Raw genomic sequence first — 56,703 nt, 5'->3', positions numbered from 1 at the left:
CCGATGCGCGACCGAGAGACCGTTCCTGGCGCCGTATCGGGATGGGCGCCATGTCGCCTGCCATTATCCGCTGACAGGCTAGATCATGCGGGCCCCGCACTCCACGCCAGGTTCTCGAGGCGGGGGGACTTTGTGACCCTTCCGATATCGGTCTCCTTACCTTCGACGGGACATCGGCAGGATTTTCCGAGAGGATTGGATCCGGGTGATATTGACCGGCTTCGCCAGAGCGCCTTCAATGAAGCGTTGCCTCGTCTCGCCTTGACCAGTGAGTTAGATGAGCGAGCCGCCATCGGCTTGATGCGCAAAGGCGTCGAATGCCCCAATTCTCACACCTAACACCCGGGACGCAGACCAGAAGCCATGCCTGATCCTTCCTCCGCTGCGGCAAAGCCAGGTTTTCCGAAAGAGGAATGGGTCCCGGGGCGAGCGTCCCTCGATACTCTGAATTCAGAAGTGCCCGTCAACAGCATACTGGAGGACCCCTCCCGGCTTCACGCGCGGTTGCAGCGCGACCTCTTCAACGTCAGACGTGATCACACGGTGCTCGAAGCACGCTTCGAGGCAGAGGTACAAAGCTCATCCTCGCGGATCCAGTCACTCGATTCTGCCCTTGCGCGTGCGCTGTCAGATCTGGACAGGGTGCACGGATCAGCAGGCTGGCGGGTCCTCGTGCAGGCCCGACGCCTTACTGCTTTCATACCACCGACCTTGCGTAAGCTGATCAGACGCTCGGCCCGGCTGCTATGGTGGATCGTGACGCTCAAATTGAGACGTCGCCTGAGCGAACTGCGTCAGGCACGCTTCAGGCCACCGGAAAGCCCTTGCGTCCCCGCCCCGTTGGCGGGTCAGATTGCGGATTATGACCCGCATATTCTGAGCGAGGCCGTGCTGCGATTGGAGCGCTTTGCAGCGTTTGACCCAGCCGCTTATGGCGCCATGCATCGAGACAGCACCAGCACCGGTCTTTCTCCGTCGGCCCATGCATTTTGCTACGGAGCTCAAGAGGGACGGGCCCTGTTTACCCATGAAGCGATTGCCCGCGCGCTCGGCCTGTATTCTACGGCTCGGGAAGGCGAAGCAGCGCAGCCCGGTTTTCGTTCTCCCCTCACGGCAGGAAGCAGGGGGCACACGCTCGGCCTCTATCGTCACAGTGCCGGAGAGGAAGCAGTCACGATATTCGCCGAGAATCTGGCGGTCAAACTGAGGACGGCGGGCGCCGATATCCGGTTGCTGGATGAAACTTCAGATCTGAACGCGCGTCCCGGAGTAACTCTGGTCATCGCACCTCACGAATTCTTCTATGGGGAGGGAGGGCGGATCTGGCGACGCCAGGATGTTGTGACCGGGTCGTTCATGCTCAATACGGAGCCTCTCCAATCGCCCGGCTTCGCTCGCGCCGTTCCATTCCTGATGGCTGCGCGCGGAGTAATCGATGTCACACCACAACTCACGGAGATGCTTGCCGATGCCGGTGTGCCCGCTTTGTCGCTCTCGTCGGGGCTTTCATACGATGCATCGCCTCTCACCCAGGAGGACCGGGATCACCCTCTGTTCAGGGTGCTTCCCAAGGCAGTAAAGAAGCAGCCGGATCCCGCCGCCATGTGGACGGATAGGGATGTTGCGGTGATGTTCAGCGGCGATCACACGCCCTATCGTGAGCGGGTACTGGCCGGTTATGCCCCACGCCTCGCCGAGTATGCGTGTTTTCTCCATTGTCGGCGTCTACCTGGATCGCCTTCTGGATCGCCTTTTGGGGCGCGTAGGCAGAAAACCGATCTTTCCCGGCTTTATACTCACGTGACGGGCCACTCGAAGATCCTGCTTGATATCCATGCGGACGAGTTCGGCAGCGCTGAATGGCATGGACTTGCTGAGCGCGCGGCCTGGACTGGCAGCGTCCTTGTTACAGAGGGGCGGCTTCCCCATGGCTTGCTCAGGGCAGGGGAGCACTATTTTAAGGAGACGCCACGCTATACCCCCGATCTCATCGACTGGTTGCTCAAGAGTGCTGATGGCCAGGAGACAGCACGGCGCGTATGCATGAATAACCAAGCGCTTCTCACAGCGCGCCCTGATCCGTTCTTTGCCGTAGACCCTCTTATGGGCATGCTATGGGGAAACAGGGTCTGATGCTGCCCCGATCACGTTCCGTCCGGAGAGCCCCGTGAATAAATTGGCCGAAGTCGAGCGCGTCATCGAACGCCGAAGCGACCAGAACAGGGAAGGCATGCTGATTTGCGTGGCGGTCAGTCTTTTCAACTACGCGGAATTCCTGCCCGCCTGCCTCGATTCTGTCGCTGCGCAGAACTGGGATAGAATCGAGTTGATCATCGTTGACGATCGTTCGGAGCGGGATGACTCCGTCACCGTCGCGCAGGAATGGATCGAGGCGCATGTCACGCGTTTCGAGCGGGTTTTGCTCCTGCGTCACAGGACAAATCAGGGATTGGCCCAGGCGCGAAACACTGCGTTCTCCCAGACGACGGCGGACCGGGTCTTCGTCATCGATGCGGATAACGAAATCTATCCACGATGCCTCTCACGCCTGTCAGAGGCGATGGACGAATCCGGATACGAAGCGTGCTACAGCCAGCTCGAATTTTTCGGGGATCAGCGTCAGATCGGCTATGCTGATCTGTGGTCTCCGGATTTCTTCGAGCGGGGCAATTATGTCGATGCCATGGCCTTGGTGTCTAAGGCTGCATGGGAACGCGTGCAGGGCTACAGCCATATCGAGGGTGGCTGGGAAGACTATGACTTCTGGTGCAAATTCGTCGAGCATGGGTTCGAGGGTGGCTTCGTCCCGGAGATACTGGGGCGCTATCGTGTTCATGGGCAATCCATGCTCAGGAGCGAAACGTCCTCACGCTATGGTGCGATTTACATTGAGATGAGTCAGCGACACCCATGGTTGCGTCTTGGGGCGCTGAGCTGACCGCGTCAGCCGTGATCCGATTTGTGGTCCCGGACTTGCAGATCCCCTCATAGGTAGATTTCTATGAGGCCCTGCTTTGCGTCCCCTCTAGGCAGGAGACGCGTTTCCTATCGATAGCGCCGTCCTAGAATCGCTGCGAAATCCCTGTCAAAATCGTGCGGCGCAGGCCGTATTGTGGTGCTCCCACGCCTACGCCCGACCCGTCGCGGATCTGATAGCTCTTGTCGAACAGGTTGAGCACATCCAGACGCAATTCCGTGCGCTTGAGGAACGGCACCTGGAACAGATCCTTGAAGGATTGCACGAGCGAGAGATTGAACGTGGCGTAGATGGGTACGGAACGTCCATTGGGGGTGAGCCCGTCAGCGCGCAGGCCGCTGCCATAGACCATCGAGGCTGAAACCCGTGTGGGATGGCCGGTATGGTAGAAGAAGGAATAGCTCCCCCCTGCGGACGCCGTCCAGCGCTGGTCATGATCGAGATGAATCCAGCGATGCGCGGTGTAGGCGAGGTCGTCCGGGTCCATCGTCCATTGTGCGGTGGTGATGTCCTTTCCGATGGCGCGTGACCAGGCGGCATTGCCATAGAGCGAAATCGGGCCGTGCTCGTAATTGGTCGAGAGCTCATAGCCATTGACCTGACCACGGCGATAATTGAACGCCGAGAGAATGATCGGTGCGCCGAACTGCCCCTCATCGATCATGTTCTTGGCAAGTTTCACATAGGCGTCGAAAGACGCATGCCAGCCCGGCAGCAGGGACTGGGTCACACCTGCGTCGAAATAATGGTCGCGCTCGGCCTTGACCGTGTTGTTCTGCAGCGTCTGAGGCTCGTTCGAGGTGCCGACGAATTTGCTGAGCGAGGTGTTGGACACGAGTTCGAAGGGCGGTGGGGTGAAATAGCGGGAATAGCCAGCATGAAGCACGCCCCCCCGCCAGGCACGCCATACGATGTTCAGACGCGGGCTGACCTGCTTGGAGTGGGTGTATTCATCCACACCGTCGAAGCGCAATCCGTAATTGATGGTCAGGTTGCGCACGGGACGCCATTCGTCCTGCGCATAGAGCCCATACATCCAGCCCGTGCGCCCGCTGCCGTCATGCACATTGGTGGTGGTACCGTCATAGATGGGCGTGCCGTCATCCTCGGCGCCGGTCTGCTGATAGACAACCGAGTCCGTTTTCGAGCTGTTGCGTTCGATATAGACCTGATAGCCGAAACGCACCGTATGCTGCCGGCTGGCATGCCATGTCACGTCCGTCTGTGAGCCGGTGGAAAAGACGGATCGCGCGGCCTGCTGACTGATGCCGTTATAGACGAGGTCGCCCAGCGGATCCGGAGAATAGCCGAGCGACGAATAGCGGGTCATGATCGAGCTTTGCAGGCTGACCTTGCCCATATCCTTCTGCAGCGAAAGAATACCGAAATCGGTGATTTCTTTCTGGCGCTCATTCAGGCTGGCGCTGTCCACGCTGCCATAGACCTGTTGTGACAAAGAGGAGTCCAGGAAGCTGGGATTGGCGAATTGCCGTTGCTGGCCTGGGTTGTTGGGAAGCTGATACTGCGCGTTCGAGACGCCGCCTGTCAGGCTAATGCGGGTGTTCTCATCGGCCGTGTACCGCAGATGCCCGAGCGCGTGATACTGGTTGCTCAGATCATGGATGGGGTTGAAGCTCGAGGTCGGGTTTTCGACGCCAACGCGGTTATGCACGAAATCGCCTGTGGCGAAGAAATCCCACTTCCCGGCGTGACCGCCATATTGCAGCGATGGGAAGAAATAGTCGCGCGCGCCGCCATAGATCGAGGCATCGCCGCCCGGATCGGCACTGCCGTTCTTGGTGGTGATGTCAATCACACCGGCTTGCAGAAAACCGTATTCGCTGGGTAGCGCACCTGTGGTGAGCGAGGCGGAATGGGCAAAGCGCGTCATGAGCGCCTGCCCGAACACGCTCAGACCCTCCGGTAACTGAACGCCGTCCAGGCGGAACTGCACCTCGTTATGATCGCCGCGCACATGGATCTGGCCGAAGCTGTCCTGCGCTACGCCAGGGGCCTGAAGCAGCAGGGTGTTCAGCGGGGCGTTATCGCCACCTGGATTGGTCTCGATATCGCGCCGCGTGAAGCGATAGGTCGTGGCACCGGTCGAGGATTGCAGGGATGAGCGGATTTCATCGAGGCGCGCATTGACGATGATATGCTCCTCATGGCTCGCCTCGCTATCCGCTGGTGAGACCGCGCCGTGATTGTCGAATGACGTGCGTGAGCCGCTATCAGCTGCCTCCTTTGAGGGCGAAACCGCCGGGCTCTTGGGGGCGGTGGGGTGTGCTTTGGGGGCGAGGCGCGTGCCGGGCTGTGCATCACGGGCGTTCGCAGCGGCAGATTGCGCGCGGGCGGGCAGGGTCAGGGCGATGACGGAGCAGGACAGGAGCAGGCCGGCCGACCACAGGGAGCGGGGTGACATCATGACAATCCAACAGGCTGGGAACGGAATATATCGGCTTCGTTCCTATTCTGTATGATATAACATAACAATAGTGATCAGGGTGTCGATGCGCCTCTATTGCAGAGTGTGACAAATTGGCGACAGGCCGCGAGCTCATGAAAAGCATTTTAGGGAGGAAGCTACCGCCTCAGCCCGGCGTTCGTTGAAAACCTATGCATTCCCGACTGAGGTCATCTCGCCATGAAGCGTCGATCCTTTCTTTCCGCTGCCTCTCTTGCGCCTGCGATGGGGTTGGTAACGCCCGCTCTCGCAGCAGGAAACGCCGATGACGGCACGAGTTCATCGGGAGATTTTGACATTGTGGCGCGTTTCGACGGTCCGGGCCCATCGGGTGTGGCGGTGCTGCCCAATGGGCGCATGTTCGTAAGCTTTCCGCGTCACGCGGATAATCACCCCGGGGCGACGCTGGGCGAAGTCAAGGACGGGGCTATCGTCCCTTACCCTTCAGATGCGCTGAGCCTTCCCTCGGAAAAGGCGCCTGAGGACAGGCTGATGTCGGTGCACGGGATCACCTCTGACACGGCGGGACGTCTCTGGGTGATTGATGACGGCAAGCTGGCGGGCCATGATATCCCCGAAGGGGCGGCAAAGATCCTGTGTATCGATCCGGCGCAAGACAAGGTGGTGCACAAGATTTTGCTCGAGGCGCCGGTGATGCGGCGCGACAGCCATATGAACGATTTGCGTGTGGCCCTTTCTGTCGGGGCCAAGGGAACTGTTTTCGTAACCGATTCCTCTTTTGGCACGGAGCCCGCACTGATCGTTGCTGACATCGCCACGGGGCGCACCAAGCGTGTACTGGCCCACCACCCCTCGACCCAGGCTGTGCCCGGCTTCATGGCGATCGTCGAAGGCGAGCCCAGACGTTACATTCCCCATCATCCCCAGATGGTATCAGGCGGGGCCGATGGCATTGCTCTTCTGCCCGATGAGTCCCGGCTTTATTACGCGCCCCTCACAAGCCGGCGACTGTACAGTATCTCGGCAGCGACCCTTGCCGACCAGACCCTGTCTGATGAGGAGTTGGGTGCCCAAATACGTGATGAGGGTGAAAAGGGGACTGCAGACGGGCTCTGCTTTGACCGTCATGGACGGCTTTACACCACGAATTACGAGCATGACTGCATTTTGCGCCGCGATCCGGACGGAGCGATTTCCATGGCCGTACGTGACGCCCGCATTCTCTCACCCGATGGGATCTGTGCGACTGCCGACTGGATCTATTGCACATTGGGGCAGTGGAATCGCCTGCCTTCGTTCAATGATGGGCAGAACCGCCGCAAGCCCCCTTATCTGCTGATCCGGTTCCCGGTCGAGCCACCCAGGCCGCTCGATGCCAGTCCCCAAACCGTCGCGCACATGCACGGTTGACGCCGTCCGCCTGTCTGTGGGCAAATCATCGGGTTCAATCTAGCGCGGAGTGGGGCTGCTCATCGTCTGGCGTCGTGATCCAGTTTAGGGCAGTTCCACGCGATCTGGGGGAGGGAACGGAAAAGACGCTATGAGCGTAGCTATTACTGTTCTGTTGTTATGGGCTTTCATGAGCGTGTCCCGGGATACGCCGACAGGCCAGCTCCTGCGTCGATGGATGGTAGACTTACCCGCAAAGGCACTAAACCGCCTCAGACGCTGGCATCTGATGCTCGCTGTGGGGCTGGTCGGGCTCGGGTGCCTGCTGATCTGGTATGGAGGGAATGACGGGCTGCGTGTTGCGAGCATGACCCTTCCCGATATGTTCTCATGGTTCACTACCATCGAGGTCAGTACTTATGTCGATGTTCTCACAGCGCTCGTTGCCGCATCCCTGCTAACCAAGGTGAGGTGCACATGGGTCGTTATCGAGACAAGTTTGCTGCGATTTTGGCGGAGGGCCCGGGGCAGCGCGTCTGGGAGTAAGGAGGGAGTAGATCAGGTAGCCGGGGCGCTGACGGGTCACGCGTCATGCGCGGAGCGGCCTCGCTCACCGGGGTGAAGCCCTATCCGGTGACCGAAACGCCGAAGCAATTGTCGAATTACGGCACTGAAATTACAGGATCAAACCGGTAGAAAAATCGGCAGGATAAGCCCGGATCATGGCCTGGCTTATCCTTATTCTTATCCTGATTTTTTGCGGGTCAGGCGGTCGGTGGCGCCTCACCCTGCTCGTTCGTGTGATGATCGATCACGGAAGGCAGGAATTGAGCCAGGGCAGGCAAGAGGGCGCCTGCAGGCAGGCCCGTCTTGGAGACCAGCATCTGCACCTGCTCGTCCGTCAGCAGGGCGCGCAGTTCATCTGCGGAGATGGGCAGGTTCTCACCGGAACCAATCCAGGAGCGTACCTTATCCTCCAGACCAGCGCGCCGCGCCTGATCCATCAGTGTCTGGATGCCCTGCTCACTGGTGAGATATTCACCAATGCTGCCTCCCAGCTTCTCCTTGAGCTTGTCCCCCACGGAACCGAGGGCGGAATTGATCATCGAACCGAAAAAACCGCTCAAATCCTGTCTCCGATTATGCGCTGGCCCTTGGGCTCAGGCCGAGCGTCGTGTTTCCTTGTCGATCTGCGGCATTTCGATATCGATCTCGAGCACCGAGCATCCATCGAGGCCACCATCGAGCTTGACCTGAACCTTGTCCTGATCGACCGCTACATGACGCTTGATCACTTCAAGGATCTCGCGATGTAACTGGCTGATCAGCTCCGAGTTGCCATTTCCGGAGCGTTCATGGGCGAGCAGAATCTGCAGGCGGTCGCGGGCGACAGCGCTGGTATTGCGCTTGGTGAAAAGTCCGAACAGGCTCATGCGACCCTCTTCTTGAACAGCCAGTCGAGCAGCCCCTTGCGCTCAAGCGGGACCTGGATCTCGAGCTTCTCGCCCTGGAGGCGACGCGCCGCGTCGAAATAGGCGCGCGCCGGGGCTGATTCGGGGTTCGAGAGCGTGACGGGAGCGCCGACATTCGAGGCGCGCAGCACTTCCTCGCTTTCGGGCACGATGCCCAGGAGCGGGATGGAGAGGATTTCGAGCACGTCTTCCGTGTTCAGCATCTCACCCTTGGCGGCACGCGACGGGTCGTAACGGGTCATGAGGAGGTGCTTCTCAACCTTCTCGCCGTTCTTGGCCTTTTCGGTCGTGCTGTCGAGCATTCCGATGATGCGGTCGCTGTCGCGCACCGAACTGACTTCCGGATTGGTCACGACCACCGCGATATCGGCGTGATACATCGCCATCTGCGCGCCACGCTCGATACCGGCCGGGCTGTCGCAAATGATCCAGTCGAACTTGTCACGCAGTTCCTCGATGACCTGAGCCACGCCTTCGGCGGTCAGGGCATCCTTGTCGCGTGTCTGCGAGGCAGGAAGGATCGAGAGCGTTTCGACACGCTTGTCACGAATCAGGGCCTGGGAGAGCTTGGCATCGCCCTGGACCACATTGATGAAGTCGAACACGACGCGGCGCTCGGCGCCCATCACCAGGTCAAGATTGCGCAGACCGACATCGAAATCGATCACCACGACATTCTGACCCGACTGGGCGAGAGCGGCACCCAGTGCTGCTGTCGTGGTCGTCTTGCCGACCCCGCCCTTACCGGATGTGACTACCAGCACCTTAGCCATGTGCGCTCCACCAAAACTCAAACGGAAACCACCGCAATCCCTATGGTGCGGCCAATTTAATACTAATGAGGAATGGGTTCGCGCCGCAATCGCCAGAATGCAAATAGTTCCGTTCAGGCGAGTTTTGTCACCGTTACACGGTCCTCAGTGAGCAGGGCCTGGGCGGGCTGGTCGTGCAATCCCGCCTCGATTTCTTCGGCGATCATGTAAAACCCGTCGATGGCGAGCAATTCGGCCTGCATCCTGCTGGCAAAGATACGCGCACCCGGCTGTCCGCCGACCCCGGCGATCGCCCGTCCGCGCAAGGCGCCATAGACATGAATGGACCCACCCGCGATGAGTTCCGCGCCCGAGGCGACCGACCCAAGGACCACGATATCGCCATCCAGATGCATGATGCTCTGGCCCGAGCGTATGGCCCGATCGACAATCAGGCTCTCGGCACGCTGGGTCGAGGGCAGGACCGGCTCCGGCGCCTCGCCCGTCTCGGTCGTGGCTTCGGGAAACTCGACACTGCCACTGGCTCGGCCGCCTTCAAGCGACGCAGGCCATTCCCAGTCCTGAAGCTGCGCCCAGCTTCTGTCAGCGCCTTCGAGGCCGATCATGTGGATGCCGCGCGCGACCAGTTCTTCCTGCAACTGATCGAGTCCTTCGGCATCCTGAGCGACGAGCCCCAGATCGAGAATCACGGGACGACCGGCGAAGAAACCGACCGAGCGGGCAATCTGGTTGTCGAGACCCGAGAGCCATTCGGTCAACGGTGCCTCGGGAGAGAGAACGAGCGCCAGAAAGGAGCGCCCGCGTGCCCGGATGCGCATGGGCGCTCTGGCGGGCGCGGGGTCGATATCGGCGCGGGTCGTCTGGTCTGTCATCGTCTGGAAATGCTCTGGGGGATCAGGGGCGGAAATAGGGGCTGGGCGAGGGGTCAGCTCTCTTGCTTCGCAACAGGGCAGACGCTTAAGAATACAGCATGCGCATTTTGTATCATCTGCCGCTCTCGCCGCAAAGTCGTCAGGTCAGGCTCGTTCTTGCCGAGAAACGGTTACCCTATGAGCCCAAGACGGAAAAAGTCTGGGAAAACCGCCCCGATTACCTCGCGCTCAACCCTGCGGGCGATGTGCCTTTGCTCGTTGAGGAGAATGGGCTATCGATTCCGAATGCGTGGGTGATCTGCGAGTATCTCGAGGAGGCCTATCCCGACACGCCCCTTATGGGACGGACTTTGGCCGAGCGGGTGGAAGTAAGGCGTCTCATGGCTTGGTTCGAGGGCAAGTTCGGCCATGAAGTCTCGCGCAATCTTCTGGGTGAAAAGGTGGACAAGCGCCTGGCAGGGCGCGGTAATCCCGATGGAACGGCGCTGCGCGCAGGCTATGCCAATATGCGTTTTCATCTGGATTATATCGGGTGGCTGGCCGAGACGCGTGCCTGGCTGGCGGGCAATATGCTCTCCATGGCGGATTTCGCAGCGGCCGCGCATCTTTCATGCCTCGATTATATTGGCGATATCGACTGGTCCAAGGCCCCTGCGGCAAAGGACTGGTATGCGCGCATGAAATCGCGTCCCAGCTTCCGCTCCCTGCTCAATGACCGGGTCAACGGGTTCAACCCGCCCGCGCATTATGCCGATCTTGATTTCTGATAAGGCCGGATATTTATGAGCGAGGTTTTTGACGCAGCCATTCTCGGCGCGGGAGCGGCTGGGCTTATGGCTGCTGCGACGGCGCGCAAGGGCGGAGCATCCGTCGTAGTGCTCGATCACGCTGCCGAACCGGGGCGCAAGATCCTGATTTCTGGGGGTGGCCGCTGCAATTTTACCAATCTGGATGCGAAGGCCGAGAATTTTCTCTCCGCCAATCGGCACTTCGTGCGCTCGGCCCTGGCGGGCTATACGCCGCGCGACTTCCTAGCACTGGTCGAGCGGCATGGGATTGGCTGGCAGGAAAAAGCGGCAGGCCAGCTTTTCTGCTCGGAGTCCGCGCGGGATATCGTGAGCCTGCTGCTGCATGAGGCCGAGGGCTGCACGTTGCGCTTCAACACCACCATACGCGGTGTGACGGCAGGCGACGTCTTTCGTGTCCAGACCGATGCGGGCGAGGTACAGGCGCGCGCGCTCGTGCTCGCCACGGGGGGACTCTCCATCCCCAAGCTTGGGGCTTCGGACTTGTCCTTGCGGATTGCGCGGCAATTTGGCCTGGAGATCGTCAGGACCGTGCCCGGGCTGGTGCCACTCACTCTCGAAACGCCGCTGCCTGAGCTGGCGGGCGTCTCGCTGCCGGTACGGGCCAGCATTGGCAAGACAGGTTTTACGGACGGTATGGTCTTTACCCATCGTGGGCTGTCCGGCCCCGCCATCCTGCAGATTTCCTCCTACCAGGACGGGCCGCTTGATGCCCCCGCCATCGACATGATGCCCGGGCGCGATGCACGCAGCGCGCTGGGCGAGATCAAGAAGGCCCGTCCGCGTGCCGAGCCCACTTCGCTCCTGCAGGATCTGCCACAACGTCTCGCCCGGCATATTGCGAGTAACACCCTGGCTGATCTCGAGTGCACGCTCGCCAATCTTCCCGACAAGCGGATCATCGCTCTGGCGGAGCAGATCGGACGGTGGCGGCCGCGTCTGTCGGGTACAGAGGGCTATGCGAAGGCCGAGGTGATGAAGGGCGGTATCGATACGCGTGCCCTTTCTTCCAAGACGCTCGAATCCCGCGACGTGCCAGGCCTTTTCGCGATAGGCGAGGCGGTTGACGTGACGGGTTGGCTGGGTGGCTATAATTTCCAGTGGGCCTGGTCCAGCGGCGTCGCTGCCGGAAGGGCGATTGCCACAAGGCGGTAAGCGCAGGCCCTGCCAGGCAGGTCAGTTCCCGCCGCGTAGACCCCTCAGCCGGATTGCGGGACGGCAGAGCGAACCGCCACGCGTATGCCGCGTCTTGGCATGACGATCATATCCGCCCGGTCCAGGGCATAAGGAGTGCGTTTCATGAGTCAGTGCATTGCCATCCTTGCCACGAACGGGGTCGAGGAATGTGAGCTTGTCGAGCCCCGCAAGGCGCTCGAGGGTGCTGGTTTCAGGACCATGGTGGTCTCTCCTGCGAACGGGGAGATTCAGGCCATGGAAGGCGACGTGACGCCCGCGTCGAAAATCGCGGTCGACGCCACGATCGGTGAGGCCGCCGATCTCGATTTTGCCGGTATCCTGCTGCCTGGTGGGACCACCAACCCGGACGCGCTCCGGATCGATGAAGCCGCGATTGCATTCCTGCGCGGCTTCGTCGCGCAGGATAAGCCGATCGCCAGTATTTGCCACGGCGCGTGGACGCTGATCGAGGCCGGTGGGGTAAAGGGGCGCACCCTGACTTCCTGGCCCTCACTGCAAACCGATCTTCTCAATGCCGGGGCAAAATGGGTGGATCGCGAAACCGTAGTGGATGGCAATCTGCTCACATCGCGCAATCCGGATGATCTGCCCGCCTTCTGTGCGGCGCTTGTTACGCAATATCGTGACAAATCTGCCTGAAAACCGCCCTTATTCTCGGCCGTTCTGCGCTTCAAGGAGGCCGTGTGTCATGACTGGCCGTGTTCTGCCGAGGCAGAGCGCGGTCGTTCGGGAGCCGGCCCGCAAACAAAGAGGTAATGATCCGATGAATGCTCCCGCACCGTTCCGCCGTTCCGCCCGTATCCTGGGAGGGCTCGCGGCTCTGTCGCTGCTGGCCGCCTGTTCCGGCACGGCGGCCCCGGGCCCGACCCCGCCGGGGATGCAGGTGGTCGGCTACGGCTATACCTGCAAGGCCGGGATCTACACCTGCAAGATGCCCACACAGGTGCCGCTCGGTAACCCCTGCTCTTGCCCGGGGATTGGTGCAGCCTCCTATGGCAACATCCACCAGCCCTGATCTGACGGCCACCCTCCCATGATGGGCTAGGACCCGTCCTGTGGGATATGGGGCCACGTGGAGGCGGTCCTCGGCAACTGCGTTGAATTGCACGTCGAGGCCTGGTTCCTGAGAGCCAGGCGATTGCAGCTGTCGCAGCGTTCGAGACAATCTCAACGTGAGGCTGGTCGCGCGCCCGCGCTGATGGGTTCAGAGGCGCGCCGCGCGGGAAACGACTTTCGTCATTCCTATTTTGTTCTTATACTCGGAGCAGAATACGGAGCCCGAATTGTCGCAGGATTTCTTCAGTTTTTTTCCCTGGCTCGTTGCCGCGCTTGCGCTGGCCGTGGCCGTTTTTCTCTGGTCCCGCCTCTCACGGCGTGGGACAGATCGTGACCTGCTCTCGCGCATCTATGTTCTGCTCGAGCGTGATGCCGCCGAGCGCGGGGCCGAGAGCGATTTCCATCGCACGGCCTTGATGGAAACCGAGCGCGTTCTTGTCTCACGTCTCGAACAGCAGCGCTCCGACGTAGCGGACAGGCTGGCCACGCTGAGTCAGCGTCTGGGGCAGGATCTGTCCGAATCCAGACTGGCTCAGGGCGAAATGCTCCGTGAAATGATGCGTGAGAATGCCGAGCAGCTGACCCAGATCCGGGCCTCGGTCAGTGAGCAGTTGCACGTGACGGTCGAAAAGCAGATGCAGACCTCTTTCCAGCGCGTCGTCGAGCAGATTGCGGCCATGCAAAAGGCCATCGGCGAGGTCTCTGCGGTCACCGCCCAGATCGGCGATCTGAAGCGTCTGTTTGGTAATGTGAAGACGCGCGGCGGCTGGGGGGAGGCACAGCTGCGGGCCATCCTCGACGATATCCTGCCTACCGGGTCCTATGACAGTAATTTCCGGATCGGTGAGGGGAGTGAGACGGTCGAATTTGCCCTGCGTATGCCCGTGCGTAGCGCCGTGCCGCCCCGACTTGCGATCGACAGCAAGTTCCCGACCGAAGCCTATGAGCGCCTGCTCGATGCTGTGGACCGTACCGACCCGTCAGCCGAGCGCATTGCGCGCCGTGCCCTCGATAATGCCGTGCGCCTTGAGGCGCGCAAGATTGCCGAGAAATATATTCACCCGCCGCTGACTGTGGAGTTCGCCGTCCTCTATCTGCCGACCGATGGGCTCTATATGGAAGTCGCCCGTATACCGGGGCTGATCGACGAGGTGGGGCGTATCCATAGGGTCATCGTCATGGGGCCGTCGCTTATCCCCGCCCTGCTGCGCACCGTTCATCTCGGTTATGTGACCCTGGCGCTGGAGGAGCGTACCGATGCAATTGCGCGGCTTCTGGGGCTCACCCGCCAGGAGATGCTGCGCATGGATGGCGTGCTCGAAAAACTCGCGCGTGGCGCAGGTGCCATGAGCAATACCATCGATGAGGCGAGACGGCGTACCCGCGTTCTGGGGCGCAAGCTTCGTGGTCTTGACGGGCAGGTTCCGGGTGACGACCTTGAAACACTGGACGAGCTTTAAGCGGAATTTACTATCGAAACGGGCCATGTTTCGGCACAGAGGACATCATGATACCGGATCACAGCCCCTCTACTGTCCCGCTCGAGGTGCCTTCCAAGGCGCGTATCCTGTTCGTCGAGGATGACGATACGCTGGCGAAAGAGGTGGTTGAGGAACTCGCGGCGCGCGGGTTTTCGGTTTCCCACGTTTCGACGGGTCAGGCCGGTCTCGAGGCCGCGACGAGCGAAGTCTATGACCTCCTGGTGCTCGACCGCATGCTGCCACTGCTCGATGGGCTCTCCGTGATCGAGAAGCTGCGCGGTCAGAATGTCCAGTCCCCTGTCCTCGTTCTCTCCGCGCTTTCCGCTGTGGATGATCGTGTAACCGGGCTCAAGGCCGGTGGAGATGACTATCTGACCAAGCCTTTCGCCATGGACGAGCTGGTCGCGCGTATCGAGGCGCTTTTGCGCCGCCCGAATGACACCCGCGCCACGACATTACGCGTCGGTCCGCTGGATATGGATCTGATTGATCGCACCGTGACGCGCGATGGGCGTGACATCGAGTTGTTGCCACGGGAATTCCGGCTGCTCGAATATCTAATGCGCCGCCCCAATCAGGTTCTGACACGCACCATGCTCCTGGAGGATGTGTGGAATTACCGCTTCATCCCCCAGACCAATCTGGTCGATGTTCATATCGGCAAGCTGCGGCGCAAGGTCGATGGCACGGGTGAGACGCCCCTGATCCACAGTATTCGCGGATCGGGGTTCATGCTGCGTGTCTCTCACTGATACGTCACGCTTCGGCGTTTTTCGCACAGCCACGTTCCGGCTGACCCTGGCCTTCGTGGCCGCCATCATTGGCGGCATGGTGCTGCAATTCGTTCTGCTTTTTGTGCAGATGACGCATTTCGAGTCCGAACGCTCCAGCGGTATCCTCCATCGCGAGGCTGATGTGCTGGTGCAGGAGACACCCGAACGTCTTGAATATCAGGTGCGTGAGCGGGCCAGCAACGAATTACGCGTGGTGATCAACTGGGTCGGGCTGTTCGACGGGCATTACCATCATATCGCAGGCGATCTGAAGGCATGGCCCGAGGGGTTGACGGTGGATGGCAAGGTCCATCGCCTGACGCTCTCTCCCACCGATGACGCGCCTTATGAAATGCGGTTTCTCGCTGTAAAGGTGCCGGGCGGCCGTATTCTGGTGCTGGCGCATTCGCTGCATCTGCTCTCCGAACTGCATTACATGATACGGCGTGGCGCGCTGCTTTCGGTCTTCCCTGTGGTGATGTTCGCATTATTGACGGGGGTCGTGCTCAGTCACCGCGCCTTGGCCCGCGTCAAGACGATGCACGAGGCGATAGACCGCATCATGCAGGGCGATGTGCATGAACGTCTGCCTGCCGGGCGTGAGCGCGACGAACTCGAGCGTCTTGCCGGGTCGGTCAACCGCATGCTGGACCGCCTCGAGCATCTGATGGATGAGATACGCGATGTGGGCAATGACATCGCCCATGACCTGCGGACACCGCTTTCACGAGTGAGGGCGCGGCTCGAGAGGGCGACATCGAGCCCGCATGACGCGGATTATCTGAATTCCGTCATCGAGCAGGCGACCCAGGATCTGGACCAGTGTTTCTCGGTCATCACGGCGCTCTTGCGTATCGGCGAAATCGAAAACGGTCGGCGTCGTGCGGGATTTGCCTATGTGAATCTCGGCGATCTGGTGGCCGATATCGTCGATCTGTATGAGCCGATAGCCGAGACGAATGGTCTCGTCCTGACCAGTCTGGTCGTAGCCGCACCCGCGAGTGATGCGCTCGTCACCTTCGGGGATCGCGATCTGCTCGTCGAGGTTCTCGCCAATCTTCTCGATAACGCCATGAAATTCACCCCGTCGGATGGGCACGTCACCGTGTCGGTGACGCCCGGTCCGGGCGTGATCAATCTGCGCGTCGCGGATACCGGTATCGGTATTCCGGAGGCGGAACGAGAGGCCGTGCTGGGGCGTTTCTATCGCTCGGATAAAAGTCGTCACGTGCCGGGGAGCGGGCTCGGACTCAGTCTGGTCATGGCGATCCTGCGCCTGCATGGTGTCGAGCTGGCCATTGCAGATGGCGATGGGACCGCGGCGACGAGGGGGTGCGCGTTCGAGATGATCTTTCAAGCCTCCAGCAGTCCAGAGCCCGCCTGATCCGCGCCCGGTCCCGTATACAGGCTGGGCAGGTTGTGACAGCACGATGAAAGGTCGTTCCAGAACGGAACTTAAAAGGAATTTTCCTTGTCGCCCCCGGCTGGATTTGTATGTCTGGCTGTAACAGAAAAAGGAACCTGCTTGATGATATCGGGAAACGGATGGAGTCACTCCATGCCGGGCTACGCGCACAGGCATAGGGTGGTGGCCGGACTGGGTGATGGGTCGATGGCATGAATCAGGTTGTCATCACCGCGCTCAAGCGCCCCTATACCTTCGTTGTCCTGTCCATCTTCATCGTGATTTTCGGCGTCAGATCGGTCATCAAGACGCCGACCGACGTGTTCCCGAACATCAATATTCCGGTCGTTGCGATCGTGTGGTCGTATCTGGGCCTCATGCCCGAGGATATGTCCGGGCGTGTGGTCTATTATTACGAGCGCACCCTGACCACGACGGTCAATAATATCGAGCATATCGAGAGTGGCTCGTATTACGGGCGTGGTATCGTCAAGGTCTATTTCCAGCCCGGTACCGATACCTCCGTGGCGCAGACACAGATTACCTCCGTGTCGCAGACCGTCATCAAGCAGTTGCCGACCGGCGCCACGCCGCCGCTTATTCTGGCCTATAATGCGTCTTCCGTGCCGGTGCTCACGCTTCAGATCAATTCGGACAAGCTGAACGGCTCCGAATTGTACAACATGGCCTCCAACCTGATCAGGCCTCAGCTCGTTTCCGTGCCCGGCGTATCGATCCCGAACCCTTATGGAGGGCTCGCGCCTTACATCACGGTGGATATCGATCCCTCCAAGCTGATGGCGCATAACCTCTCGGCAGTGGATGTCAGCACGGCGCTGAACAAGCAGAATATCGTACTGCCCGCTGGCGATCAGCGTATCGGACCGTTCGACTACATGGTGCGCACCAACGCACAGCCGCGCGAGGTCGAGACTTTCAATAACCTGCCGCTCAAGCAGGTGGGCAATGCGGTGGTCTATCTGCGCGACGTGGCCCATGTGCATCGCGGCGGCCCACCACAGGCCAATATGGTGCTGGTGAAGGGGCGTCAGGCCGTCATGATGGTCATCATGAAAAGCGGCGATGCCTCGACGCTCGACGTGGTGGCTGGCGTGAAGAAGCTGCTGCCTCAGGTGATCGAGACCCTGCCCAAGGGCACGAGCATCAAGATCCTGACCGATGCCTCGGGCTTCGTGAAGGATTCGGTCGAGGACGTGGTGCGCGAAATGATTATCGCTGCGCTGCTGACCTCTCTCGCCGTGTTGCTCTTCCTTGGGTCGTGGCGCTCGACCCTGATTGTGGCGACGTCCATTCCGCTCGCCATTCTCTGCTCGGTCATCGGATTGAGTCTCGCCGGGCAGTCCATCAATGTGATGACGTTGGGCGGCCTGGCCCTGGCGGTCGGTATCCTTGTCGATGACGCCACCGTCATGATCGAGAATATCGACGCCCATCTTGAGATGGGCAAGGATCTGGAAATGGCCATCATCGATGCGGCCAATCAGATTGTCGTGCCGACCTTCGTTTCCACCACCTGTATCTGTATCGTCTGGTTGCCGCTTTTCGAACTGACCGGCGTTGCGGGTTGGCTGTTCATGCCGATGGCCGAAGCCATCATCTTCGCCATGATCGCCTCGTTCATTCTGTCACGAACCCTTGTGCCGACCATGGCCAACTGGATGCTGGCCGCGCAGGTGGCCGCCCATGAACGTGGCGATGACGGCAGGGAGCCCGGCTTTTTCGGGCGGTTCCAGCGCGGCTTCGAGAGCGGCTTTTTCCGCTTCCGTGAGCGCTACAAGATTGTGCTGGGTGGCCTGATCGAGGAGAGGAAGAAATTCGTCCCGTTCTTCATGGCGGTGTCGATCCTGTCCTCGGGGCTTTATTTCTTTGTCGGCGAGGATTTCTTCCCCGAAATCAAATCCGGCACCCTGCAACTGCATATGCGCGCGCCCATCGGGACGCGTCTGGAGGAGTCCGGCAAGATATCCGTGCTGATCGAAAAGAAGATGCACGAGATTCTGCCCGGTCAGATCGACGCAGTGCTGAACAACTGTGGTCTACCTTTCTCACAGCTCAATCAGGCCTTCATCCCAACCCCGACCGTGGGCACCGAAGATTGTGATATCACGGTCTCGCTCAAGAACGATGAGAGCCCGACGGCCGAGTATCGCCGCAAGATCAGGGCCGGGCTGATCGAGGCTTTTCCCGGAACGCAGATCACTTTCCAGCCCGCCGATCTGACCGCGAAGATCCTGAATTTCGGTTTGCCCGCGCCGCTCGACGTGCAGGTGGTGGGACGCGATCTTTACGGCAATTTCGCCTTTGCCAAGAAGCTGCGTCGCAAGCTGGCGACCATTCCGGGCATCACGGATGTGTCCATCCAGCAGCCCATGACCCAGCCGACGCTCAGCATCAACGCCAAGCGCAGCTTCGCGCTCGGTACCGGCATCACCGAGCAGAATATCGCGCAGAACGCGCTGATTGTGCTTTCGGGCAGTGCGCAGGTGGGGCAGGTCTATTACCTGAACAGCTCGGGCGTGGCGCAGCTCATCGATGTGCAGACCCCGGCAAACTACCTCCAGACACTCAATGATCTGAAGACGGTGCCGATTGATCGTGGTGACGGCAACCCGACGAACGCCCAGCCTCAGCTTCTGGGCGCGCTCTCCGAGATCGAGCAGACGGGCACCCCGGCGGAAGTTGCGCATTACAACATCATGCCCGTGTTCGATATCTACGCCGCGAACGAGAATATCGATCTCGGCACAGTGGCACGCTCTGTGCAGGACGTGGCGGATTCGATGAAGTCCGAGTTGCCGCGCGGCTCGCATCTGGTGGTGCGCGGTCAGGCCGTGACGATGTCCGATGCCTATTCGCAGCTGATCATTGGTCTCGCGATGTCGATCACGCTCGTCTATCTGATCATCGTCGTGAACTTCCAGTCCTGGCTCGATCCGTTTGTCATCATCACGGCGTTGCCGGGTGCGTTGGGCGGCATCGCCTGGAGCCTGTTCCTGACCCATACCTCGCTTTCGGTACCCGCATTGACGGGGGCCATCATGTGCATGGGTACAGCCACGGCCAATGCCATTCTGGTGGTATCCTTCGCGCGTGAGCGTATGGAGATCCATGGGGATGCGCTGAAAGCCGCGCTAGAGGCCGGGTATGAACGTATTCGCCCGGTCCTAATGACGGCACTCGCCATGATCATCGGCATGGTGCCCATGTCCATGAGCAATTCCGACAACGCCCCGATCGGCAAGGCCGTGATTGGCGGATTGATTGTAGCCACAGCAGCGACGCTCCTGTTCGTCCCCTGCGTTTTTGCCATTGTCCATTACAGAAAGCCGCATGAGCGCGGCGATGAGGGAGCCCACGCATGACCCAGCACCCGAAAACAGGTGCCGAGCAGAACCGCAAGCGGGGCCGCCTCATCATTCTCATCGTGCTCGGTATCGCTGTTCTGATCGCGGCATGGGGTATCATCGGGCGCTCGATGCATTACAGCACCCTGCGTGAGGAAGCTGAAGATAATGCGCGCGCGCGGGTCAGCCTCATCAACCCGCAGCCGGGACCGGCAGAGCGTCATCTCGACCTGCCTGCCAATTTGGCCGCCTGGTATCAGGCGCCGATCTACGCGCAGGTCTCCGGCTATGTGAAGATGTGGTACAAGGATTACGGCGCCCATGTGAAATCTGGCGACCTGCTTGCCGAGATCAGCACGCCGAGCCTCGATGCACAGTTCGAAGCTGCCAAGGCCAACTACAATGTCGTTCTCGCGCGTTACAAACTGGCCGTCATCACGGCCAAGCGCTGGGCGGATCTGCGTGACACTCAGGCTGTGTCCCGTCAGGAGGTCGACGTGCAGGCCGCCAATGCCGCCGCCCAGAAGGCGCAGGTCGATCAGGCACAACATGAGGTCGAGCGTTTCGAGGCACTCGAGAACTTCAAGCGTATCGTGGCGCCCTTCGATGGCATCGTGACGTCGCGTCTCGTCAATGTGGGCGATTACGTCAATGCGGGTGGCGGGGACCTGAATTCGCGCGGCAATGCCTCCGAACTCTTCACGGTGGCGGATACGCATCGCATGCGTGTGTTTGTTTCCGTCCCGCAGGATTATGCGGCGGTGATTTCGGACAAGCTTGCAGCCAAGCTGACCCTGCCGCAGTTTCCAGGGCGCGTTTATGACGCAAGCTTCCTTGCTACCGCGCAGGCCTTCAACGCGGCAACGCGCACGGTCACAACCGAGCTGGGACTCAGCAATGAGGATGGCTCACTCTGGCCCGATTCCTACGCGACCGCGCATTTCACGGCACCGGGCGAGCCGGGTGTTCTGATTGTGCCGGTCAATGCGCTGATCTTCCGCGCCCAGGGCACGCAGCTCGCCACGGTGGTGGATAATCGCATTCACCTGATCGACGTGAAAACCGGCATCAATTATGGAATGACCATCCAGATTCTGGGGGGGATTGCCGCCAAGGATCAGATTGTGGCCAATCCCACAGCCGATATGCTCGAAGGGGATGAGGTGAAGGTGGTTCCCTCGACGCGCGGTTATAACGATGCAACGGCAGCCCCGCGCAAGAACGTTGCGCCTCAGCCGCATCAGCCTGCGCCCGAGGATGATGACGGTGGCAGCAATGAGAACGGGGCGCGCCGATGAGAGGGTCTTCCACAAGACGTGCCCTGCGCGGGAGCATTGCCGGGGCCGTGTTCAGCCTCTCGCTCCTGTCTGGCTGCGACCTCGCGCCAAATTATCAGGCTCCCAAATTCATCTACCCCGATGGGTGGAAAGGGAAGGGCGTCTTGGTAGATGCCCGACCAGCTGATGACGTGCCCAAGGGAAAATGGTGGGAGGTGTTCCACGATGCCCAGCTGAATGCCCTTGAGGAGAAGATGCTGGCGTCGAACCCTGACCTTCAGGCTCAGGCGGAGATCTTCACCCAGTCACGCGATATCGCGCGAGAGACCGAGGCGCAGCTTGCCCCGCAACTCAATGGCTCTGCGGGGATGTCGAACAACAAGACATCGCTCACGCGTCTGTGGCGCGGCAATACCGCGACTTCGCCCACGACCGAGTCGAGCGTCTTCTACAGTGGTGCGGCGACCTGGGAGCCGGATTTCTTCAGCCGTATCCGCAATTCCACACGCATGCAGAAGAATATGGCTCAGGCCAGTGCGGCGGATTACGCCAATCTGCGCCTGATGCTCGAAGCCGAACTGGCGTCCAATTATCTCGGTCTGCGTGGGCTTGATGCCCAGTATGCGGTCTATGCCGACTCGATCCGCTATTATCAGACTGCGGTGAAAATCACCCAGCTGCGTCAGGCTGGGGCGATTGCGGCCGGGCTGGATGTCTCACGCGCCGAGAACCAGCTTTTTGCGACCATGGCGTCGCAAAGCAATGTACGCGCCCAGCGTCAGGTGCTGGAACATGCCATAGCGGTAATGGTGAACACCGTGCCGGGCAGCTTCCATATTGCCCCCTCCACGACGCAGGTCCTGCCTTATTCCATCCTACGTATTCCGAGTGGTCTGCCCTCGCAGCTTCTCGAACGTCGCCCCGATATCGCTTCTGCCGAGCGTAATCTCGCCGCGAATAGCCGGGCGATCGGTGTTGCGCGTGCCGCTTTTTATCCTGACGTCACCTTCAGCCTGAATGGTGGTTTCATGAATAACGGCTTCGACCTGGCCAGCCTCGGGAATTCCATGTGGAGTTACGGGGTGCAGGCGGTTGAGCCGCTTTTTACGGGCGGTCTACGTCGTGCCGCCTTGCAGCGCGCCTGGGCCCAATACCGCGAGAGCGCCGATCGATATCGCTCGACCGTGCTCTCGGCCTTTCAGGATGTGGAGGACGGTCTTTCCCAGACCAGCGCCTTCGCAGATCAGCAGAAGCAGCAATATGCGGCCGTTGATGCGGCCCTACGCACACAGCGCATGACCATGGCCCTCTATACGGGCGGCTTGACCAACTACCTCGATGTGGTTGTGGCGCAGCAGGCGGCTCTTGTGGCGCGTATTGACGCGGTTCAGGCCCAGACCATCCAGCTTCAGGCCAGCGTGCGCCTGATCAAGGCTCTGGGCGGTGGCTGGGATCGTTCGGCATTGCCCTCGATCAAGTCCATCGATCCGATTGGTGTGCTGCAATATGACGGGCTGCATCATCCGCGCCCGGCGGGTGACGTGGATACGCGCACGGGACCCGGGGACCAGGATCTGAGCGGCGATGACACGATGGGAGCGACCACGAAAGGCTTGACAGCCCCGGCTCAGGGGCGGTAAGGGGCCGCTCCCATTCGGAACGCGGGAGAGGCGTAAGCGATCGCAGGATCGGCAACGCCTCACTGGAACCGCGGTTCGGGCAAACCATTGAGGAGTCCCGGATATGGCCAAAAAAGTAGTTGGCTACATCAAGTTGCAGATCCCGGCCGGCAAGGCGAATCCGTCGCCGCCAGTCGGTCCGGCCCTGGGTCAGCGCGGTCTGAACATCATGCAGTTCTGCAAAGAGTTCAACGCCAAGACGCAGACTCTCGAGCCCGGCATGCCGATCCCGGTCGTTATTACGGCCTATGCGGATCGTACGTTCAGCTTCGTCACCAAGACCCCGCCGAACACCTACTTCCTGCTCAAGGCCGCCAAGGTCTCCAAGGGCAGCCAGACGGTCGGCAAGTCTGCCGCTGTTGGCTCCGTCACGACCGCGCAGCTGCGCGAGATCGCTGCAGAGAAGTTCAAGGACATGAACGCCAATGACATCGACGGCGCTGTGCGCATGCTGGCCGGTTCGGCCAAGTCGATGGGTCTGAACGTGGTGGAGGGCTGATCCTATGGCCAAGAACAAGAGGCTGAACGCCGCCCGCGCGACGGTCGACACCGACAAGCAGTATGACCTGTCCGCAGCCGTTGCTCTGGTCAAGGGCAATGCGAAAGCCAAGTTCGACGAGACCATCGAAATCTCGCTGAACCTCGGCATCGATCCCCGTCACGCTGACCAGATGGTCCGTGGTCTGATCTCGCTGCCGAACGGCACGGGCAAGGCCCTGCGCGTTGGCGTTTTCGCTCGTGGCCCCAAGGCTGAAGAAGCCAAGGCAGCCGGTGCGGAAGTCGTCGGTGCGGAAGACCTGGCCGAGAAGATCCAGAACGGTGAAATCGAGTTCGATCGCTGCATTGCGACCCCGGACATGATGGCACTGGTCGGTCGTCTGGGTAAGATCCTCGGCCCGCGCGGCCTGATGCCGAACCCCCGCCTTGGCACGGTGACCATGGACGTGAAGGGCGCCGTTCAGGCAGCCAAGTCCGGCCAGGTCGAATACCGCGCCGAGAAGGCCGGTATCATCCATGCTGGCGTTGGCAAGGCTTCCTTCGGTGAAGACAAGCTGGTCGAGAACATCAAGGCTCTGGTTGATGCCGTCCAGAAGGCACGTCCGACCGGTGCCAAGGGTACCTATCTGAAGAAGGCAGCCCTGTCTTCCACGATGGGCCCGGGTGTGCGCGTCGACGTGGCGTCGTTCACGGCCTGATTTGAGAGATGACACCGCGCGGCCTGGCCGTGCGGTGGCGCAGGGGCGGGGATATTTCTCCGCTTCCGAACCTGTCCGAGACCGGGCGTGCTGTTCTACGGAACAGCCTAAGGGATCCTGAGAGGGATCCGCGAGCGGGAGACGGGGCGCCAGCAGACAAGGGTAGGGCAACCTGCCGGAATGCTGGGTTCCGATTGAATGGACAGGCGAGCGGTACTTTTCCGATTGCGGGGAAGTGCCATGGGTAACCCGGTCTGGAAGCCAAAATTTCCGGACTGACGAGGAGAATGGATTTGGACCGTCAGGAAAAACGGGCCTTCGTCGAATTCCTCGCCAACGTGTTCAACAGCACGTCCATGGTTGTCGTGACCGAAAACAAAGGTCTCACGGTAGCTGATGTGACGGAGCTGCGTCGACGCGTTCGTGCGGCGGGTGCGACGTACAAGGTTGCGAAAAACCGGCTGGCCAGCCTCGCTCTGCATGGGACCCAATTCGACGGGATTCTTCCGCTGCTGAAGGGCCCGACCGCGCTTGCGTGGTCTGAGGATCCGGTTGCAGTCGCGAAGGCGATCGTCGAGTTCGCCAAGACGAATGAGAAGCTTGTGGTGCTCGGTGGCGCCCTTGGTAGCCAGACGCTTGATGCGAATGGTGTCAAGGCTCTTGCCGCGCTGCCGTCGCTGGATGAACTGCGTGCGCAGCTGGTGGGTATGATTTCTACCCCCGCTACGCGTATCGCAGGTGTTGTCCAGGCTCCGGCCGGCCAGCTTGCTCGCGTTTTCGGCGCCTATGCCAAGACCGGCGAAGCCGCCTGAATTGTCTTACGCAGCACCGCTCCTCTTCAGGAGCGCGGGTTGTGAATCGAAAACCAGTTACCATATAGGACCATCATCATGGCCGATCTGAACAAAATCGTTGACGAACTGTCCGCTCTGACCGTTCTCGAAGCTGCTGAACTCTCGAAGCTGCTCGAAGAGAAGTGGGGCGTTTCCGCTGCTGCTCCGGTTGCCGTTGCTGCTGCTGGCCCGGCCGCTGCCGCTGCTCCTGCTGAAGAGCAGACCGAGTTCACCGTGATCCTCGCCGAAGCCGGCGACAAGAAGATCAACGTGATCAAGGAAATCCGTGGCATCACGGGCCTGGGTCTGAAGGAAGCCAAGGACCTGGTCGAAGGCGCTCCGAAGACCGTCAAGGAAGGCGTTTCCAAGGACGAAGCAGCCAAGATCAAGAAGCTGCTTGAAGACAACGGCGCCAAGGTCGAAGTCAAGTAATCAAGCCCACGAACCGCGCTTCGCCCCCGGGCGGAGCCGGTTGTGGATTGAGACAGGTCAGGGCGGAAATCCTTTTGGGTTTCCGCCCGATTTGCCGTTGCAGACAAACCCTGTATAAGGGCCGGTTGTCACGCAACAACTTTACGAATTCACGGTGCCGGTCGTTCCGGTCGCCCGCCATGTCAGGTTTCCTGGCGTGTGGACGACCCGAAGGTCTGGTGCGAGAGGGCAGGGATAGATGAACGCAATCACCAAATCGTTCACAGGACGCAAGCGGATTCGCAAGAGCTTCGGGCGGATCCCCGAAGTTGCGCCGATGCCCAACCTGATTGACGTGCAGCGCGCGAGCTATGAGACGTTCCTTCAGATGAACGTGGCGCCTGACAGCCGTCAGCAGACGGGTCTTCGGGAAGTGTTCCGGTCGGTTTTCCCGATCAACGATTTTGCGGGACGTGGCCGTCTCGAGTTCGTTTCCTATGAACTCGAAGAGCCGAAGTATGATGTTGAGGAATGCATCCAGCGCGGGCTGACTTTCGCCGCGCCGCTGAAGGTCATTCTGCGTCTCATCGTCTGGGATGTGGATGAGGATACGGGCTCACGCTCGATCCGCGACATCAAGGAGCAGCCGGTCTACATGGGCGACATGCCGCTCATGACCGATAACGGCACCTTCATCATCAATGGCACAGAGCGCGTCATTGTCAGCCAGATGCATCGTAGCCCCGGCGTGTTCTTCGATCACGACAAGGGCAAGACGCATTCTTCCGGCAAGTATCTCTTTGCTGCCCGCGTCATCCCCTATCGCGGTTCCTGGCTCGACTTCGAGTTCGATGCCAAGGACCTGATTTATGTGCGTATCGATCGCAAGCGCAAGCTGCCGGTCACGACCCTGCTCTACGCCCTCGAAGGCGAGCACTCCATCTCTGCCCGCGCCGCCAAGGCTGCAGAAGGCGGCGACGTCGAGGCTCTCGGTATTCGTGGCATGGATCAGGACGAAATCCTGGCCTATTTCTACGGCACGGTGCCGTTCACGCGCATGCCCAAGGGCTGGGCGCGTCCGTTCGATCCCGAGGCCTTCCGTGGCATGAAGCTGCTTGAGCCGCTTTATGACGCCGATACCGGTGAAGTAGTGGCCGAGGCCGACGCCAAGCTGACGGCGCGCATGTGCCGCAAGATCGCGGAAACGACCAAGGACGTGCTCGTCGGTCGTGCCGATCTGCTGGGTCGCTTCATTGCGCAGGATCTCGTCAATGAGAACACGGGCGAGATCTATGCTGAAGCTGGTGAAGAGCTGACCGAAGCGCGTCTCGAAGCCCTCGAGGAATCGGGTGTTACCGAGCTGCCGATGCTTGCTGTCGACTCCTCGCATGGCCCCTGGATCCGCAATACACTGGCCGTGGACAAGAACAACCGCCGCGATGAAGCGCTGATCGATATCTATCGCATCATGCGCCCCGGTGAGCCGCCGACCCCGGAAACGGCAGAAGCCATGTTCCAGGGCCTGTTCTTTGATGCCGACCGCTACGATCTCTCGGCCGTTGGTCGCGTCAAGATGAATATGCGTCTGGAAGTCGATGCGCCGGACACCATGCGCGTTCTGCGCAAGGAAGACATCCTGCGCACCGTCAAGATCATGTGCGAGCTCAAGGACGGTCGCGGCCAGATCGACGACATCGATAATCTCGGTAACCGTCGCGTCCGCTCCGTTGGCGAGCTGATGGAAAACCAGTATCGCGTCGGCCTGCTCCGCATGGAGCGCGCCATTCGCGAGCGTATGGGTTCGGTCGATGTCGATACGGTCATGCCGCATGACCTGATCAACGCCAAGCCTGCCGCTGCTGCTGTGCGTGAGTTCTTCGGCTCGTCGCAGCTCAGCCAGTTCATGGACCAGACCAATCCGCTCTCCGAAGTGACGCATAAGCGTCGTCTCTCGGCGCTTGGCCCGGGCGGTCTGACCCGTGAGCGCGCCGGCTTCGAAGTCCGTGACGTTCATCCGACGCATTACGGCCGTATCTGCCCGATTGAGACGCCTGAAGGGCCGAATATCGGTCTGATCAACTCGCTCTCGACCTATGCCAAGGTGAACAAGTACGGCTTCATCGAGACGCCGTATCGCCTCGTGCAGGATGGCGTGCTGCAGGCCGGGTGGAAGTACCTCTCCGCCATGGAAGAGGACAAGCTGATCGTCGCCCAGGCTGATGCCGCGCAGGACAAGAGCACGGGCCGTCTGACCGACGAGCTGGTTTCTGTCCGTCGTTCGGGTGACTTCCGCTTGGTCCCGCCCGAGCAGGTCACGGCTTGCGACGTTTCGCCCAAGCAGCTCGTTTCCGTCGCTGCGGCGCTGATTCCGTTCCTCGAGAACGATGACGCCAACCGCGCATTGATGGGCTCGAACATGCAGCGTCAGGCCGTGCCGCTGGTGCGCGCCGATGCGCCGCTGGTCGGTACGGGCATGGAAGCCGCTGTGGCCCATGACTCGGGTGCGACCATCGTTGCCAAGCGCAATGGCGTGATCGACCAGATCGACGGTGCACGTATCGTTGTGCGTGCCACCGACGAAGCCGGGTCGACCCAGGGCGTCGATATCTATCGTCTGCGCAAGTACATGCGTTCGAACCAATCCACCTGCATTAACCAGCGTCCGCTGGTACGCGTGGGTGACACGGTTCATGCTGGTGACATCATCGCTGACGGTCCGTCCACCGAGCTGGGCGAGTTGGCCCTGGGCCGCAACGTGCTCGTCGCGTTCATGCCCTGGAACGGTTACAACTTCGAAGACTCGATCCTCATCTCCGAGCGTATCGCCCGTGATGACGTGTTCACCTCGATCCATATCGAGGAATTCGAGGTCATGGCGCGTGACACCAAGCTGGGTCAGGAAGAAATCACCCGCGACATTCCGAATGTCGGCGAGGAAGCCCTGCGCAACCTCGACGAGGCCGGTATTGTCTATGTCGGCGCCGAAGTTAACCCGGGCGATATCCTGATCGGCAAGGTCACACCGAAGGGCGAAAGCCCGATGACGCCGGAAGAGAAGCTCCTGCGCGCCATCTTCGGTGAAAAGGCTTCTGACGTTCGCGACACCTCGCTCAAGCTGCCCCCGGGCACGAGCGGCACGATCGTTGACGTGCGCGTCTTTTCACGCCGCGGCGTGGACAAAGACGAGCGCGCCATGGCGATCGAGCGCGCCGAGATCGAGCGTCTGACCAAGGATCGTGACGATGAGCGCGCCATTCAGGAGCGCAGCTTCGTGGCCCGTCTGCGCGAGCGTCTGCTGAACCAGACGGCTGCGGCTGGCTTCAAGGGTATTCGTGCAGGCACCGTTATCACCGACGAGGTTCTGGACGAGCATCCGCGTGGCGCCTGGCGCAACATCACGGTCAGCGATGACAGCGTGATGTCCGAGCTGGAAACACTGCGCCGTGAATATGACGCTGCCGTTGGCAAGATTCAGGCCCGTTTCGACAGCAAGGTCGAGAAGCTGCAGCGCGGTGACGAGCTGCCGCCGGGCGTGATGAAGATGGTCAAGGTCTTCGTGGCTGTGAAGCGCAAGCTGCAGCCGGGTGACAAGATGGCCGGTCGCCATGGTAACAAGGGTGTCGTTTCGCGCGTCGTGCCAGTCGAGGACATGCCGTTCCTTGAGGATGGTACGCCCGTCGATCTCGTTCTGAACCCGCTGGGCGTGCCGTCGCGCATGAATGTCGGTCAGATTCTCGAGACCCATTTGGGCTGGGCCTGTGCCAATATCGGCCAGAATATCGGCAAGATTGCCGATGACTACCAGCGCACCGGTGAGCGCAAGCTCGAGCTGCTTGAGAGCCTGCGTGACGTCTACGGCGATGCCGTGTTCGAGAGCGATATCGCGACCCTGCCGAACGAGCAGCTTCTCGAGCTGACCGGTAACCTCCGCAAGGGCGTGCCGATCGCAACACCGGTGTTCGACGGTGCGTCGATCCCGGACATCGAGGACATGCTGGTGAAGGCCGGTGTGGACAAGTCGGGCCAGTCGCAGCTGATCGACGGCCGTACGGGTGAGGCTTTCGAGCGTCGCACCACGGTCGGCTACATCTACATGCTGAAGCTGCATCACCTTGTCGACGACAAGATCCATGCCCGCTCGATCGGTCCGTACTCGCTCGTCACGCAGCAGCCGCTGGGTGGTAAGGCGCAGTTCGGTGGTCAGCGCTTCGGTGAGATGGAAGTCTGGGCTCTTGAAGCTTACGGTGCCGCCTACACCTTGCAGGAAATGCTCACGGTCAAGTCCGATGACGTTTCCGGCCGTACGAAGGTCTATGAGGCCATTGTGCGTGAGCAGGACGATTTCGAAGCCGGTATCCCCGAAAGCTTCAACGTTCTGATCAAGGAACTGAAGTCGCTCGGCCTGAATGTCGATCTGGAGCAGAGCGCAATCTGATGCGCTTTGTCTCCGCCTTTTCTGTGTTTGTTGCTAACGCGGGCGCGGCCGGCCTTCCGGCCCGCTCCGTGAAATGGGATTTCGGCGCATGAACGAACTCATGAAGATCCTTGGTCAGACGGGCCAGACCCAGTCTTTTGACCAGATCAAAATCCAGCTCGCTTCATCCGAGCAGATCCGCTCCTGGTCTTACGGCGAGATCAAGAAGCCCGAGACCATCAACTACCGTACGTTCAAGCCCGAGCGTGACGGCCTGTTCTGTGCGCGTATCTTCGGCCCGATCAAGGACTATGAGTGCCTGTGCGGCAAGTACAAGCGCATGAAGTTCCGCGGCATCGTGTGCGAGAAATGCGGCGTGGAAGTCACGCTTGCCAAGGTTCGCCGCGAGCGTATGGGCCATATTGAGCTGGCTTCGCCGGTTGCGCATATCTGGTTCCTGAAGTCGCTGCCGAGCCGCATCGCGACGATGATCGATATCACGCTGAAGGACCTCGAAAAGGTCCTGTATTTCGAGAGCTATATCGTTCTCGAATCCGGCACGAGCCCGTTCAAGCGCTATTCGCTGCTGTCGGAAGATCAGTATTTCGACGCCATGGACGACTATGCCGACGAAGGCCTGGAAGTCGGTATCGGTGCCGAGGCGGTCAAGAAGATCCTGTGGAAGGCGCGTCTGCTCTCCACCGAGACCGATCGCCCGGGTCTGATCGACCGTGACGGCCGCGATCAGGACAAGTCTGACGGTGATCTGCTGCGTGAAGACCTGCGCGAAGCCACGTCGGAAGCGAAGCGCAAGAAGCTTGTCAAGCGCCTCAAGCTGTTTGAAGCCTTTGCCGAGAGCGGTTCGCGCCCGGAATGGATGATTCTGGACCTCGTCCCGGTCATTCCGCCCGAGCTGCGCCCGCTCGTGCCGCTGGATGGCGGTCGTTTCGCGACGTCCGATCTGAACGATCTCTATCGCCGCGTGATCAATCGTAACAATCGACTGAAGCGCCTGATCGAGCTGCGTGCGCCGGACATCATTGTCCGCAACGAAAAGCGCATGCTGCAGGAAGCTGTTGACGCGCTGTTCGATAACGGCCGTCGTGGTCGCGCCATCACGGGTGCCAACAAGCGTCCGCTGAAGTCGCTCTCCGACATGCTGAAAGGCAAGCAGGGCCGCTTCCGTCAGAACCTTCTCGGCAAGCGCGTCGACTATTCGGGCCGTTCGGTCATTGTGGTCGGACCCGAGCTGAAGCTGCACCAGTGCGGCCTGCCGAAGAAGATGGCGCTCGAGCTGTTCAAGCCGTTCATCTACAGCAAGCTCGAGAAATACGGTCACGCCACCACCATCAAGGCCGCAAAGCGCATGGTGGAGAAGGAGCGTCCGGAAGTCTGGGATATCCTCGAAGAGGTTATCCGCGAACATCCGGTGATGCTGAACCGTGCGCCGACCCTTCACCGTCTCGGCATCCAGGCCTTCGAGCCCGTGCTGATCGAAGGCAAGGCGATCCAGCTGCATCCGCTGGTCTGCACCGCGTTCAACGCCGACTTCGACGGCGACCAGATGGCCGTTCACGTGCCGCTGTCGCTTGAAGCCCAGCTTGAAGCCCGCGTGCTGATGATGTCGACCAATAACATCCTCAGCCCCGCGAACGGCAAGCCGATCATCGTGCCGTCGCAGGACATCGTGCTTGGTCTGTACTATCTGAGCCTCGAGGTTCCCGAGTATCACACGACGCCAGATCAGGCCGAGTATGATGCGGAAGGGCGTCTGGTTAAGGCTGGTCCGTCTGCCTATGCGTCAGTGGCCGAGATCGAGCTCGCCATGAACGAGGGCACCCTCAAGCTGCACGACAAGATCCGTCTCCGCATGGATACGCTGGATGCCGACGGCAAGCCCGTCCGTCAGACCATGCTCACCACGCCGGGTCGTGCTCTGATCGCGCAGATCCTGCCGCGCAACGCCGCTATCCCGTTCTCGCTGGTCAACAAGCAGCTGACCAAGAAGAATGTGTCGGACGTGATCGACGCCGTGTACCGTCACTGCGGTCAGAAGGAAGCGGTCATTTTCTGTGACCGTCTCATGGGCCTCGGTTTCCGCCACGCCGCACGCGCCGGTATCTCCTTCGGCAAGGATGACATGATCATCCCGGTCGAGAAGCAGGAACTGGTCGAGCGCACGCAGGCCGAGATCAAGGAATTCGAGCAGCAGTATCAGGACGGTCTGATCACGGCTGGCGAGCGTTATAACAAGGTGGTTGACGCCTGGTCGCGTTGCACGGACGAAGTCCAGGCCGCGATGATGAAGGAGATTTCGCGCCAGGTCATCGGCAAGCCGACGAACTCGGTCTGGATGATGAGCCATTCCGGTGCGCGTGGGTCGCCAGCCCAGATGAAGCAGCTTGCCGGTATGCGCGGTCTGATGGCCAAGCCGTCGGGCGAGATCATCGAGCAGCCGATCATCGCGAACTTCAAAGAAGGCCTTTCGGTTCTCGATTACTTCACCTCCACCCACGGTGCCCGTAAGGGTCTCGCGGATACGGCGCTGAAGACGGCGAACTCGGGTTACCTCACGCGTCGCCTCGTCGACGTGGCGCAGGACTGCATCATCGTCGAGAATGATTGCGGCACCGAGCGTGGCCTGACGATTCGTGCGGTCATGGATAGTGGTGAGGTCATCTCTTCGCTTTCCGAGCGTATCCTGGGTCGTACCCTGACGGCTGACGTGACCGACCCGGTAAGCGGTGCGGTTCTCTTCCCGCGCAACACGCTGATCGAGGAAGCCGAGGCAGAGATCATCGAGAAGGCAGGCGTCGAAAGCGTGCTGATTCGTTCGGTGCTGACCTGTGACAGCCGCGTCGGTGTGTGCGGTCATTGCTATGGCCGCGACCTTGCACGCGGTACGCCAGTCAATATCGGTGAGGCCGTAGGCGTTATCGCTGCGCAGTCCATCGGTGAGCCTGGCACGCAGCTGACCATGCGTACCTTCCATATTGGTGGTGCGGCAACGCGTGGTGCAGAGCAGTCGATGGTCGAGGCGTCGCGCGACGGCAAGGTGACCATTCGCAACCGCAACGTGGTTCAGAACAGCCAGAACGTCACCATCGTGATGTCGCGTAACTGCGAAATCCTGCTGACGGACGAGAAGGGCGTGGAGCGCGCACGTTACCGCGTGCCTTACGGTGCCCGTCTGATGGTCAATGAGGGCCAGGAAGTCACGCGCGGCCTGAAGATGGCCGAGTGGGATCCCTACACCCTGCCGATCATCACCGAGCAGGCCGGTACGGTCGAGTATCTCGACCTGATCGACTCCATCACGCTCGTCGAGCGCATGGACGAAGTGACGGGCCTGACCTCGAAGGTGGTCGTTGACTACAAGCAGGGCAGCAAGGGTGTGGATCTGCGTCCGCGCCTGCAGCTCAAGGATGCCGCGGGCAACGTGGTCCGACTCGCAAACGGTAATGAGGCGCGCTACTTCCTGTCGCCCGACTCACTGCTGTCGATCGAGAACGGCGCCACAGTCCATGCCGGTGACGTGCTGGCCCGTATCCCGCGTGAAGGTTCGAAGACCCGTGACATTACGGGTGGTCTGCCGCGCGTGGCCGAACTGTTTGAAGCCCGCCGTCCGAAGGATCACGCGATCATCGCGGAGACCGAAGGCCGGATCGAGATCGGCAAGGACTACAAGTCCAAGCGCTGCATCATCGTGAAGAACGACGAGACCGGGGAAGAGACCAACTACCTCATCCCGAAGGGCAAGCACGTCTCGGTGCAGGAAGGCGACTTCGTGCAGAAGGGCGATCCGCTGGTCGATGGTCCCCGCGTGCCGCATGACATTCTCAAGGTCATGGGTGTCGAGGCGCTGTCCGATTATCTCGTCAACGAGATCCAGGACGTCTATCGACTGCAGGGCGTGAAGATCAATGACAAGCATATCGAAGTCATTGTTCGTCAGATGCTGCAGAAGGTGGAAATCCTTGAGCCGGGCGATACGACCTATCTGATCGGCGAGACGGTGGACCGCATCGAGTTCGAGGTCGAGAACGAGAAGCGCGTCAAGATGGGTGAGGAGCCTGCACGCGGCATGCCCATCCTGCAGGGCATCACCAAGGCCTCGTTGCAGACGCAGTCCTTCATCTCTGCGGCCTCCTTCCAGGAGACCACACGTGTGCTGACCGAAGCGGCAACAGCCGGCAAGGTCGATACGCTGAATGGCCTGAAGGAGAACGTGATTGTCGGGCGTCTGATCCCGGCAGGTACAGGCAGCGTGATGAACAAGCTGCGCGCCATGGCGGCCTCCCAGGACCGCCAGCGCGTGAGCCGGGCCGCCCCCGAGGTGACCGACGACGCGGCCGAGTAGAACCCCGCGACCGCCACAGGGGGAAACCCCTGTGGCGTCTCGGAAAAACTAGTTTACGTTTGAGATCGGGCGGGGTAATACCCGCCCGATTTCGTATCCGGCGATTCGAGACGGGAATCGAACGAGAATCGGGCAGAACGCTAGAGTATGCTTGACTTTCATCCGAAACGGCCATAGGGTCCGCGCCCTCGGCTACCCCCGTCTCCTAAGGCGTCTGAGCCGTTGATAGACAGCATCAAACGCTAACGGTGCCGCCGCCCTCGGGTGAGGCTCAGGCCGGTAGTGAAAGAGTCAAAAGCGGGCGGCATTCTGCCGCGCGCTGAATTTTGTTGGAAGCAAGCTGATCGGGCGTCGCTCGATCTAGCAGTGAGCAAGGATCGGGAAGGGCGTATGCCGACCATCAACCAGTTGATCGCCAAGGGCCGCGAGCCTGCCGCCAAGCGGAATAAAGTGCCGGCCCTCCAGGGTTGCCCCCAGAAGCGCGGCGTTTGCACGCGCGTCTATACGGTTACCCCGAAAAAGCCGAACTCGGCCCTGCGTAAGGTGGCAAAGGTGCGCCTGACCAACGGGTATGAGGTCGTTAGCTACATTCCGGGTGAAGGCCATAACCTGCAGGAACACAGCGTCGTGCTGATCCGCGGCGGCCGTGTAAAAGATTTGCCGGGTGTGCGTTATCACATCCTGCGCGGCGTGCTTGACACGCAGGGCATCGCCAAGCGTCGTCAGCGCCGTTCGCTGTATGGCGCGAAGCGTCCGAAGTAAGAGGAAATTCAGGCATGAGTCGCCGTCATCGCGCTGTAAAGCGTGAGATCCTTCCCGATCCGAAGTTCGGAGATGTCGTCATCACGCGTTTTATGAACGCTCTGATGTACGATGGTAAGAAGTCCACAGCCGAGGGCATCGTTTACGGTGCGCTTGAGTCCGTGCGTCGTCGTGGCGGTGCCACGGCTGATCCGGTCGCCATGTTCCATGCGGCTCTGGACAACGTGAAGCCGGCCGTAGAGGTTCGCTCCCGCCGCGTCGGCGGTGCGACCTATCAGGTCCCCGTCGAAGTTCGTGCCGAGCGCCGTCAGGCCCTCGCCATCCGCTGGCTGATCGACGCCTCGCGCAAGCGCGGTGAAAACACGATGCAGGAACGCCTTTCCAACGAGCTGATGGACGCGATTAACAATCGCGGCTCCGCCGTCAAGAAGCGCGAAGACACGCATCGTATGGCTGAAGCAAATAAAGCATTCAGCCACTATCGTTGGTAAGCTGAACAGGCTAACCGATTTCCCCGGGTGCATCCTTCGGAGGTGCCTGGTACGAATTAGCAATCTTCCCCGCCGCACCTTCGGCGGTGGGTTATGGAGAGAATGATGGCTAAGGCTAAATTTGAGCGGACGAAGCCGCACTGCAACATCGGCACCATCGGTCACGTCGACCATGGCAAGACCTCACTGACGGCTGCAATCACGAAGACGCTCGCCAAGTCCGGCGGCGCGACCTTCCGTGCGTATGACCAGATCGACGCTGCTCCTGAAGAGCGCGCTCGCGGCATCACGATCTCCACCGCTCACGTTGAGTACGAGACCAAGAACCGTCACTACGCCCACGTCGACTGCCCGGGCCATGCTGACTACGTCAAGAACATGATCACGGGTGCCGCCCAGATGGACGGCGCGATCCTGGTTGTGTCTGCTGCTGACGGCCCGATGCCCCAGACGCGTGAGCACATCCTGCTCGCTCGCCAGGTTGGCGTTCCGGCGCTGGTCGTGTTCCTGAACAAGGTTGACCAGGTTGACGACGCCGAGCTCCTCGAGCTCGTCGAAATGGAAGTCCGTGAGCTTCTCTCGTCCTACCAGTTCCCCGGCGACGATATCCCCATCGTCAAGGGTTCGGCTCTGGTGACGCTTGAAGACGGCGACGCAGCAATCGGTGAAGACCGCGTGCTCGAGCTGATGGAAGCGGTTGACACCTACATCCCGCAGCCGGAGCGTCCGGTTGACCGTCCGTTCCTGATGCCGATCGAAGACGTGTTCTCGATCTCGGGTCGTGGTACGGTTGTCACGGGTCGCGTTGAGCGTGGCGTTGTGAACGTGGGTGACGAAGTCGAAATCGTCGGCCTCAAGGACACCGTCAAGACGACCGTCACGGGCGTCGAGATGTTCCGCAAGCTGCTCGATCGCGGTGAAGCCGGTGACAACATCGGTGCGCTGGTTCGCGGCACGAAGCGTGAAGACGTTGAGCGCGGTCAGGTTCTTGCAAAGCCGGGTTCGATCACCCCGCACAAGAAGTTTAAGGCCGAGGCTTACATCCTCACGAAGGAAGAAGGCGGACGTCACACTCCGTTCTTTACAAACTACCGTCCGCAGTTCTATTTCCGCACGACCGACGTCACGGGCGTCGTTCAGCTGCCGGAAGGCACGGAAATGGTCATGCCGGGCGATAACGTTGCCATGGACGTCGAGCTGATTGCTCCGATCGCCATGGACGAAGGTCTCCGCTTCGCTATCCGTGAAGGCGGCCGCACCGTCGGTGCAGGCGTGGTCTCCTCGATCAGCGCCTGATTGTAAGCACGGGCCCTGATTTGGTTGGCCCCGGTCGGAGTAATCCGGCCGGGGTCGGCTTTAGAAGGGACCAGGAGGGAGCAGGGTAAGACCCGAACCCCAACGAGTTGGATTATTGGTAAGATGGACAACCAGAACATCCGCATTCGCCTAAAGGCGTACGATCACCGCGTGCTCGACAACAGCACGAAGGAAATCGTAAACACGGCGAAGCGTACGGGTGCGCGGGTTCGGGGTCCTATCCCGCTACCGACGCATATCGAGCGGTTCACTGTGAACCGTTCCCCACATGTGGACAAGAAAAGCCGCGAGCAGTTCGAAATTCGGACTCATCGCCGCCTGCTCGACATTGTTGAGCCGACACCGCAGACCGTGGACGCCCTCATGAAGCTCGACCTCGCCGCTGGCGTTGACGTCGAGATCAAACTTTAAGGTCCAGACGATGCGTACCGGATTGATCGCAAAGAAGCTGGGAATGACCCGGCTATTCAAGGAAGATGGCACACATGTGCCGGTCACAGTGCTGCATCTCGACGAGGTCGAGGTTGTGGACGCCCGCACGCAGGAGCGTGATGGCTACACCGCAGTGCAGATCGGCATGAGCAAGGCAAAGGTGAAGAACGTCACCAAGCCGATGCGTGGCCATTATGCTCGCACCAAGGTGGAGCCGAAGAAGACTCTTGTCGAGTTTCGCGTGGCAGAAGATGCCGTGCTTGAGGCTGGCACGAAGCTCTCTGCGGCCCATTTCGTCGTTGGCCAGAAGGTCGACGTCACCGGCACCAGCAAGGGCAAAGGCTTCGCCGGCGTCATGAAGCGCTGGAACTTCGCTGGTCTTGAAGCCTCCCATGGCGTGTCCATCAGCCATCGTTCGCATGGTTCGACGGGTCAGCGCCAGGATCCGGGCAAGGTCTTCAAGGGCAAGAAAATGGCCGGTCATATGGGTGACGAGCGCATCACGACGCTTAATCTCGAAGTGGCAGCCGTTGACGCCGAACGCAACCTGATCATGGTTCGTGGTTCGATTCCGGGTGCCAAGAATGGCCTGGTGATGATCCGCGATGCGATCAAGAAGGCCCGCCATGCAGATGCGCCGTACCCGGCAGCGACTGCGGCGGCCGCCGGTTAAGGACTGAGGGCGATGGAATACGATATCAAAACCCTCGATAATGGCAGCGCCGGAACGGTGACCCTGCCAGAGGAACTGTTCGGCGCTACCCCGCGCACGGACATCATGGCACGCGTTGTCCACTGGCAGCTGGCCAAGCGCCGCGCTGGTACGCACCGCACCAAGGGCATGGGCGAGATTTCTGGCACGACCAAGAAGCCGTACCGCCAGAAGGGCACAGGCTCGGCACGTCAGGGCTCGCTGCGCGCACCGCAGTTCCGCACTGGTGGCGTCGTTCATGGTCCGGTCGTTCGCGACCATGGCTATGACCTGCCCAAGAAGGTGCGTCGCCTCGGCCTGATCTCTGCGCTGTCGCAGAAGGCCGCAGCGGGCAAGCTGATCGTCATCGATCAGGCCGCTGGTGTGACCAAGACCCGTGAAGCTGCTGCAAAGCTGGCTGCGCTGGGTTGGTCCTCCGCCCTGATCGTCGACGGCGCCGTTGATGTGGCTTTCGGTCGCGCTGTGCGCAACCTGCCCAAGATCGACGTGCTGCCCACGATCGGCGCCAACGTCTATGACATTCTGAACCACGATGTTCTCGTGCTGACGCGCGCAGGGCTCGAGGGTCTCAAGGAGCGCCTGGCATGACCACGGGCATCGTTCTTGCGCGCCGCACGAAGGCGCAGCGCATGACGCGTGAAGCGATGTTTGACATCGTTCGCGCGCCGCTCATCACCGAGAAGGCGACGGCCCTCTCCGAGCGTAACCAAGTTGTTTTCCGCGTGGCGATGACCGCCGCGAAGCCGGAAATCAAGGTTGCGGTCGAGACGCTTTTCGGCGTCAAGGTCGTCTCCGTGAACACGCTGGTGCAGAAGGGCAAGACCAAGATGGTCAAGGGCCGTCCTGGTCGCCGTTCGGACATCAAGAAGGCGTATGTTCAGCTTGCGGAAGGTCAGTCCATTGACCTCACCGCGAAGCTGGGCTGACGCGGGATAGGATACCATGGCACTCAAGCACTTTAATCCCACGACGCCGAGCACACGTGGCACGGTTCTGATCGATCGCAGCGAGCTCTATAAGGGCAAGCCGGTCAAGCAGCTGACCGAAGGCAAGAACAAGACGGGCGGCCGTAACAACCACGGTCGTACTACGTCGCGTTTCCGTGGCGGCGGGCACAAGCAGTCCTACCGTTATGTGGACTTCAAGCGTCGCAAGTTCGATGTGGCCGGCACGGTCGAGCGTCTGGAATATGACCCGAACCGCACCGCCTTCATCGCGCTGATCAAGTACGAAGACGGCGAGCTGGCGTATATCTTGGCACCGCAGCGCGTTAAGGTTGGCGATCAGGTGATCGCTGGCGAACGCACTGACGTGAAGCCGGGCAACGCCATGCCGCTGGGTTCGATGCCTGTCGGTACGATCGTGCACAACATCGAGCTGAAGCCCGGTGCTGGTGGCAAGATCGCCCGTTCGGCTGGCACGTATTGCCAGCTGGTCGGCAAGGATGCCGGTTACGCCCAGATCAAGCTGCAGTCCGGTGAGCTCCGTCTCGTCCGTGGCGAATGCATGGCCACTGTTGGCGCGGTGTCGAACCCCGACAACATGAACCAGCATCTCGGCAAGGCCGGGCGCAACCGTTGGCTCGGTCGTCGTCCGCATAACCGTGGCGTCGTCATGAACCCGGTCGACCATCCGCATGGTGGTGGTGAAGGCCGTACCTCTGGTGGCCGTCATCCGGTTACGCCGTGGGGCAAGCCGACCAAGGGCTACAAGACTCGTGTTAACAAGAAGACGGACAGCCTGATCATCCGTCGCCGCAAGACCGGCAAGTAAGAAGGGGGCAAACAGAGATGGCACGTTCCGTCTGGAAGGGCCCGTTCGTTGACGGGTACTTGTTCGGCAAGGCTGAAGCGTCGCGCGCTTCGGGTCGTAATGAGGTGATCAAGATCTGGTCGCGTCGTTCCACCATCCTGCCGCAGTTCGTCGGACTCACGTTCGGCGTTTATAATGGCCACAAGTTCCTGCCGGTGCAGGTGACGGAAAACATGGTCGGGCACAAGTTCGGTGAGTTCTCGCCGACACGCACGTTCCCCGGTCATGCTTCCGACAAGAAGTCGAAGCGGGGCTGATCATGAGCAAGCCGAAGCACATTCGCACACTCGCTGATACGGAAGCGCAGGCTGTTGCCCGCAACATCCGCGTCAGCCCGCGCAAGCTGAACCTGGTTGCGGCGATGATCCGCAACCAGCCGGCAGACAAGGCAATCGCAGCGCTGACGTTCTCGCGTCGCCGTATCGCTCAGCAGGTTCGCAAGACCTTGGAGAGCGCTGTGGCCAATGCAGAGAACAATCATCAGCTCGATGTCGATCAGCTCGTGGTCAAGACCGCAGAAGTTGGCAAGTCGATCGTCATGAAGCGCTTCCACGCTCGTGGCCGTGGTCGTTCCTCGCGCATCGAGAAGTTCTTCAGCCATCTGAAGATCGTCGTTGCCGAGCGCGCTGCAGACGAAGCGCCTGCGCCGAAGGGCAAGGGCAAGGACGCAGCAGAGCAGAAGGCAGCCTGATATGGGACACAAAGTCAATCCGATCGGGCTCCGGCTCGGCGTAAACCGCACCTGGGATAGCCGCTGGTACGCTGGCAATGACTATTCCCGTCTGCTGCATGAAGACCTGATGCTGCGCGCCTATCTGCGTCGCAAGCTGTCGGGTGCAGGCGTCTCCCGCGTTGTGATCGAGCGCCCGGCCAAGAAGCCGCGCGTCACGATCTATGCAGCGCGTCCTGGCGTCGTCATCGGCAAGAAGGGTCAGGACATCGATGCTCTGCGCAAGGATCTGAGCCGCCTGGCAAAGACCGACGTTGCGCTGAACATTGTCGAGATCCGCAAGCCTGAAATCGACGCGACCCTGGTTGCCGAGAACATTGCGCAGCAGCTGGAGCGCCGCGTGGCCTTCCGTCGTGCGATGAAGCGTGCGGTTCAGTCTGCCATGCGTCTTGGCGCGCAGGGTATCCGAATCAACTGCTCCGGCCGTCTCGGTGGCGCGGAAATCGCTCGTATCGAGTGGTATCGCGAAGGTCGCGTGCCACTTCACACGTTGCGCGCCGACATCGATTACGGTATCGCCACTGCCAAGACGACCTATGGTACGTGCGGTGTGAAAGTCTGGATCTTCAAGGGTGAAATCCTTGCCCATGATCCGATGGCTCAGGACCGTCGTGCAGCGGAACAAGCGCCGCAGCGCTGAGCAGTAGATTATGACAAGCGCCGCGAGGCGCATGAGGATACGACACCATGCTTTCCCCGAAGCGGACTAAGTTTCGCAAGGCCCATAAGGGCCGCATTCATGGGTTGGCCAAGGGCGGAACGACGTTGAATTTCGGCGCGTTCGGCCTTAAGGCTCTTGAACCCGAACGTATCACCGCACGCCAGATCGAGGCGTCGCGTCGCGCGATCACTCGTGCGATGAAGCGTGCCGGTCGCGTGTGGATCCGGATTTTTCCGGATCTGCCGGTTTCCACGAAGCCTGCCGAAGTCCGCATGGGCTCCGGCAAGGGCTCGCCCGAGTTCTGGGTGGCCCGCGTGAAGCCCGGTCGCGTGCTGTTTGAAATCGAAGGCGTGCCGCCTGAAGTGGCACGTGAGGCTCTGGCTCTTGGCGCAGCGAAGCTGCCGATCAAGACCAAGTTCATCACCCGTATCGGGGAGGCATAAGAATGGCTGACGCTTACAAGGTAGCCGATCTTCGCGCCAAGTCCCCTGATGAACTGCAGGCCCTTCTTCTGGACCTGAAGCGTGAGCAGCTGAACCTCCGGTTCCAGGCTGCCACGGGCCAGTCCGAGGGAGTCGGACGCGTTCGCGTTCTCCGTCGTGCGATTGCTCGCATCAAGACGGTGGCGCATCAATCGAAGAACAAGGCGGGCGCAAAAACGTCCGCCGCAGAGTCCTGAGAGGAGACGGACGATGCCAAGGCGCGTCCTGACAGGGCGAGTGACGAGCGACAAGATGGACAAGACGGTTACCGTTCTTGTTGATCGTCGTATCATGCACCCGCTCTATAAGAAGTTCATTCGTCGTTCCAAGAAGTACGCGGCGCATGACGAGCTGAACGAGTGCAAGATCGGAGACACGGTGCGCATCGAAGAATGTGCACCGATTTCCAAGCGCAAGACCTGGACGGTGATTACCCGCAACGGTGCGGCCCTTGAGGCAGCAGCTGCGGCGCCGGCTCAGGCGTCAGCGTAAGAGGGGACTGAGAAATGATCCATCCCGAGACCAATCTGGACGTCGCCGATAATTCCGGCGCACGTCAGGTGCAGTGCATCAAGGTGCTGGGCGGCTCCAAGCGGAAAACCGCCTCGGTCGGCGACGTGATCGTCGTGTCCGTCAAGGAAGCGATTCCCCGCGGCAAGGTGAAGAAGGGTGACGTGCATCAGGCCGTCATCGTTCGCACGTCCTACCCCGTTCGTCGTGCTGACGGCAGCGCTATCCGCTTCGACAAGAATGCGGCCGTGCTGATCAACAAGTCGATGGAACCGATCGGTACGCGTATCTTTGGCCCGGTGGTTCGTGAGCTGCGCGCGCGCAAGTTCATGAAGATCATCTCCCTGGCTCCGGAGGTGCTATAATGGCTGCTCGCATCAAGAAGGGTGACCAGGTTCTGGTCCTCTCCGGCTCTTCACGCGGCACGCGTGGCGAAGTCCTTGCCGTCCTGCCGAAGGTCGAAAAGGCCATCGTGCGCGGCGTGGCTGTGGCCAAGCGTCACCAGAAGCCGACCCGCATGAACCAGGAAGGCGGTATCATCGCCAAGGAAATGCCGGTTCATCTGTCCAACCTGAAGCTCGTCGATCCGAAGAGCGGCAAGCCGACTCGCGTCGGTTTCCGTCAGCTCGAGGATGGGCGCAAGGTCCGTGTCGCCAAGGTGACCGGCGAAGTGATCGAAGGCTAAGGGGGCGACAATGAGCGAGACCATTACCCGCATCCAGCCGCGCCTGCAGCAGCGTTACAATGACGTTCTCCGTGACAAGCTGCGCGAGCAGTTTGGCTACAAGAACGCCATGCAGGTTCCGAAGCTGGAAAAGATCGTGCTGAACATGGGCGTTGGCGAAGCCGCCGGCGACCAGAAGAAGCTCGATGCCGCCGTTGCCGAAATGGCAGCCATCTCCGGTCAGAAGCCCGTCAAGACGGTTGCCCGCAAGGCAATCGCCGGCTTCAAGATCCGTGAAGGCCTGCCGATCGGCTGTAAGGTGACCCTGCGCCGCGCACGTATGTACGAATTCCTCGATCGTCTCGTGACGATCGCGATGCCGCGCATCCGTGACTTCCGCGGTCTGCCCCCGAACAAGGGCTTTGACGGTCGTGGCAACTTCGCCATGGGCATCAAGGAGCAGATCGTGTTCCCGGAAATCGACTACGACAAGATCGACTCCGTACGCGGCATGGACATCATCTTCGTCACCACGGCGAAGAGCGATGAAGAGGCAAAAGCGCTGCTCAAGGCGTTCGATCTGCCCTTCACTGCCTGATTTATCGGGTTGAGCCGGGTTTTTTCCTTTCCAAAGGAAGCCCGGCTCCCTATATACACACGCTGTTTGGAAAACCGTTGGGATTGGCCCGACAGGTTCCGGGAGAAGATTTAGCATGGCAAAAATCTCCGCCGTGAACCGCAACGCCAAGCGCGCCTATATGGCGACGCGCGACAAGGCGAAGCGGACCGCGTTGAAAGATATCATCAAGGACCGGAGCCTTCCGGTAGAGGAGCGTTTCGACGCAACCCTGAAGCTGGCAGAAATGCCGCGCAACGGGTCGCGTGTTCGTTTCCGTCTGCGCTGCAAGGTTTCGGGACGTCCCCGCGCGAACTACCGCAAGTTCGAGCTGAGCCGTATCGCCCTGCGCGACCTGGCCTCCACCGGCCAGATCCCCGGTATGGTCAAGTCGAGCTGGTAAGGTAGAAGCGAATGTCCCTGTCCGATCCGTTGGGTGATATGCTCACCCGCATTCGCAACGCCCAGCGTGCCCGTCACGCGGCTTGCATCGCGCCGGCTTCCAAGCTGCGTGCGAACGTTCTGGAAGCGCTGCGTCGCGAAGGTTACATCCGTGGCTACACCACGGAAGAGCTGCGCGCTGGTGTCTCTCAGCTGCGCATCGAGCTGAAATATGCAGACGGCCAGCCCGTGATCAAGGAAATCCACCGCGTGTCCAAGCCGGGCCGTCGCGTGTATTCCAAGATCAAGGAACTGCCGCGCGTGTATGCCGGTCTCGGCGTGTCGATCCTGTCCACCCCGCGCGGTATCCTTTCGGATATCGAGGCTCGCGCCGCGAATGTCGGTGGCGAAGTCCTCTGCCGCGTCTTCTGAGGAGGATCACATGTCACGAGTAGGCAAGTATCCGGTTGTCATTCCTGCTGGCGTGGATGTGTCCATTGCTGACGGGTCCCTGACCGCCAAGGGCAAGCGCGGTTCGCTGAGCATGCCTCTGACCCGCTTCGTTCAGGCGAAGGTGGAAGACGGCAAGGTTTCGATCCTTCCGGTGGGTAACCGTTCGCGCGAGACCTGGACGATGTGGGGTACAACCCGTGCCATCGTCGCCAACCTGGTCAAGGGCGTGTCCGAAGGTTTCAGCAAGACGCTCGAAATCACCGGTACGGGTTTCCGCGCCAGCGTGCAGGGCTCGAACCTGGTGATGAATCTGGGTTATTCCCACGACGTCGTCTACCCGATCCCGGCCGACGTGAAGATCACCACGCCCCGTCCCACGGCCATCACGGTTGAAGGGAACGACAAGCAGCGTGTTGGTCAGGTTGCGCTCGATATCCGTAACTTCCGCAAGCCGGAACCCTATAAGGGCAAGGGCGTGCGTTACGAGACCGAAGTTCTCCGTCGTAAGGAAGGCAAGAAGAAATAATGGCTACGCAGCATGGATTGCAGGAACGGCGCCGTCAGCGGCTTCGCTTCCAGCTTCGCCGCAAGAGCGGTGGCCGGCCGCGTCTGTCGGTCTTCCGTTCTGGCAAGAACATCTACGCACAGGTGATCGACGACGCTCAGGGCGTCACCCTCGCCAGCGCTTCCACCCTCGAGAAGACCCTCCGCGAGGCGGGCAAGACGGGTGCGAATGTCGATGCGGCTTCGGTCGTTGGCAAGCTGGTTGCAGAGCGCGCTCTGGCCGCCGGCGTGACGGCGGTCGTGTTCGATCGCGGTGCGTATCTCTATCATGGCCGCGTCAAGGCGCTGGCCGAAGCTGCCCGCGAGGGCGGCCTTTCGTTCTAAGGAAGGATCACACATGGCACGTGAGCCAAGAGAAGGCGGCCGTGGTGGTCGCGAGCGGGAACGCGAAGGCGACGATCTGGTCGACAAGCTGGTAACGATCAACCGCGTGGCCAAGGTGGTCAAGGGTGGACGTCGCTTCGCTTTTGCTGCCCTGGTTGTCGTTGGTGACCAGAAGGGTCGCGTCGGGTATGGAGCGGGCAAGGCCCGTGAAGTGCCGGAAGCGATCCGCAAGGCCACCGAGCGCGCCAAGCGCACGATGATCCGCGTTCCGATGAAGGAAGGCCGCACACTGCATCACGACTCCTACGGGCATTTCGGTGCTGGTAAGGTTGTGGTTCGTGCAGCTGAAGCCGGTACCGGCATCATCGCAGGCGGCCCGATGCGCGCCGTCTTTGAATCGCTGGGCGTTAATGACGTTGTTGCGAAGTCCCTCGGGACCCGTAACCCGCATAACATGGTCAAGGCGACCTTTGCCGCTCTCGAGCGTTGCAGCAGCCCCCGCGCTGTCGCGAGCCGCCGTGGCAAGAAGGCCTCTGAGCTGTTTGCGAAGCGTGATGCAGCGTCTGACGAGGCAGTGGAGGCGACCAATGGCTGAGAACAAGACTGTTCGCGTCAAGCAGATCGCCTCGGCTATCGGGCGCAAGCCCGGCCAGGCTGAGACCCTCGTGGGTCTGGGCCTGCGCGGCATCGGCAGTGTTCGTGAACTGGAGGATACTCCTTCGGTTCGCGGCATGATCCGCAAGGTTGCCCACCTTATCCAGGTGGAGGGTTGATATGAACCTGAATGAACTGCGCGATAACGCCGGTGCGCGTTACCGCAAGAAGCGTCTGGGCCGTGGTATCGGCTCGGGCAAAGGCAAGACCTCCGGTCGCGGCGTCAAGGGTCAGAAGGCCCGTGAAGGCGTCTCGCTGAACGGCTTCGAGGGTGGTCAGCTTCCGCTGTACCGTCGTATGCCGAAGCGCGGGTTCAAGAACATCTTCCGCAAGGAATTTGCTCCTGTGAATCTGGGCGCGATCGACCGTGCACTGGCTGATGGCAAGCTTCAGGCAGGCGCAACGATCACTGAAGAGGCTCTGCGCGCCGCTGGTCTGGTGGGCACTGGCAAGTATGCCGGTATCCGCCTGCTTGCAAAGGGCGAGCTGACCCGTGCAGTGACCGTTGAAGTCTCCGGCGCCTCTGCAACCGCGATTGCGGCTGTCGAGAAGGCTGGTGGCTCTGTCAAGGTTGCCGCCAAGGCTGAAGCTCCGGCAGAAGCCTGATCGCCCGAAACGCTCATCGCGCACCTTTTCGTGCGCGACGAACGACGGTAATCCTGAACAGCGTCCCGCGCCTGCGGCGACGCTGTTTTTGTTGAAAGGACCGGTGGATGGCCTCCGCAGCCGAGCAGCTTGCCGCCAATCTCAATCTGAGTTCATTCGCCAAGGCGACGGAACTCAAAAAGCGTATCTGGTTCACGCTGGGCGCGCTCATCATCTATCGCCTGGGTACCTATATTCCGGTCCCTGGGGTCGATGCGACCGTGATGGGTCAGCTCCTGAATCAGAATCAGGGCGGCATCATCGGCATGTTTGACATGTTCACCGGTGGTGCGCTCGGGCGTATGACCGTGTTCGCCCTGAACATCATGCCCTATATCAGCGCCTCGATCATCGTGCAGTTGCTTTCCACGGCGCTGCCCTCGCTCGAGACCCTGAAGAAGGAAGGCGAGCAGGGGCGCAAGAAGCTCAACGCCTATACGCGCTATCTGACCGTGCTTATCGCCTTGTTCCAGGCCTATGGTATCGCCGTGGGACTTGAGCACATGACGAGCAAGACCGGAGCGCTGGCCGTTGTCGCTCCGGGCCCCTTCTTCATCATGTCCTGTGTGGTGACGCTTGTGGGCGGTACCATGTTCCTGATGTGGCTGGGTGAACAGATCACTTCGCGTGGTGTGGGCAATGGTATCTCGCTCATCATTTTCGCGGGTATTGTGGCCAATCTTCCCCATGCTCTCGCAAGCCTTTTCCAGCTCGGTTATACCGGTGCGCTCTCGCCGTTCTTCGTGCTGCTCTTTCTTGTTCTCGCGGGTGCGACGATCGCATTCATCGTGTTCATGGAGCAGGCGCAGCGCAGGGTCGTGATCCAGTATCCCAAGCGTCAGGTCGGCAGCCGTATGTTCGGTGGCGACTCTTCCCATATGCCGCTCAAGGTGAATACGGCAGGCGTGATCCCGCCGATCTTCGCCTCGTCGGTACTTCTGATCCCCGTCACGGTTGCGGGCTTCATGAACGGCAAGGGGATGCCGGGCTGGCTCAGCACGCTCGGGCAGGAACTGGGGCAGGGACAGCCACTCTATATGCTGTTCTACGCGGCGATGATTCTCTTCTTCTCGTATTTTTACGCCGCGGTGACGTTTAACCCGGAGGAGACGGCTGAGAATCTGCGCAAGCAGGGAGGGTTCGTGCCCGGTATCCGCCCCGGATCCAACACCGCGCGCTATTTTGACCGCATCCTTTCGCGCCTAACGACGATCGGCGCTCTCTATCTTGTGGCTGTGTGTCTGCTTCCGCAGATCCTTATCAGCCGTTACAACGTGCCCTTCTATTTCGGTGGGACGAGCCTGATCATCATCGTTTCCGTGACGATCGATACCATGACGCAGGTCCAGTCTCATCTGGTCGCCCATCGTTATCAGGGTCTGATTCGCAAGCAGCGCGGTCGCAATGCGGGCAAATCTGACCTGGGCAGAGGAGTGCGCCGCAGATGAACATCATCCTTCTTGGCCCGCCGGGTGCGGGCAAGGGGACACAAGCCCAGCGTCTCGAGCAGGGCTATGGTCTCAAGCAAATATCGACCGGCGACATGCTGCGCGCCGAGATGGCGGCGGGTACGCCGCTCGGCCTCAACGTGAAGTCCATCGTCGAGTCCGGCTCATTCGTGCCGGATCCGGTGATGATCGATCTGATCAAGAGCAGGACCCTGCAATCCGATTGCGCCCACGGGTTCATCCTCGATGGCTTCCCGCGTACGGAGAGCCAGGCTGAGGCTCTTGACGCCATGCTGGCGGGACGGGCGATGAAGATCGACGCGGTCCTGCTGCTTGAGGTCGATGCCGAGCAGATCGTGTCCCGTCTCGCACAACGTCGTGCTCCTGATGGGACACGACGAGCCGATGACGAGCCAGATACCGTCAGGCACCGCATTCAGGTTTACCGCGATCAAACGGCCCCCATCCTTCCTTATTACGAGAATGCGGGGCGGTTGATTCGTATAGATGGAATGCAGAGCATGGACGCCGTTCATGGGGCGATCGTCGCAGCGCTCAAGCTGGATGCTCCGGCATCAGCGTGATCATCACGTAAAAGTGAACGGTTTTATTTGACTCAAGGGGGGTGCTCGATATATTGCGCGCCCTCGACACAGGTGCTGACAGACGCGGTGATCGATGCCTCGCGAGGCGGTCGATTCTTTAGCGGACTGATCAGTTTCGATTGAACTGGCCCAAAATCTGGGTCGAAGCAGAAAGAGAGCCTGGCCTTCCGGTCAGGCAGGGAGTGAGTGGCGTGGCGCGTATTGCCGGCGTAAATATTCCGACGAACAAGCGGGTGGTCATTGCCCTGAGCTACATCTACGGCATTGGTCCGTCGACGGCGAAGGCAATCTGCTCCAAGCTCGAAGTTCCTGAAGCGAAGCGCGTGAACGAGCTGAGCGACGACGAGATCGTAAAGATCCGCGAACTGATCGATGGTGACTACCGCGTCGAGGGTGACCTCCGTCGCGAAACCGCGATGAACATCAAGCGTCTGATGGACCTTGGTTGCTATCGCGGCTTGCGTCATCGCCGTGGTCTGCCTGTCCGCGGCCAGCGTACCCACACCAACGCCCGCACCCGCAAGGGCAAGGCCGTGGCAATCGCCGGTAAGAAGAAAGCGACGCGCTAATTCGCGCTTCCTAGGTGGAGTGTGGCGACTTCCGACCTCCGGGTCAGTGGTTCGCCCTCCGCTCACTGCTCAGTTTGACAGGACGACCTCATCATGGCCAAGGCCGCAGCTCCGCGTATCCGTAAGAAGGAGCGCAAGAACATCATCTCCGGTGTCGCGCACGTTCTTTCGACGTTCAACAACACCATGATCACCATCTCCGACGCCCAGGGCAACTCGATTGCTTGGTCTTCGGCTGGCGCACAGGGCTTCAAGGGCTCGCGCAAGTCGACGCCCTATGCTGCGCAGGTTGCCGCCGAAGACGCAGGCCGCAAGGCCCGCGACCACGGCATGGAGACGCTGGAAATCGAAGTTTCGGGTCCGGGTTCGGGCCGTGAGAGCGCTCTGCGTGCCCTTCAGGCCGTCGGGTTCTCCATCACGTCGATCCGCGACATGACCCCGGTGCCGCATAACGGCTGCCGTCCGCGCAAGCGCCGTCGCGTCTGATTGGCTCCGGCCCCTTTGGGGGCCGGTTGTCTGTCACCACCCGTCCGTAGGTGGTCTGTCCCCCGGGAGAGGCCGCCGGCACGTTCTGACCGCGCTCCGGCGCGGTTGATGTTCCGTTGGGCCCCAGCGGGACAAGTTGTTTGAAAGGCCACGACATTGGTCCTCCAGAAGAACTGGCAGTCCCTTATCAAGCCGGAAAAGCTGGAAGTCGCGCCCGGCTCCGTGCCCACGCAGACAGCCACGGTGATTGCCGAGCCGCTGGAGCGTGGTTTTGGCATGACCCTCGGCAACGCGATTCGTCGCGTGCTGCTCTCCTCGCTTCAGGGCGCTGCCGTCACCGCGATCCAGATCGACGGCGTGCTGCATGAGTTCTCGTCCGTGCCGGGCGTCCGCGAGGACGTGACGGATATCGTGCTGAACATCAAGCAGCTTGCCCTGCGTATGCACGGCGAAGGTCCCAAGCGCATGGTGCTGACGGCTACGGGCCCCGGCGAAGTGCGTGCGGGCCAGATCCAGGCCGGTCATGACATTGAGATCATGAACCCTGACCTCGTGATCTGCACGCTCGATGACGGCGTGAAGCTGGGCATGGAATTCACCGTGAACATGGGCAAGGGCTATGTCCCGGCCGCAGCCAACCGTCCGGAAGACGCACCGATCGGGCTTATCCCCATTGATGCGATCTACTCCCCGGTGCGCAAGGTGTCTTACAAGGTTGAGCCGACCCGCGTGGGTCAGGTCACCGACTATGACAAGCTTCTGCTCACCGTCGAGACGAATGGCGCGGTCACGCCGGAAGACAGCCTCGCACTGGCTGCTCGTATCCTGCAGGATCAGCTTCAGCTCTTCATCAACTTCGACGAGCCGCGCCCGGTCCGTCAGGAAGAGCCGCGCGATGATCTGCCGTTCAACCGCAACCTGCTGCGCAAGGTTGACGAGCTTGAGCTTTCGGTCCGTAGCGCGAACTGCCTGAAGAACGACAACATCGTCTATATCGGCGATCTCGTTCAGAAGTCGGAGCAGGAGATGCTGCGTACGCCAAATTTCGGCCGCAAGTCGCTGAATGAAATCAAGGAAGTCCTGACTTCCATGGGTCTGTCGCTGGGAATGAATGTTCCGGCCTGGCCTCCCGAGAACATTGAGGATCTGGCGAAGCGTCTCGACGAGACGTTCTGAGCCCTATCCGGTAGAAAGTAGAGTAAGGAAACCCGATCATGCGTCATGGTGTTGCTGGGCGTAAGCTCAATGTAACCTCGACCCACCGCGCAGCCATGTTCCGCAACATGGCCGTGGCTATCATCAAGCACGAGCAGATCACGACGACGCTGCCCAAGGCGAAGGAAATTCGCCCGATCGTCGAGAAGCTGATCACCCTCGGCAAGCGTGGCACGCTGCATGCACGTCGTCAGGCTTTTGCACAGCTGCGCGACGAGACCATCGTCACCAAGCTGTTCTCGACCATCGCAGAGCGCTACCAGGGCCGTTCGGGTGGCTATACCCGCGTGCTGAAGGCTGGCGTTCGCTATGGCGATAACGCCGATATGGCCGTTGTTGAAATGGTCGACCGCGACGTTGACGCCAAGGGCAAGGATAGTGGCCCGGTGTTCAATCAGTCGGGTGAAGAGCCGATGGCTGCCTGATTCCGCCAGGAATGCAGAAGCTTCAGAAGGGCCGGGCAGGAAACTGCCCGGCCTTTTTGTTTTTGGCTTACAAATTTCTTTCAAATCATTTATGACCAACCCAACCAATCGGCAGCATCAATCCAAACGCCCAAGGCGGGATTTCTGAGCTGCGCCGATACCGATCCTTTCTTCACAGGATCGGGAACCGGAATGAATATCCGGGCGCCCTGACGCGTTCCCCCATTCTGGTTTTTCATACGGTCCGAGCACTCTCGTAGGACCAGTCACCACGCATCCCATGCCGCCCGGGCAATGAGGTCCGGTACGCTCGCGCTGCGTGTAGATACAGGAGAGCTTCTTTGTCTGAGGCACGCACAACCCAGAGACGCGGGATCGCAGAGATCCTCGGTATTCCACGCCCCCTCTTTTTCGGCTTCGTCGGCCTGCTGCTGTTCATGATCGGCGATGGTGTGGAGGCGGGATATCTCGACACCTTCATGCTCCATAACGGGCACACGCAGGGCGATGTGAATCTGCTCTTCACGACCTATGGCATCACGGTCATGATCTCAGCCTGGTTCTCCGGTCCGTTGTCGGACCTCTATGGCCCCAAACGTGTCATGTGGATCGGCCTGATTCTCTGGGCCGTGCTGGAAGTCGGCCTTCTCGCTCTTGGGCTTGGGCCGAACAACTTCACCATGACCCTTCTGTTCTACACGCTACGTGGTTTCGCCTATCCGCTCTTTGCGTATGGTTTCCTTGTCTGGATTGCAGCTGCCACGCCCGCGACCATGCTGGGTTCCGCCGCCGGGTGGTTCTGGTTCTCCTTTTCAGCCGGACTTCCGACCCTCGGTTCGCAATTCGCGCGCTATGCGATTCCCGCCATCGGCGAGCTGGCCACCTTCTGGTGTTCACTGGGGCTTGTCATCCTTGGCGGTCTGGTCGCCCTCCTGTTCACGCATGAACCAACTGGCAAGAAGCGTCTGCTGCCCGATCACGTGAGCACGCGTGACATCTTCTTCGGCTCCATCAGCATTATGTGGCGCGAGCCCAAGACGCTGATTGCAGGTATCGTGAGGACGATCGACACCTCCTCGGAATATGCTTTCCTTGCGATCATGCCTGCTTTCTTCATCGACCATCTTGGCTTCACCCAGGGGCAGTGGCTCAACCTGCTGTCGCTCATCTTTCTGAGCAATATCCTGTTCAATCTGGTCTCAGGCATGCTGGCTGACGCGCTGGGGCATCGTTTCATCGTGTCTGTCTTCGGCGGTATTGGTGGCTTCGTCTCGATCCCGCTCTTTTACTACATCCCGGTCTGGTATCCGGGGAATTTCGCCGCCGCCGCCGCTGTGGGTATCTTCTACGGTGCCACCGTCGCCGCTTTCGTGCCGCTCTCGGGTCTGATGCCCCAGATCTGCCCCAAGGAGAAGGCTGCGGCATTGTCCATCCTCGGTCTTGGCGCAGGCGCTAGTACCTGGGTCGGTCCTGCCGTCGCCGGTATCTGCGAGAGCGTGTTCGGCTTCGGTATGGAAGGGATCATCTGGGCCTTTGCCCTGATCTATCTCGCGGCGGCTGGCATGACGGTCACGCTGCGTATCTCTGACGAGGCCCGTCGCTACACGCAGGAGGCTCTTGCCCGAGGTGAGAGCGTCACAGCAGTGGGACACTGAACAAACCCTGCCTAAGATTAAGTGGCTCTCGCTCGTTCAAGGCGTCGTTGACATTTGTCGACGGCGCCTTTTTCTGTGGCTTCATGACTGATTATCTCTCCGCACCCCCGACGGACTGGGAGGGCCTCGAGCGCTTCTCTTTCGGCGATAGCCCGGCTTTGGCCGACGAGCTTCTCGACCTTGTTCTGCGTGGCATCAAGACCGGCACGTGCTGGGCAGCGAGTGATGGGCAGCAAACCGTCATCGGAAAGCTCAGTGTCGTCTGTGACGGACGAAACCTACCCAGAGCGATCACCCGCACGCGCTCTCTCGTAAAAAAGCGCTACAGCGATGTGGACGAGGATTTCGCGGCGAAGGAGGGGGAGGGGGATAGAAGCCTGGCTCACTGGCGTCGCGAGCATGAGCGCTATTTCCGTCGTCTTAACCAGTTCAGCGAGACGATGGAGCTCTGGTGCGAGGAATTCGTGGTCGTGTTTGTGTTCCCCTAAACCCTGTGAGACATGCTTGAACTGGAGGGTTGATACAGGACGAACTTTCATTGCGAGATCGCGTTGACCCCGGACAGAACAAAGAGGGGTTCGCCATGCTCAAGCTCGCCATATTCTTCCTGATCATCTCCCTGATTGCAGGACTTTTCGGATTCACCGGTATCTCCGCGGCGTCGGCAGGCATCGCGAAAATCCTCTTCTTCCTCTTCATCGCCCTTTTCGTGCTTTTCCTCGTCATTGCCGTCTTCGTCGGCAAAGCCGTGACCTGAGTCTGATCTCTGGGCACACCATGAAAAAGGGGGAGGGCCTCGCGGCTCTCCCCCTTTTTGCTGTGTCCTTCCTTGCCTCCGCCGGGGGAAGGCAGGTTACGCCTATTGCTTTGTCTTCGAAATGAATTCCGGCAGAAGCGGGTTATTTGTCTGGAGCGAGGCCTTGCTCGGCAGTTGCGCAGCATCCCAGCCACCGCCCATCGCCACGATCAGATCTACATGGGCAATGGCCTGACTCTGATGGATGCCGAGAGCCTGTACCTCATAGCTCAGGGCATTCTGCTGACTGGTCAGCACAGTGGTGTAAGTCTGTGTTCCGGCCATATATTCGTTGAGAGAGACGCGTACCGCTTCCTGAGCCGATTTTACAGCGACATCCTGCTCAGCCTGCTGCTGCTGCAGAATGCGCAGATTCGACAGGTTATCCTCAACACCCTGGAGGGCCGTCAACACGGTCTGGCGGTAGGTTGCGACCGAGGCATCGTAATCGGCGCGGGCCTCACGCACGGCTGCGGTACGGGCGCCACCATTGAACAGCGTCTCGGTGGAGGAGGCTCCCAGTGACCAGAAACGGGTCGCAGCCTGGATCAGCGTCTGCAGCGGGTTGCCGCTATAGGCATAGGTCGCACTGACGGAGATCTCGGGATAGAATGCCGCGATATAGTATCCGATCTCGGCATTGTATCCTTCCATGTTCCGCTCGGCCGCTGCGATATCGGGGCGGCGTTGAAGCAGGACGGAAGGGATGGCATTCGGCGTCGAAGGTAGGGTGAGCGGCAGGGCGCCAACCGGAATGGTCAGATCTGCTGGCGCGCGCCCGACCAGAACGGCAATGGCGTGCTCGTATTGCGCCCGGGTAATACCGGCCTGGGTTGCCTGAGCCTCGGTCTGCTGCAACTGATACCGCGCCTGCCACAAGGCGCTCGGATCGGTCACGCCAGCATCAACCTGATTCTGCACGATGGTCAGGGCCTGGCGGAAATAGCCTACATTATCCAGATAAAGCTTCTTGAGGCTGTCCTGATAGCGCAGGTTGAAATAGGCATTTGCGAGCTGGGATTGGTAGGAAAGCTGCGCATTGGCCAGATCGGCCGCGCTGGCCTGTGTTGCCGTCACCTGTTGCTGGATCTGACGGCGAATGCGTCCCCATACATCGAGCGTCCAGGAAGCCGAGGGGCCGGTATTCCACGTATTCACCGTGGTGGTGCTGGAGTAATTGACCACCGACCCCGAACTCGCGCTGCGCGACCCGCTGCCCTGGGCATTGCGGCTGAAGCTGAATGACCCAGACAGTGTCGGGAAAAGCTGCGCGCGTATCGAATCGATCGTTGCCTCGGCCTTGCGATACTGGGCCTCATATTGCTTCACGTTCTGGTTCGATATCGCGACCTGCGACTCAAGCCAGTTGAGCTGAGGGTCATGATACACCTCCCACCAGGCGCCTTTGGGGGCTTCGGCAAGCTGCGGCTTGGCCACCCCCCATCCGGCAGGCGGTGTGGGGGCTTCCTTGAAGCGGGCCGAGATGACCGCATGGGGGCGATGATAATCGGGACCCACCATGAAGCAGCCCGAAAGCAGGGGCATGCAACACGCGGCAAGGAGGGACATACGTCGGGCTGAGCGGGACGGAGAGGAAGTCATCCTTGGGTCTGATCCTGATGGGGTCGGCGGAAAAGCATGAAGGCGGATTGGAAAAGCCGTGAGATCCTGCGCCCCATCGCATCGAGCGTCAGGAACACGGCGGGCGTGCTGTAAAGGGTAAGGGCCTGGCTTACCACCAGACCACCGAGAATGGAGATGCCGAGCGGGCGACGCAATTCCGCACCATAGCCATTGGCGATGATGAGCGGAACCGCGCCCAGCGCCGCCGCTAGCGAGGTCATGATGATCGGGCGAAAGCGCAGAGCGCTGGCCTGTCGGATGGCGTCTTCAGGGGTGGCCCCCTCGCGCTGGGCCTGCATGGCAAAATCGATCAGCATGATGGCGTTCTTCTTGACGATGCCGATCAGCAGGATCACCCCGATCATCGCGATCAGGGAGAACTCCTCCCCAAAGATCTGCAGCGCCAGAATGGCCCCGACACCCGCCGATGGGAGGGTAGACAAAATGGTCAGCGGATGAACGAGGCTCTCATAGAGGACACCGAGCACGATATAGACCGCAGCCAGAGCGGCGAGGATCAGCAGGGGCTCGTCATTGACCGATTTCTGGAACAGCGCCGCATTGCCCGCAAATCCGCCCTGGATGTCAGAAGGAACATGCAGCTTGATCAGCGCTGCGTTGATGGCGGTCACGGCGTCACCGAGAGAGACGCCCGGCTTGAGATTGAACGAGACGGTGGTGGCGACGGACTGGCCCTGATGGTTCACGCTCAGCGCCGTCGTGCCTGGCACGATGTGAGACGTCAGGCTGAGAGGCACCATCGTTTCAGCGCTGGTCGCCACTGCCGATCCTGAAGAGGTGTTGCTGCCCCCTGCAAGGCTGTTCGCCATCTGGTTCTGATAATTCGAATCTGCCGTCGAGACGCTCGTGGAGGCAGAGCTGGTCGTGACGACGCGGATACGGTTGGACGCGACACTGCCTGAGGCCGTTCCGCCTGCCGTACTGATCCAGACCTGCTGCAGCGTGTTGGGGTCTTTCCAGAAGCGTGGCGCCGCCTCCATGATTACCCGGTACTGGTTGATGGGTTTGTAGATGACAGAAGCCGCGCGCTGGCCATAGGCGTCGAACAGGATGTTCGAAACGAGCTGAGGGGTAATCTGAAACCGTGAGGAGAGATCGCGATTGATCTTCACATCCAGCGCCGAGCCGCCTTCGCTCAGATCGGAGGAGACATCCATCAACCCCGGGATCTTCTGGAAAGCCTCGACCACCTTCGGGGTGAGGGCGAAAAGCTCGTCCGCATCCGGGCCCTGCAACGCGTATTGGTAGGAGGCATTCCCCCCACGCGCGCCGGCGCGCACGGCACCGGGGGCCATGAAGAAGATCTCGGCCCCGACCATTTTCCGGAATTTGCGTCCGAGGCGTTCAATGGTCTGGGTGACCGTATCGTCGCGCTCGGATTTATCCTTGAGCGAGGCAAACAGATTGGCCTGATTGGCCTGACGGCCGCCCAGGAAGCCGACGATCGCTGCGACGTCGCGGTCTTTCGAGACGGTCTTGGCCACCTCGT

At 60.5% G+C, this 56,703-nt stretch carries 59 protein-coding genes and 1 pseudogene (2 of these 60 only partly in view); 53 read left to right on the top strand and 7 right to left on the bottom strand.

From position 1 onward, the window contains the following. The 3 genes from C0V97_RS02915 to C0V97_RS02905 form a co-directional block, all read left to right on the top strand. On the top strand, positions 1-82 hold the 3' end of the coding sequence (locus tag C0V97_RS02915; RefSeq protein ID WP_127100488.1) for an ABC transporter ATP-binding protein. It extends 854 nt beyond the left edge of the window; 82 of the gene's 936 nt are visible here — the last part of the coding sequence; its start codon lies beyond the left edge, outside the window; it ends in the stop codon at positions 80-82. A gap of 281 nt (positions 83-363) precedes the next feature. Further along, positions 364-2,133 (top strand): hypothetical protein, encoded by a 1,770-nt coding sequence (locus C0V97_RS02910; RefSeq protein WP_127100486.1) that lies wholly within the window; start codon positions 364-366, stop codon positions 2,131-2,133. 34 nt (positions 2,134-2,167) lie between these two features. Continuing rightward, a complete protein-coding gene (locus C0V97_RS02905; protein WP_127100484.1) occupies positions 2,168-2,938 on the top strand; it encodes a glycosyltransferase family 2 protein in 771 nt (256 codons plus the stop codon). 124 nt (positions 2,939-3,062) lie between these two features. Here C0V97_RS02905 and C0V97_RS02900 read toward each other — a convergent pair whose 3' ends face one another. Next, positions 3,063-5,402 (bottom strand): TonB-dependent receptor, encoded by a 2,340-nt coding sequence (locus tag C0V97_RS02900; RefSeq protein WP_127100482.1) that lies wholly within the window; start codon positions 5,400-5,402, stop codon positions 3,063-3,065. A gap of 219 nt (positions 5,403-5,621) precedes the next feature. On the opposite strand from C0V97_RS02900, the gene C0V97_RS02895 reads away from it, so the two are divergent. After that, positions 5,622-6,812, top strand: a complete 1,191-nt coding sequence (locus C0V97_RS02895) for an SMP-30/gluconolactonase/LRE family protein (RefSeq protein ID WP_127100480.1) — start codon at positions 5,622-5,624, stop codon at positions 6,810-6,812. Positions 6,813-7,555: 743 nt separating this feature from the next. Here C0V97_RS02895 and C0V97_RS02890 read toward each other — a convergent pair. The 4 genes and pseudogenes from C0V97_RS02890 to minC form a co-directional block, all read right to left on the bottom strand. Next, positions 7,556-7,924 (bottom strand): annotated as a pseudogene (locus tag C0V97_RS02890) (YidB family protein); the annotation flags it as partial. A 27-nt stretch (positions 7,925-7,951) separates the two neighbouring features. Further along, positions 7,952-8,224 (bottom strand): cell division topological specificity factor MinE, encoded by a 273-nt coding sequence (gene minE, locus C0V97_RS02885; RefSeq protein WP_127100476.1) that lies wholly within the window; start codon positions 8,222-8,224, stop codon positions 7,952-7,954. Next, positions 8,221-9,036, bottom strand: a complete 816-nt coding sequence (gene minD, locus C0V97_RS02880) for a septum site-determining protein MinD (RefSeq protein ID WP_127100474.1) — start codon at positions 9,034-9,036, stop codon at positions 8,221-8,223. Before minD ends, minE begins: the two co-directional genes overlap by 4 nt. Before the next feature lie 113 nt (positions 9,037-9,149). Continuing rightward, a complete protein-coding gene (gene minC, locus C0V97_RS02875; protein ID WP_233581928.1) occupies positions 9,150-9,908 on the bottom strand; it encodes a septum site-determining protein MinC in 759 nt (252 codons plus the stop codon). 98 nt (positions 9,909-10,006) lie between these two features. On the opposite strand from minC, the gene C0V97_RS02870 reads away from it, so the two are divergent. From C0V97_RS02870 to C0V97_RS02630, 49 genes are all read left to right on the top strand, one after another. Beyond that, positions 10,007-10,675: a glutathione S-transferase family protein gene (locus C0V97_RS02870; RefSeq protein ID WP_127100472.1), complete on the top strand. Its 669-nt coding sequence runs from the start codon at positions 10,007-10,009 to the stop codon at positions 10,673-10,675. A gap of 15 nt (positions 10,676-10,690) precedes the next feature. After that, the gene (locus tag C0V97_RS02865; RefSeq protein WP_127100470.1) at positions 10,691-11,869 is read left to right on the top strand and encodes an aminoacetone oxidase family FAD-binding enzyme; all 1,179 of its coding nucleotides are present in this window, start codon (positions 10,691-10,693) and stop codon (positions 11,867-11,869) included. A gap of 144 nt (positions 11,870-12,013) precedes the next feature. Further along, positions 12,014-12,550 (top strand): type 1 glutamine amidotransferase domain-containing protein, encoded by a 537-nt coding sequence (locus C0V97_RS02860; protein WP_127100468.1) that lies wholly within the window; start codon positions 12,014-12,016, stop codon positions 12,548-12,550. A gap of 49 nt (positions 12,551-12,599) precedes the next feature. Then, a complete protein-coding gene (locus C0V97_RS02855; protein ID WP_233581927.1) occupies positions 12,600-12,926 on the top strand; it encodes a hypothetical protein in 327 nt (108 codons plus the stop codon). Positions 12,927-13,194: 268 nt separating this feature from the next. Then, complete coding sequence (locus tag C0V97_RS02850) at positions 13,195-14,427, top strand: DNA recombination protein RmuC (RefSeq protein ID WP_370264906.1); 1,233 nt, start codon at positions 13,195-13,197, stop codon at positions 14,425-14,427. Between the two features lie 47 nt (positions 14,428-14,474). Next, positions 14,475-15,200 (top strand): response regulator transcription factor, encoded by a 726-nt coding sequence (locus C0V97_RS02845; protein WP_127100466.1) that lies wholly within the window; start codon positions 14,475-14,477, stop codon positions 15,198-15,200. Further along, positions 15,187-16,605, top strand: a complete 1,419-nt coding sequence (locus tag C0V97_RS02840; RefSeq protein WP_233581926.1) for a HAMP domain-containing sensor histidine kinase — start codon at positions 15,187-15,189, stop codon at positions 16,603-16,605. Before C0V97_RS02845 ends, C0V97_RS02840 begins: the two co-directional genes overlap by 14 nt. 233 nt (positions 16,606-16,838) lie before the next feature. Further along, on the top strand, positions 16,839-20,009 hold the full coding sequence (locus C0V97_RS02835) for an efflux RND transporter permease subunit (protein WP_127100464.1): 3,171 nt from the start codon (positions 16,839-16,841) through the stop codon (positions 20,007-20,009). Then, positions 20,006-21,289, top strand: coding sequence for an efflux RND transporter periplasmic adaptor subunit (locus C0V97_RS02830; RefSeq protein WP_127100462.1), 1,284 nt, complete (start codon positions 20,006-20,008; stop codon positions 21,287-21,289). The genes C0V97_RS02835 and C0V97_RS02830 overlap by 4 nt, the downstream gene beginning before the upstream one ends. After that, positions 21,286-22,908: an efflux transporter outer membrane subunit gene (locus tag C0V97_RS02825; RefSeq protein ID WP_127100460.1), complete on the top strand. Its 1,623-nt coding sequence runs from the start codon at positions 21,286-21,288 to the stop codon at positions 22,906-22,908. The genes C0V97_RS02830 and C0V97_RS02825 overlap by 4 nt, the downstream gene beginning before the upstream one ends. Before the next feature lie 103 nt (positions 22,909-23,011). Next, entirely contained in the window at positions 23,012-23,446 is a 435-nt protein-coding gene (gene rplK / locus C0V97_RS02820; protein WP_025885428.1) for a 50S ribosomal protein L11, read from the top strand. Positions 23,447-23,450: 4 nt separating this feature from the next. Beyond that, complete coding sequence (rplA, locus tag C0V97_RS02815) at positions 23,451-24,143, top strand: 50S ribosomal protein L1 (RefSeq protein WP_127100458.1); 693 nt, start codon at positions 23,451-23,453, stop codon at positions 24,141-24,143. 293 nt (positions 24,144-24,436) lie between these two features. Then, positions 24,437-24,955: a 50S ribosomal protein L10 gene (rplJ, locus tag C0V97_RS02810; protein WP_062165691.1), complete on the top strand. Its 519-nt coding sequence runs from the start codon at positions 24,437-24,439 to the stop codon at positions 24,953-24,955. Between the two features lie 78 nt (positions 24,956-25,033). Then, the gene (gene rplL / locus C0V97_RS02805) at positions 25,034-25,408 is read left to right on the top strand and encodes a 50S ribosomal protein L7/L12 (protein ID WP_023979011.1); all 375 of its coding nucleotides are present in this window, start codon (positions 25,034-25,036) and stop codon (positions 25,406-25,408) included. 238 nt (positions 25,409-25,646) lie between these two features. After that, on the top strand, positions 25,647-29,822 hold the full coding sequence (rpoB, locus tag C0V97_RS02800; RefSeq protein WP_127100456.1) for a DNA-directed RNA polymerase subunit beta: 4,176 nt from the start codon (positions 25,647-25,649) through the stop codon (positions 29,820-29,822). 88 nt (positions 29,823-29,910) lie between these two features. Beyond that, on the top strand, positions 29,911-34,161 hold the full coding sequence (rpoC, locus tag C0V97_RS02795; protein ID WP_127100454.1) for a DNA-directed RNA polymerase subunit beta': 4,251 nt from the start codon (positions 29,911-29,913) through the stop codon (positions 34,159-34,161). A gap of 390 nt (positions 34,162-34,551) precedes the next feature. Further along, positions 34,552-34,923 (top strand): 30S ribosomal protein S12, encoded by a 372-nt coding sequence (gene rpsL, locus C0V97_RS02790; RefSeq protein WP_023979007.1) that lies wholly within the window; start codon positions 34,552-34,554, stop codon positions 34,921-34,923. 14 nt (positions 34,924-34,937) lie between these two features. Further along, positions 34,938-35,414: a 30S ribosomal protein S7 gene (gene rpsG / locus C0V97_RS02785; RefSeq protein WP_023979006.1), complete on the top strand. Its 477-nt coding sequence runs from the start codon at positions 34,938-34,940 to the stop codon at positions 35,412-35,414. Positions 35,415-35,519: 105 nt separating this feature from the next. Next, positions 35,520-36,710: an elongation factor Tu gene (gene tuf, locus C0V97_RS02780; RefSeq protein WP_023979005.1), complete on the top strand. Its 1,191-nt coding sequence runs from the start codon at positions 35,520-35,522 to the stop codon at positions 36,708-36,710. Between the two features lie 123 nt (positions 36,711-36,833). Continuing rightward, complete coding sequence (gene rpsJ, locus C0V97_RS02775) at positions 36,834-37,142, top strand: 30S ribosomal protein S10 (RefSeq protein WP_007282720.1); 309 nt, start codon at positions 36,834-36,836, stop codon at positions 37,140-37,142. Positions 37,143-37,152: 10 nt separating this feature from the next. Continuing rightward, positions 37,153-37,836, top strand: a complete 684-nt coding sequence (gene rplC / locus C0V97_RS02770) for a 50S ribosomal protein L3 (RefSeq protein WP_023979004.1) — start codon at positions 37,153-37,155, stop codon at positions 37,834-37,836. Positions 37,837-37,848: 12 nt separating this feature from the next. Continuing rightward, a complete protein-coding gene (gene rplD, locus C0V97_RS02765) occupies positions 37,849-38,463 on the top strand; it encodes a 50S ribosomal protein L4 (protein WP_127100452.1) in 615 nt (204 codons plus the stop codon). Positions 38,464-38,504: 41 nt separating this feature from the next. Further along, complete coding sequence (locus tag C0V97_RS02760) at positions 38,505-38,801, top strand: 50S ribosomal protein L23 (RefSeq protein WP_171840724.1); 297 nt, start codon at positions 38,505-38,507, stop codon at positions 38,799-38,801. Between the two features lie 16 nt (positions 38,802-38,817). Further along, positions 38,818-39,648 (top strand): 50S ribosomal protein L2, encoded by an 831-nt coding sequence (gene rplB / locus C0V97_RS02755; RefSeq protein WP_127100450.1) that lies wholly within the window; start codon positions 38,818-38,820, stop codon positions 39,646-39,648. A gap of 17 nt (positions 39,649-39,665) precedes the next feature. Continuing rightward, complete coding sequence (rpsS, locus tag C0V97_RS02750; protein ID WP_023979000.1) at positions 39,666-39,944, top strand: 30S ribosomal protein S19; 279 nt, start codon at positions 39,666-39,668, stop codon at positions 39,942-39,944. A 2-nt stretch (positions 39,945-39,946) separates the two neighbouring features. Beyond that, on the top strand, positions 39,947-40,378 hold the full coding sequence (rplV, locus tag C0V97_RS02745; RefSeq protein ID WP_023978999.1) for a 50S ribosomal protein L22: 432 nt from the start codon (positions 39,947-39,949) through the stop codon (positions 40,376-40,378). Position 40,379: 1 nt separating this feature from the next. Next, positions 40,380-41,057: a 30S ribosomal protein S3 gene (gene rpsC / locus C0V97_RS02740; RefSeq protein ID WP_023978998.1), complete on the top strand. Its 678-nt coding sequence runs from the start codon at positions 40,380-40,382 to the stop codon at positions 41,055-41,057. Positions 41,058-41,104: 47 nt separating this feature from the next. Continuing rightward, the gene (rplP, locus tag C0V97_RS02735; protein WP_023978997.1) at positions 41,105-41,521 is read left to right on the top strand and encodes a 50S ribosomal protein L16; all 417 of its coding nucleotides are present in this window, start codon (positions 41,105-41,107) and stop codon (positions 41,519-41,521) included. A gap of 2 nt (positions 41,522-41,523) precedes the next feature. Next, positions 41,524-41,757, top strand: coding sequence for a 50S ribosomal protein L29 (rpmC, locus tag C0V97_RS02730; protein WP_023978996.1), 234 nt, complete (start codon positions 41,524-41,526; stop codon positions 41,755-41,757). Between the two features lie 13 nt (positions 41,758-41,770). Beyond that, positions 41,771-42,052 (top strand): 30S ribosomal protein S17, encoded by a 282-nt coding sequence (rpsQ, locus tag C0V97_RS02725; RefSeq protein ID WP_023978995.1) that lies wholly within the window; start codon positions 41,771-41,773, stop codon positions 42,050-42,052. Between the two features lie 14 nt (positions 42,053-42,066). Then, complete coding sequence (gene rplN / locus C0V97_RS02720; protein ID WP_023978994.1) at positions 42,067-42,435, top strand: 50S ribosomal protein L14; 369 nt, start codon at positions 42,067-42,069, stop codon at positions 42,433-42,435. After that, a complete protein-coding gene (gene rplX / locus C0V97_RS02715; RefSeq protein ID WP_025840917.1) occupies positions 42,435-42,755 on the top strand; it encodes a 50S ribosomal protein L24 in 321 nt (106 codons plus the stop codon). Before rplN ends, rplX begins: the two co-directional genes overlap by 1 nt. A 10-nt stretch (positions 42,756-42,765) precedes the next feature. Beyond that, positions 42,766-43,332: a 50S ribosomal protein L5 gene (gene rplE, locus C0V97_RS02710; RefSeq protein WP_023978992.1), complete on the top strand. Its 567-nt coding sequence runs from the start codon at positions 42,766-42,768 to the stop codon at positions 43,330-43,332. Positions 43,333-43,447: 115 nt separating this feature from the next. Beyond that, a complete protein-coding gene (gene rpsN / locus C0V97_RS02705; RefSeq protein WP_023978991.1) occupies positions 43,448-43,753 on the top strand; it encodes a 30S ribosomal protein S14 in 306 nt (101 codons plus the stop codon). An 11-nt stretch (positions 43,754-43,764) separates the two neighbouring features. Continuing rightward, a complete protein-coding gene (rpsH, locus tag C0V97_RS02700; RefSeq protein WP_023978990.1) occupies positions 43,765-44,163 on the top strand; it encodes a 30S ribosomal protein S8 in 399 nt (132 codons plus the stop codon). A 10-nt stretch (positions 44,164-44,173) separates the two neighbouring features. Continuing rightward, entirely contained in the window at positions 44,174-44,710 is a 537-nt protein-coding gene (gene rplF, locus C0V97_RS02695; RefSeq protein WP_023978989.1) for a 50S ribosomal protein L6, read from the top strand. Next, complete coding sequence (rplR, locus tag C0V97_RS02690; RefSeq protein WP_127100448.1) at positions 44,710-45,072, top strand: 50S ribosomal protein L18; 363 nt, start codon at positions 44,710-44,712, stop codon at positions 45,070-45,072. The genes rplF and rplR overlap by 1 nt, the downstream gene beginning before the upstream one ends. A 13-nt stretch (positions 45,073-45,085) precedes the next feature. Next, positions 45,086-45,667 carry a 30S ribosomal protein S5 gene (gene rpsE, locus C0V97_RS02685; protein ID WP_127100446.1) on the top strand — a complete coding sequence of 194 codons (582 nt, stop codon included), beginning with the start codon at positions 45,086-45,088 and terminating at the stop codon, positions 45,665-45,667. Then, a complete protein-coding gene (gene rpmD, locus C0V97_RS02680; protein ID WP_023978986.1) occupies positions 45,660-45,845 on the top strand; it encodes a 50S ribosomal protein L30 in 186 nt (61 codons plus the stop codon). Before rpsE ends, rpmD begins: the two co-directional genes overlap by 8 nt. Before the next feature lies 1 nt (position 45,846). After that, positions 45,847-46,332: a 50S ribosomal protein L15 gene (rplO, locus tag C0V97_RS02675; protein ID WP_127100442.1), complete on the top strand. Its 486-nt coding sequence runs from the start codon at positions 45,847-45,849 to the stop codon at positions 46,330-46,332. A 107-nt stretch (positions 46,333-46,439) separates the two neighbouring features. After that, positions 46,440-47,819, top strand: a complete 1,380-nt coding sequence (gene secY / locus C0V97_RS02670; protein WP_127100440.1) for a preprotein translocase subunit SecY — start codon at positions 46,440-46,442, stop codon at positions 47,817-47,819. Beyond that, complete coding sequence (locus C0V97_RS02665) at positions 47,816-48,403, top strand: adenylate kinase (protein WP_127100438.1); 588 nt, start codon at positions 47,816-47,818, stop codon at positions 48,401-48,403. Before secY ends, C0V97_RS02665 begins: the two co-directional genes overlap by 4 nt. Positions 48,404-48,615: 212 nt before the next feature. Then, on the top strand, positions 48,616-48,993 hold the full coding sequence (gene rpsM, locus C0V97_RS02660) for a 30S ribosomal protein S13 (protein ID WP_023978982.1): 378 nt from the start codon (positions 48,616-48,618) through the stop codon (positions 48,991-48,993). 93 nt (positions 48,994-49,086) lie between these two features. After that, a complete protein-coding gene (gene rpsK / locus C0V97_RS02655) occupies positions 49,087-49,479 on the top strand; it encodes a 30S ribosomal protein S11 (RefSeq protein WP_025822066.1) in 393 nt (130 codons plus the stop codon). Positions 49,480-49,635: 156 nt separating this feature from the next. Beyond that, positions 49,636-50,655 carry a DNA-directed RNA polymerase subunit alpha gene (locus C0V97_RS02650; protein WP_023978980.1) on the top strand — a complete coding sequence of 340 codons (1,020 nt, stop codon included), beginning with the start codon at positions 49,636-49,638 and terminating at the stop codon, positions 50,653-50,655. Positions 50,656-50,693: 38 nt separating this feature from the next. Beyond that, a complete protein-coding gene (gene rplQ / locus C0V97_RS02645; RefSeq protein ID WP_062164123.1) occupies positions 50,694-51,119 on the top strand; it encodes a 50S ribosomal protein L17 in 426 nt (141 codons plus the stop codon). A 341-nt stretch (positions 51,120-51,460) separates the two neighbouring features. Beyond that, positions 51,461-52,774 (top strand): MFS transporter, encoded by a 1,314-nt coding sequence (locus C0V97_RS02640; protein WP_127100436.1) that lies wholly within the window; start codon positions 51,461-51,463, stop codon positions 52,772-52,774. Between the two features lie 83 nt (positions 52,775-52,857). Next, positions 52,858-53,262, top strand: coding sequence for an ASCH domain-containing protein (locus C0V97_RS02635; protein WP_127100434.1), 405 nt, complete (start codon positions 52,858-52,860; stop codon positions 53,260-53,262). 95 nt (positions 53,263-53,357) lie between these two features. Then, complete coding sequence (locus C0V97_RS02630) at positions 53,358-53,531, top strand: DUF1328 domain-containing protein (RefSeq protein ID WP_023978976.1); 174 nt, start codon at positions 53,358-53,360, stop codon at positions 53,529-53,531. Between the two features lie 102 nt (positions 53,532-53,633). Here the strand turns inward: C0V97_RS02630 and C0V97_RS02625 are convergent, their stop codons facing one another. Both C0V97_RS02625 and C0V97_RS02620 read right to left on the bottom strand, forming a co-directional pair. Further along, positions 53,634-55,172 (bottom strand): efflux transporter outer membrane subunit, encoded by a 1,539-nt coding sequence (locus C0V97_RS02625; protein ID WP_127100432.1) that lies wholly within the window; start codon positions 55,170-55,172, stop codon positions 53,634-53,636. After that, positions 55,169-56,703: the 3' portion of an efflux RND transporter permease subunit gene (locus C0V97_RS02620; RefSeq protein ID WP_127100430.1), read on the bottom strand. The gene runs 1,744 nt beyond the window's last position; 1,535 of the gene's 3,279 nt are visible here — the last part of the coding sequence; the start codon falls outside the window, past its right edge; its stop codon occupies positions 55,169-55,171. Before C0V97_RS02620 ends, C0V97_RS02625 begins: the two co-directional genes overlap by 4 nt.

The sequence above is a fragment of the Asaia sp. W19 genome (assembly GCF_003994335.1).
In the GTDB taxonomy this organism is placed as follows: Bacteria; Pseudomonadota; Alphaproteobacteria; order Acetobacterales; family Acetobacteraceae; genus Asaia.
Note: the sequence above shows the minus strand (reverse complement) of the source record. Positions and strands in the feature narration are given on the sequence as shown.

Coding starts and splice junctions, on each gene's coding strand:
- C0V97_RS02910 (WP_127100486.1), top strand. CDS start 364: ATGCCTGATCCTTCCTCCGCTGCGGCAAAGCCAGGTTTTCCGAAAGAG.
- C0V97_RS02900 (WP_127100482.1), bottom strand. CDS start 5,402: ATGATGTCACCCCGCTCCCTGTGGTCGGCCGGCCTGCTCCTGTCCTGC.
- C0V97_RS02895 (WP_127100480.1), top strand. CDS start 5,622: ATGAAGCGTCGATCCTTTCTTTCCGCTGCCTCTCTTGCGCCTGCGATG.
- minE (WP_127100476.1), bottom strand. CDS start 8,224: ATGAGCCTGTTCGGACTTTTCACCAAGCGCAATACCAGCGCTGTCGCC.
- minD (WP_127100474.1), bottom strand. CDS start 9,036: ATGGCTAAGGTGCTGGTAGTCACATCCGGTAAGGGCGGGGTCGGCAAG.
- minC (WP_233581928.1), bottom strand. CDS start 9,908: ATGACAGACCAGACGACCCGCGCCGATATCGACCCCGCGCCCGCCAGA.
- C0V97_RS02870 (WP_127100472.1), top strand. CDS start 10,007: ATGCGCATTTTGTATCATCTGCCGCTCTCGCCGCAAAGTCGTCAGGTC.
- C0V97_RS02865 (WP_127100470.1), top strand. CDS start 10,691: ATGAGCGAGGTTTTTGACGCAGCCATTCTCGGCGCGGGAGCGGCTGGG.
- C0V97_RS02860 (WP_127100468.1), top strand. CDS start 12,014: ATGAGTCAGTGCATTGCCATCCTTGCCACGAACGGGGTCGAGGAATGT.
- C0V97_RS02855 (WP_233581927.1), top strand. CDS start 12,600: ATGACTGGCCGTGTTCTGCCGAGGCAGAGCGCGGTCGTTCGGGAGCCG.
- C0V97_RS02845 (WP_127100466.1), top strand. CDS start 14,475: ATGATACCGGATCACAGCCCCTCTACTGTCCCGCTCGAGGTGCCTTCC.
- C0V97_RS02835 (WP_127100464.1), top strand. CDS start 16,839: ATGAATCAGGTTGTCATCACCGCGCTCAAGCGCCCCTATACCTTCGTT.
- C0V97_RS02830 (WP_127100462.1), top strand. CDS start 20,006: ATGACCCAGCACCCGAAAACAGGTGCCGAGCAGAACCGCAAGCGGGGC.
- C0V97_RS02825 (WP_127100460.1), top strand. CDS start 21,286: ATGAGAGGGTCTTCCACAAGACGTGCCCTGCGCGGGAGCATTGCCGGG.
- rplK (WP_025885428.1), top strand. CDS start 23,012: ATGGCCAAAAAAGTAGTTGGCTACATCAAGTTGCAGATCCCGGCCGGC.
- rplA (WP_127100458.1), top strand. CDS start 23,451: ATGGCCAAGAACAAGAGGCTGAACGCCGCCCGCGCGACGGTCGACACC.
- rplL (WP_023979011.1), top strand. CDS start 25,034: ATGGCCGATCTGAACAAAATCGTTGACGAACTGTCCGCTCTGACCGTT.
- rpoB (WP_127100456.1), top strand. CDS start 25,647: ATGAACGCAATCACCAAATCGTTCACAGGACGCAAGCGGATTCGCAAG.
- rpoC (WP_127100454.1), top strand. CDS start 29,911: ATGAACGAACTCATGAAGATCCTTGGTCAGACGGGCCAGACCCAGTCT.
- rpsL (WP_023979007.1), top strand. CDS start 34,552: ATGCCGACCATCAACCAGTTGATCGCCAAGGGCCGCGAGCCTGCCGCC.
- rpsG (WP_023979006.1), top strand. CDS start 34,938: ATGAGTCGCCGTCATCGCGCTGTAAAGCGTGAGATCCTTCCCGATCCG.
- tuf (WP_023979005.1), top strand. CDS start 35,520: ATGGCTAAGGCTAAATTTGAGCGGACGAAGCCGCACTGCAACATCGGC.
- rpsJ (WP_007282720.1), top strand. CDS start 36,834: ATGGACAACCAGAACATCCGCATTCGCCTAAAGGCGTACGATCACCGC.
- rplC (WP_023979004.1), top strand. CDS start 37,153: ATGCGTACCGGATTGATCGCAAAGAAGCTGGGAATGACCCGGCTATTC.
- rplD (WP_127100452.1), top strand. CDS start 37,849: ATGGAATACGATATCAAAACCCTCGATAATGGCAGCGCCGGAACGGTG.
- C0V97_RS02760 (WP_171840724.1), top strand. CDS start 38,505: ATGACGCGTGAAGCGATGTTTGACATCGTTCGCGCGCCGCTCATCACC.
- rplB (WP_127100450.1), top strand. CDS start 38,818: ATGGCACTCAAGCACTTTAATCCCACGACGCCGAGCACACGTGGCACG.
- rpsS (WP_023979000.1), top strand. CDS start 39,666: ATGGCACGTTCCGTCTGGAAGGGCCCGTTCGTTGACGGGTACTTGTTC.
- rplV (WP_023978999.1), top strand. CDS start 39,947: ATGAGCAAGCCGAAGCACATTCGCACACTCGCTGATACGGAAGCGCAG.
- rpsC (WP_023978998.1), top strand. CDS start 40,380: ATGGGACACAAAGTCAATCCGATCGGGCTCCGGCTCGGCGTAAACCGC.
- rplP (WP_023978997.1), top strand. CDS start 41,105: ATGCTTTCCCCGAAGCGGACTAAGTTTCGCAAGGCCCATAAGGGCCGC.
- rpmC (WP_023978996.1), top strand. CDS start 41,524: ATGGCTGACGCTTACAAGGTAGCCGATCTTCGCGCCAAGTCCCCTGAT.
- rpsQ (WP_023978995.1), top strand. CDS start 41,771: ATGCCAAGGCGCGTCCTGACAGGGCGAGTGACGAGCGACAAGATGGAC.
- rplN (WP_023978994.1), top strand. CDS start 42,067: ATGATCCATCCCGAGACCAATCTGGACGTCGCCGATAATTCCGGCGCA.
- rplX (WP_025840917.1), top strand. CDS start 42,435: ATGGCTGCTCGCATCAAGAAGGGTGACCAGGTTCTGGTCCTCTCCGGC.
- rplE (WP_023978992.1), top strand. CDS start 42,766: ATGAGCGAGACCATTACCCGCATCCAGCCGCGCCTGCAGCAGCGTTAC.
- rpsN (WP_023978991.1), top strand. CDS start 43,448: ATGGCAAAAATCTCCGCCGTGAACCGCAACGCCAAGCGCGCCTATATG.
- rpsH (WP_023978990.1), top strand. CDS start 43,765: ATGTCCCTGTCCGATCCGTTGGGTGATATGCTCACCCGCATTCGCAAC.
- rplF (WP_023978989.1), top strand. CDS start 44,174: ATGTCACGAGTAGGCAAGTATCCGGTTGTCATTCCTGCTGGCGTGGAT.
- rplR (WP_127100448.1), top strand. CDS start 44,710: ATGGCTACGCAGCATGGATTGCAGGAACGGCGCCGTCAGCGGCTTCGC.
- rpsE (WP_127100446.1), top strand. CDS start 45,086: ATGGCACGTGAGCCAAGAGAAGGCGGCCGTGGTGGTCGCGAGCGGGAA.
- rpmD (WP_023978986.1), top strand. CDS start 45,660: ATGGCTGAGAACAAGACTGTTCGCGTCAAGCAGATCGCCTCGGCTATC.
- rplO (WP_127100442.1), top strand. CDS start 45,847: ATGAACCTGAATGAACTGCGCGATAACGCCGGTGCGCGTTACCGCAAG.
- secY (WP_127100440.1), top strand. CDS start 46,440: ATGGCCTCCGCAGCCGAGCAGCTTGCCGCCAATCTCAATCTGAGTTCA.
- C0V97_RS02665 (WP_127100438.1), top strand. CDS start 47,816: ATGAACATCATCCTTCTTGGCCCGCCGGGTGCGGGCAAGGGGACACAA.
- rpsK (WP_025822066.1), top strand. CDS start 49,087: ATGGCCAAGGCCGCAGCTCCGCGTATCCGTAAGAAGGAGCGCAAGAAC.
- rplQ (WP_062164123.1), top strand. CDS start 50,694: ATGCGTCATGGTGTTGCTGGGCGTAAGCTCAATGTAACCTCGACCCAC.
- C0V97_RS02635 (WP_127100434.1), top strand. CDS start 52,858: ATGACTGATTATCTCTCCGCACCCCCGACGGACTGGGAGGGCCTCGAG.
- C0V97_RS02630 (WP_023978976.1), top strand. CDS start 53,358: ATGCTCAAGCTCGCCATATTCTTCCTGATCATCTCCCTGATTGCAGGA.
- C0V97_RS02625 (WP_127100432.1), bottom strand. CDS start 55,172: ATGACTTCCTCTCCGTCCCGCTCAGCCCGACGTATGTCCCTCCTTGCC.